The organism is Gordonia heveisoli, from assembly GCF_030315745.1.
Taxonomy (GTDB): domain Bacteria; phylum Actinomycetota; class Actinomycetes; order Mycobacteriales; family Mycobacteriaceae; genus Gordonia.
This window is the reverse complement of sequence record NZ_JASXSH010000011.1, coordinates 1-57,671: the sequence shown is the minus strand read 5'-3', so window position 1 is coordinate 57,671 and position 57,671 is coordinate 1. Positions and strand designations below refer to the sequence as shown.

Here is a 57,671-nt window from a genome sequence, read left to right as displayed (position 1 = left end):
CGTGGGCACCATCGTGTGGCTGTCGAGTGAGCTCATGTTCTTTGCCGGCCTGTTCGCCATGTACTTCGTGGCGCGCGCCAACGCGACGGAGGGCTGGCCCCAAGAGCCCACCGAACTCAACCTCACCCTGGCGATCCCCGTCACGACAGTTCTGATCCTGTCGTCGGTGACCTGCCAGATGGGCGTCTTCGCCGCCGAGCGTGGAGACGTGTTCGGTCTGCGTCGCTGGTACGTGCTGACCTTCCTGATGGGCGCGTTCTTCGTCGCCGGTCAGGCCTACGAGTACTACCACCTGGTGCACGAGGGCACGACCCTCGCGTCCAGTGCGTACGGCTCGGTCTTCTACATGGCCACCGGCTTCCACGGACTGCACGTGATCGGAGGCCTCATCGCCTTCATCTACTTGCTGATCCGGACCAAACTCTCCAAATTCACGCCGGCACAGGCGACCGCGGCCATCGTCGTCTCCTATTACTGGCACTTCGTCGACATCGTGTGGATCGGTCTGTTCGTGACGATCTACTTCGTCCGATAGCGACGGCCCCGCCGCGCCACCAGCCCTGCCGGTGACCACCACGGACACCGCAGACAACATCAAGAAGTCCGTCCGCTTAGTAGAGAGTCACAGATGAGTTCATCTCCACCGCGACCGTCGGATAGCGACACCGACGCCGGAGCAGAAACCTGCACCCCGGCGGAGCAGACCTCGGCCCGCACCGCCGCCCGCAAGGCGAAGGCTCGCCGTAAGCTGCGTCGCCGTGCCGGCGGTGCCCTGCTGCTGCTCGCCGGCCTGATGACCGCAGGCATCCTCGCTTCGGCGCTGTCACCCAGCCCGCAGGTCGCGGTCGCCGACGAAAACAACGCCGCCATGATCCAGGACGGTCGCAAGCTCTACGAGACCTCGTGCATCACCTGTCACGGCGCGAACCTGCAGGGTGTCCCCGACCGTGGACCGGCGCTTCTCGGCGTCGGCGACGCGGCGGTCTACTTCCAGGTCTCCACCGGCCGTATGCCCGCAGCCCGCGGCGAGGCCCAGGCTCTGCGTAAGCCGCCGAAGTTCACCACCGAGCAGATCGACCAGCTCGGCGCCTTCGTCCAGTCCCAGGGTGGTGGCCCGCAGGTCATCCGCCGTGCCGACGGATCGGTCGCCCAGCACGAGCTGCGTGGTGAGCGTCTCGGCCGCGGTAGCGAGCTGTTCCGCCTGAACTGCGCGTCGTGCCACAACTTCACCGGCCGGGGCGGCGCCCTGTCCGGCGGTAAGTTCGCACCGAACCTCGACGGTGTCGATGAGCAGCAGATCTACGCAGCCATGCTCACCGGCCCGCAGAACATGCCGAAGTTCTCCAATCGTCAGCTGAACCAGGACGAGAAGAAGGACATCATCGGCTTCATCAAGTACGCCACCGAAACCAAGCCGCAGGGCGGCCTCGGCCTCGGCGGCTTCGGCCCCGTCAGTGAGGGCATGGTCATGTGGTTTGTCGGAGTCGTCGCCATCGTCGCCTCCGCCATGTGGATGGGATCTCGGTCATGAGCGCCGGCAACAATGATGTTCCCTCGCAGGACGAGCTGGAACAGATGAGTCAGGACGAGCTGGTCAAGCTCGGTACCAATCTCGACGGGGTGGAGATCATCCACCGCTCCGAGCGTTACCCCGAGCCCGGCACCAAGGTCGAGAAGCGCGCCGAGCGTCAGGTGGCCCTGTGGTTCACCATCGCCGGCATCGCCGCGATCGCCTGCTTCATCGTCTTCATCTGGAACCACTGGGAGTTCGTCAAGTCCCCGGACGACGACAGCTACTGGGCATACACCCTCAACACTCCCCTCCTCGGCATCACCTTCGGCCTGTCCGTGCTGTCCATCGGTATCGCCCTGGTGCTGATCACCAAGAAGTTCCTGCCCAGCGAGATCGCCGTGCAGGATCGTCATGACGGCGGCTCGACCGAGGTCGACAAGAAGACGATCGTCGCCGAGCTCAAGGACACGGGCGCCACCTCGACCCTGGGTCGTCGCAAGATGATCATCGGTTCGGCGGGCTTCGGCCTTGGGGCACTGGCCTTCACCGGCCTGATCGCCTTCGTCGGCGGCCTCATCAAGAATCCGTGGGCCAAGGGCGACGATTCCCCGCTGTGGCACTCCGGCTGGTCGACCCTCTCGGGACAGCCCAAGGAGACCGTCTACCTGCGTCGTGACGTCGGCGACCCGTTCCGCGTGGCACTCGTGCGTCCCGAGGACCTCGATGCCGGTGGTATGGAGACCGTCTTCCCGTGGCGCGCCTCGGACGGCTACGGCGAGACCGAACATTCCCGCCACCTGCTGATCCAGGGCCTGCGTGAGGTGCGCAATCCGGTCATGCTGATCCGCTTGCGTCCCGAGGACGCCGCCAACGCGATCAAGCGCAAGGGCCAGGAGAGCTTCAACTACGGCGACTACTTCGCCTACACCAAGGTCTGCAGCCACCTCGGTTGCCCGACCTCGCTCTACGAGCAGCGGACCAACCGCATCCTCTGCCCGTGCCATCAGTCGCAGTTCAACGCGCTCGAATACGCCAAGCCGGTCTTCGGTCCGGCCGCACGTGCGCTGGCACAGCTGCCGATCACCGTGGACAGCCAGGGGTACATGGTCGCCGCAGGCGATTTCATCGAGCCCGTCGGACCCGCATTCTGGGAGCGTAAGTCATGACCATCGCCGATCGTCTGGGCGCGCAAGCCGAAGAAGTGGACTCCCGGTACCACCTCGCGGCCGGCGTACGCCGACAGATCAACAAGGTTTTCCCGACACACTGGTCATTCCTGCTGGGTGAGGTTGCGCTCTACAGCTTCATCATCCTGCTGATCTCCGGTGTCTACCTGACCCTGTTCTTCGATCCGTCGATGAGCGAGGTCTTCTACGACGGCGCCTACGAGCCGCTCAACGGCGTGATGATGACGCGCGCCTACGAGACCACCCTGAACATCTCCTTCGAGGTTCGCGGTGGCCTGTTCGTGCGTCAGATCCACCACTGGGCAGCGCTGCTGTTCGCCGCGTCGATCATCATCCACATGCTCCGCATCTTCTTCACCGGCGCTTTCCGCCGTCCGCGTGAGGCGAACTGGATCATCGGCTGCCTGCTGCTGATCCTGGCGATGTTCGAGGGCTTCTTCGGATACTCGCTCCCCGACGACCTGCTGTCGGGTACCGGCGTCCGCGCCGCGATGAGCGGCATCGTGTTGGGTATCCCGCTGGTCGGCACCTGGATCCACTGGGCACTCTTCGGCGGTGACTTCCCCGGCGAAATCATCATCCCGCGCATGTATGTCCTGCACATCCTGCTGTTCCCGGGCATCATCCTCGCGCTGATCGGTGCCCACCTGGCGCTGGTCTGGTACCAGAAGCACACCCAGTTCCCCGGCCCCGGCCGCACCGAGAAGAACGTCGTCGGCGTGCGCATCATGCCGGTCTTCGCGGCCAAGGGCGGCGCGATGTTCGCGATGGTCACCGGCATCCTCGCGATCATGGCGGGTGTCTTCCAGATCAACCCGGTGTGGGTGCTCGGTCCGTACAACCCGGCGCATGTGTCCGCAGGTTCGCAGCCCGACATCTACATGCAATGGACAGACGGTCTGGCGCGATTGATGCCTGCCTGGGAGATCTACCTCGGCTCGTACACCATCCCGGCCATCTTCTGGGTCGTCGTGGTGATCACCGTGATGTTCGCGGGTATGTTCGCCTACCCCTGGATCGAGAAGCGCCTCACCGGCGACGATGCACACCACAACCTGCTGCAGCGTCCCCGCGACGTTCCGGTTCGGACCGGCATCGGTGCCATGGCGCTGTCGTTCTACATCATCCTGACGCTGTCATGTATGAACGACATCATCGCGCTGAAGTTCCACGTCTCGCTGAACGCGACCACCTGGGTCGGCCGTATCGGCCTGGTGATCATCCCGCCGATCGCATACTTCGTCGCCTACCGCTGGGCCCTGGCCCTGCAGCGCAGCGACCGCGCGGTCCTGGCACACGGCATCGAGACCGGCCTCATCAAGCGCCTGCCGCAGGGTGAGTACATCGAGGTGCATCAGCCGCTCGGCCCGGTCGACGACCACGGTCACCCGATCCCGCTCCCCTACCAGGGTGCGGCGCTGCCGAAGCGGATGAACAAACTCGGTTCGGCCGGCGCCCCAGGCACCGGATCGATCCTCCTGGCGGACCCTGCCGACGAGCAGGCCCACCACGTGGACTACGAACACGAGCAGCACAAGGCAGAACAGAAGGCCCTGCGCGAGCTGCAGGCCAAGGGCGGCAATCCGCTCGACTGAGCATCATCGGTCAAAACACCGCGGCCGCTGTCACTTTCGAAGTGACAGCGGCCGCGGTGTTTTCGTATCTCCGGTGTTTTCGTATCTCCGGTGTTCTCGTGTATGCGGTGTTTTGGTATGTGCGCCTGAGTTTCCACTCCCCTACCCCGCCGACCGCTTCGGTCGTGTCACGCTGGTCGGGTGCGCCGCAACCGGGACAGATGGAATCACAACATCCACTATTACGACCTGGTGGCCGACGCGGTGCCGTCCTCCGCACGGACCGCTCTCGACGTCGGGACCGGTGACGGCCTGCTCGCTACTCGCCTGGCCCGGACAGTTCCGGAGGTCACCGGGATCGACTCGGACGCCGCCGTCATCGAACGTGCCCGGCGGTCCGCCGCAGACGCCCTCACCACCACTGGCGCGTCTGCGGTCTCCTCTGGGGCCGTCAGCTGGATCGTCGGCGATATCCTGACCCACGATCTGCCCGAGGCGCATTACGACGCCGTCGTCGCGGTGGCGACCGTCCATCATTTTCCCGACCTCGCCGTCGGCCTTCGACGCCTGGCAGCGCTCACCGCTCCCGGCGGCACCCTGGTCCTGATCGGCTTGGCTCGCAGTTCAACACTGCACGACCGGGTACTCGATGCGGCCGGCGTTGTCGAACACCAGGTCTACTCCCGCACCCGCGGCTTCTGGCAGCACAGCGCGCCGGTGCAGATGTCCCTCCCGCACACGTACACCGAGGTTCGCGAGATCGCCGCTGCGGAGCTGCCGGGCGCACAGTGGCGCCGCCTTCCGCTGTGGCGCTACGCGCTCATCTGGAAGCGCAGTCGTCGCTGAACTCGCTTCCGGTCGACTTGGACCCGGCATCCCGGAGAGGGCCCACCCGGATCGGCCACCGCTGCGCCTCTCCGGCCGTCACAGCGCACAAAAACGCCTTCGGGCCACACCGACATTGGTGTGGCCCGAAGGCGTTGAGAGCTGACCGGCTAGTGCTTCTCCGGGCCCACGTGGTACTCGAAGACGAGTCCAGCGGCGGTACCGGCGATCACCACCGCCGAGAAGATCGCGAACCAGAGGTTACCGGTGGCGAAGGCCACAGCGAACATCGCAGCGCCTCCGGCGATCAGGATCGGCCACCAGGAGTGCGGGCTGAAGAAGCCCAGTTCGCCTGCACCGTCCTCGATCTCGGCATCCTCGTAGTCCTCGGGACGAATCTCGACGCGACGGGCGACGAAGCGGAAGTAGGTTCCCGCGATGAGGGTCAGTCCGGCGGCGAAGAACATGCCGACGACACCGACCCATTCGATGCCCTTGCTGGTGAAGGTGGTGAACAGCGTGTACGCGACACCGCAGAGGAAGAAGAAAACCGTCAAGAGCTCGAAGAGCCGCGCTTCAACCTTCACTGGGGAGCCTCCTGAGGAGTCACGGCCTTGGCGAGGACCGGGTTATTCGGCACGACGCAACCGGCGATGGCGGTGTTGTTCGGGTCGCCGGTGGCACCGACGGAACCATTGGTCTTACGACGGGTGTCGAACGGAACGGTCGTCACCGACTGCGGGGTCTCACAGATGTCGGCGAGCGCCTGCGCATTGGTCCACTCCGGATGCAGCGCACGCTGGGTGATGTACCGGTTGAACTTCAGCGGCGACACCGCGCGAACCTCGAAGTTCATCATCGAGTGGTAGGTGCCGCACATCTCGGCGCAACGTCCGACGAATGCGCCTTCACGGTCGATCGACGGGATCTGGAAGACGTTGTCGGTGTGGTTCTGCTTCGGGAACGGCATGACGTCGCGCTTGAACAGGAACTGCGGCACCCAGAACGAGTGGATGACGTCGGCTGCGGCGAGGTGGAACTCGATGCGCTGCTGCGTCGGCAGAACCAGGATCGGGATCTCGGACGAGCTGCCGACCGTCTCGATCTTGTCGAACTTCAGGTAGTCGCGGACGTCATTGGAACGACCGCCGTCGGGACCGATCTCGACCTCGCCATGCTCACCGCGGTTGGCGGCCTCGGCCTGCGCCTCGACACGGAAGGGGTTCCCGTCGGGGAGCGCTCCGCTGTAGGTCTGGCCGTTGATGACGACGTCCTTGGCCTCGCGGTAACCGAACTTCCAGTTCCACTGGAAGGCGGTCACGTCGACGACGACCTTGGAGTCGTCGGTCTTCTTCTCGACGTCGTTCTGCACGATGACGGTGAAGTAGAACAGGACGGCGATGATCACGAACGGGATCGCCGTGTAGGTGAGTTCCAGCGGGACGTTGTAGGCCGTCTGCCGCGGGAACACGCCCTTCTTCTCGTCGTTGGCGCGGTGGAAGGTGATGGTCCAGAAGATCAGCGCCCACACCAGGATGCCCATGAGCAGGGCGGCGATGACCGACCAGGTCCAGAGGCTCTCCATCTGCTTGGCCGGCGGGGTGACACCCTCTGGCCAGCCGAAACGCATTGCTTCAGAAGCACTGCAACCCGACATCAGCAACGCGCCGAGCCCCAACCCGACCACGATCCCGATGCGCTTGCACGCTCGCGCCGAGGATGAGACATGCCGTGTTAGGGGCCGTCCACCGTGTGCCAATTTCACGCCTTCCTGCTCGCTCACCGCAGCGTTGCGCCGCGACAAGTGCACGCCACATGACCTGCACAGCGCAAGATATCGCCGTATGGGCCACGGCAATTCTCGCACCTAGTACTACGCAGCGTAGACCAACCGGGCGAAGCTTTCGTGATTGGGGCACGTGTTGCCCGCGCCGCCAATCTCAGCAAATGCTTATCCGCTGTTCACGGCTTTGTCAGTGGTGCCGAATCGAGGTTGCCGCGGCCGGGTCGGATCGGAGTTCGGGGCTGTTCTGAGGCATACTCGTCACCGATCCCGGAGGCCCGCGCAGGGTTTCCGGTACCTTCGCCCGATCCCTGCGACGAAATGAGGCGCTCACCGTGTGTGGACTGCTCGGCCTGCTGACTTCCGATCATTCGGCGGCCGACGTCGTCGACGCGGTGGCCGCGGCGTCACATTGCATGCGTCATCGCGGCCCCGACGAACCCGGCACCTGGCATGACGACGATCTGGTCCTCGGGTTCAACCGCCTGTCGATCATCGACATCGAGCATTCCCACCAGCCGCTGCGCTGGGGCCCGGCGGAGAGTCCCGACCGCTACGCGATGGTCTTCAACGGCGAGATCTACAACTACCTGGAGATCCGCGCCGAACTGGCCGCCGACGAACAGGCGATCTTCGCGACCGAAGGGGACGGCGAGGCAATCGTCGCAGCCTTCCACTACTGGGGCCCGGACTCGGTACGCCGACTGCGCGGCATGTTCGCCTTCGCCATCTGGGACACCGTGGAGCGGTCGCTGTTCATCGCCCGCGACCCGTTCGGCATCAAGCCGCTGTTCATCGCGACCGGACCGGGCGGCACCGCCTTCGGCAGTGAGAAGAAGAGCCTCCTGGAACTTCTCGACCGTCTCGGGCTCGGCGACGAACTCGATCCGCGCGCCACCGAGCACTACACCGTTCTCCAGTACGTCCCGGAACCCGAGACGCTGCACGCCTCGATCCGACGGCTGGAGTCCGGTTCCTATGCGACGCTGCGGCCGGGCCAGGCACCCTCGGTGCGGCGCTACTTCACCCCGCAGTTCGGGGTGCGGCCGTTCACCGACGCGACTCGACAGGCCCGCTACGACGAGATCGCCGACGTCCTGTCCGATTCGGTCGCCAAACATATGCGCGCCGATGTGACGGTCGGCTCGTTCCTGTCCGGCGGTATCGATTCGACGGCGATCGCGGCCCTCGCCATCCGCCACAATCCGGATCTGATCACCATCACCACCGGCTTCGAACGCGAGGGCTACTCGGAGATCGACGTCGCCGCCGAGTCGGCCGAGGCCATCGGCGCCCGGCACGAGATCAAGGTGGTCAGCCCGTCGGAGTTCATCGAGGCGATCCCCGAGATCGTCTGGTACCTCGATGATCCGGTCGCCGATCCGGCTCTGGTGCCGCTGTACTTCCTGGCCAAGGAGGCCCGTAAACACGTCAAGGTCGTCCTCTCCGGTGAGGGCGCCGACGAACTGTTCGGCGGGTACACGATCTACAAGGAACCGCTGTCGTTGCAGTCCTTCGACCGGCTGCCCGGATTCCTGCGCCGCGCGGCGGGCCGCATCTCCGACCGAATTCCAGAGGGCACCCGCGGTAAGAGCCTGCTTCACCGCGGGTCGCTGACCCTGGAGGAGCGCTATTACGGCAACGCCCGCAGTTTCGACGATGCGCGGCTGCGCGCGATCCTGCGCGACTACCGCCCCGAGTGGACGCACACCGACGTGACCGCGCCGATCTATGCGATGAGCGACGGCTGGGATCCGGTGGCCCGAATGCAGCATGTCGATCTGTTCACATGGTTGCGCGGCGACATCCTGGTGAAGGCGGACAAGATCACCATGGCCAACTCGCTGGAGCTGCGGGTGCCGTTCCTCGACCCAGAGGTGTTCGCGGTCGCCGAACGACTCCCCTTCGACGAGAAGATCGCCCACGGCACCACCAAGTACGCGCTGCGCAAGGCACTCGAGCAGATCATCCCGCCACATGTGCTGCACCGGCGCAAGCTCGGTTTCCCGGTACCGATCCGGCATTGGCTGGCCGGTACCGAGATGTACGACTGGGCGCGTCAGACGATCGTCGACTCGCCCACCGACCACATCTTCGTCAAGGATGCGGTCCTCGCCATGCTGGACGAGCATCGTGACGGCGTCGTCGACAACAGCCGTCGCCTGTGGACGGTCCTGATGTTCATGGTGTGGCACGGCATCTTCGTCGAGAAGCGCATCGTGCCCGCGATCACCGATCACGACTATCCGGTGCGCCTCTAACCACCGGGCGCCGAGGCTCATCGCGAACGGTCCTCGCACCCCAGCCAGGAGCGGACACGCGGAACGAATAAGGGCGGCCGCAGACGAATTCGTCTGCGGCCGCCCTTCTTTCGGTATCGAGAACCGCTAGATGGCGGCGGCGATCTCGGCGGCGGCGCCGGCTCCGTAGGCTCCGGTCAGCCGCGACAGCGCGACGTCGCGGTCCCAGGACCAATCCTGGGTGGACACCGTCTCCAGGACCAGGACGGCGACCATCGACCCGACCTGGGCGGCACGCTCGAAGCTCAGCCCCTTGCCGACCGCGGTGAGGAAGCCTGCGCGGAAGGCGTCGCCGACACCGGTCGGGTCGACCTTGTCGGTCTCCGGCACGACGTCGACCTGCAGGCGGGTGCCGTCGCGGTCGACGATCTCGACGCCGTCCTTGCCGAGTGTGGTGACCCGCACGCCGACCAGCTCGGCGACCTGAGCCTCCGACAACCCGGTCTTCTGCCGCAACAGCCCCCACTCGTATTCGTTGGTGAACAGGTAGGCCGCACCCTCGATCAGTTCGCGGGCCTGCTCACCATCGAGGCGGGCGAGCTGCTGGGAGGGATCGGCGGCGAACGGGATCCCGGCGGCCCGACACTCGCGGGTGTGGCGCAGCATCGCCTCCGGGTCGTCGGCGCCGATCAGCACCAGTTCCGGGGTGCCGGTCTCGGCGATGACCTGCGTCAGCGAGATCTCGCGTGCCTCGCTCATCGCGCCCGCGTAGAAGGTGGCCAGCTGGGCCATCGTCTCGTCGGTGGTGCACATGAAGCGGGCGGTGTGATGGCGCTGCGACACACGCACACCGCCGCAGTCCACGCCATGGGCTTCCAGCCACTGCTGATACTCGTGGAAGTCGGAGCCGACCGCGCCGACGAGCACCGGCGCGCCACCGAGCTGCCCCATCGCGTAGCAGATGTTGCCCGCAACGCCACCACGCCGGACGACCAGGTCTTCGACGAGGAAACTCAGCGAGATGTGTTCGAGCTGGTCACCGAGCAACTGCTCGGAGAATTTGCCCGGGAACTTCATCAGATGATCGGTCGCGATCGACCCGCACACAACGATAGCCACTTGCCCCTGGTGCCCTTCAGACGACGATTGGTTGTCATCGTCACGCTACCGACCGTTGTACGGACACGGCGACCGCACCCCATGGTCGGGGTGCGGTCGCCGTGTCGAGGTGTGGTGAGGACTCAGTTGAAGGAGTCGCCGCAGGCGCAGCTGCCGGTCGCATTCGGGTTGTCGATAGTGAAACCCTGCTTCTCGATGGTGTCGACGAAGTCGATGGTGGCGCCCTGCACATACGGTGCGCTCATCCGGTCGACGGCCAGCTTGACGCCACCGAAGTCGGCGGTCACGTCGCCGTCGAGCGAGCGATCGTCGAAGAACAGCTGGTAGCGGAGGCCGGCGCAACCGCCCGGCTGCACAGCGATGCGCAGGGCCAGGTCGTCGCGACCCTCTTGGTCGAGCAGCGCCTTGGCCTTCGACGCGGCGGCGTCGGTCAGGAGGACACCGGTGTCGGTGGCGGTGCCGGATTCGTTCTGCACGGTCATGGATGCTCCTCGGTGAAGTCCCGGGTGTGGTACGTGTGCCTCAACGGTACTCGCACCGCGACTATTCCCTCCCATCACGTCCAAGATCGGGCGACCGATTCGGCGAGGCGGGCCAGCTGGTTGCCCGCGTCGTCCATGGCCAGGCGCACCGATCCGGCGATGTCGACGATCGCATAGGCGCCCGCGATGCCCGCGTCGGCGATCTCGGCCTCGGACAGACTCACCTGTCCGGCCAGCACCAGGGTGCGGGCACCCGCTGCCGATGCTGCGCCGTGCAGCGCCGACACCACCTTGCCGCGCAAGGTCTGCGTGTCGAAGCGCCCCTCACCGGTGATCACCAGATCCGCGCCGGCCACGGCCTCGGCCAGCCCGGTCGCCTCGGCGACCACCGTGGCCCCCGACACCCGGCGGCCGCCCAGCCCGAGCAGAGCCGCGCCCAGTCCCCCCGCGGCGCCGGCACCGGCTTCGTCACCGACGTCACGACCGGCGATCGACTCCAGCACCGGCGCCCACCGGCGCAGCCGCTCTTCCAACAGTTCCACCGTCGGCGCGTCGGCCCCCTTCTGCGGGCCGAAGACGTGTGCCGCACCCAGCTCACCGAGCAGCGGATTCTCGACATCGGAAGCCACGACGAGTTCGACGCCGGACAACCGATCCGCGGCCCGCGCCGGTCCACCGAGTTCGGCGATCAGGCCGCTGCCACCGTCGGTGGTCGCGCTGCCGCCCAGTCCGACGACGATCCGTCCGACCCCTCGCTCCAGGGCCGCGGCCAGCAACCGGCCGACCCCTCGGGTGTCGGCGGCGAGTGCGGTGCGCGGTGTCGGGCCGCCGCCGAGCTGATGCAGACCGCAGGCCTGCGCGCATTCGAGGTAGGCGGTCGGAACCGGCGCCTGCTCGTCCAGCAGCCAGCTTGCCGTCACCGACGCGCCCAGCGGACCCGCCACCGTCTCGGTCTGTACGACGCCGAGCCGCGAGGCCAGCACGTCGACGAATCCCGGCCCGCCGTCGGACTGGGGTGCGCTGATCAGCTCGTCACCGCCGCGCGCCCCTGACCAGCCGGCGGCGATCGCGGCCGCCGCCTCGACTGCGGAGAGAGTGTCCCCGAAGGAATCCGGCGCGATCAGCACCCGCAGGGTCGTCGCGGAGGATTCGGCTGCCGTCATGGGCGGAAGTATAGGGAGGTCAGCGAAAGTCGGCAGCGCTCATCGCCTACCCTCGAGGGTGTGAAGCTGCCATGGAACAAGGAGTCCGACGCGACGGCCGACAGCGCCGACCCGGACACCACGGAGACCGCCGAGACCAGCGTCGACACCGACGACGACACTGATTCGACGCCCGTACGAGGCAGTTCGACCACCCCCGGCAAGGGCCGGCCCACCCCGAAGCGCCGGGAAGCGGAGAACCGTCGTCGGGGCCCGGTCGCGCCGCCGCCGACCAACCGCACCGAGGCCCGCGCGCGGAAGAAGGAAATCAAGAAGGCGACGCCGAAGGCGGACCGCAAGGCCCGCTCGGCTGAACTCAAGGCGCAGCGCCTGGAGCAGCGCGAACGGATGATGGCAGGCGAAGAGCGCTATCTGATGCCGCGCGACAAGGGTGAGGTACGCCGCTACGCCCGCGACATCGTCGACTCCCGACGCAACTTCGTCGGTCTGTTCATGCCCTTCGCCATCGTGCTGATCGTGGTCATGTTCCTGCCCAATCTGGCCTACTTCTCCACCCCGCTGCTCCTGGTCTTCGTGATCTTCGCGGCGATCGACGGCTACATCCTGGGACGGATCGTGAACCGTCGGGTGCGGGAACGATTCCCCGACACCACCGACGGTGGTTTCCGGCTCGGCTGGTACGCCTTCACCCGGGCCATGCAGGTCCGTAAGATGCGTGCCCCCGCGCCGCAGGTGTCCGCGGGCGACGAAGTCTGACGATGGCGACAGCTACCACGCGCACCCTCCTCCTCGGTGGTGTGCGTTCGGGGAAGTCGGCCCTCGGCGAGGAACTCCTGTCCGCGTATCCACGGGTGCGCTATCTGGCGACCGGGCCGACGATCAGCACCGACGCGGAGTGGGTCGCGCGGGTGGCCGCGCACCGAGCCCGCCGCGATGCGCGCTACGAGACGGTCGAGACGACCGATCTGGCCGCGGCACTGCGCGCAGCACCCGGCGTACCCGCCCTCGTCGACGACCTCGGCAACTGGCTGGCCGCGCGGATCGACGCGGCAGGGGGCTGGGATCGCCCCGTCGACCTGACCGCCGACGTCGACGACCTGTGTGCCGCGCTGGCCTCCGCCACCGCCGATGTCGTCCTGATCAGCCCCGAGGTCGGACTCTCGCTGGTCCCCGACACCCGGTCCGGCCGGCTCTTCCAGGATCAGCTGGGCGCACTCAACTCCGCCGTCGCCCGGGTGTGTGAGCGGGTCCGCCTGGTGGTCGCGGGTCGTGTACTCGACCTGCCCGCCTCCCCCGGCCAGCCTGCGCAGCCCGCCGAAAGCGGTGCTGCCGCAGCCGGACCCGCCATCCCGCTCATCGCGGCCGCACCTGCGATCGATACCCCGGCACCGACGGTAGCCGTACCAGCGACCACCTCTGCGGTCCCGACGATCGACCCGACCGACGCCGAGGTCTTCGGGGTGGTCGAGCTACCCGACGAGACGACCGCCCGCGCGGCCCGAGCCCGACACCTGACCCTGACCAAGCCCCCGGGTTCACTCGGCAGGCTCGAGGACATCGGCGTGTGGATCGCATCCTGCCAGCGGCAATGTCCACCCGCACCGATCCGACAACCCGCGGTGGTGGTCTTCGCCGGCGACCATGGCGTCGCCCACGCCGGGGTTTCGGCATTCCCCCCCGAGGTGACCGCCCAGATGGTCGCCAACATCGCCGGGGGCGGTGCCGCGGTCAACGTCATGGCCCGCGAGTACGGGGCGTCGGTGCGGGTCGTCGACATCTCGGTGGACGCCGACACCGCGCCGGAGGTATCGGCCTACAAGGTGCGTCGCGGCAGCAACGACCTGCGGGTCACCGATTCGATCTCGCTGGCCGAGGCCCGGCAGGCACTGGCCGCCGGCCGCGCGATCGCCGACGACCTCGTCGACTCCGGCACCGACCTGCTGATCGCCGGCGAAATGGGTATCGGCAACACCACCCCGGCAACAGTGCTGGTCGGTGCGATCACCCGACGCGAGCCGGTCGAGATCGTCGGCCGCGGCACCGGCATCGACGACGCCGGCTGGATGCGCAAAACCGCCGCCATCCGCGACGGGATGCGGCGCGCACGTTCGGTCGCCCACGACCCGCTGGCCCTGCTGGCCGCGGTCGGCGGTGCCGATCTGACTGCGGTCGCCGGCTTTCTGGCCCAGGCCGCGATCCGTCGGACCCCGGTCATCCTCGACGGTGTGGTGATCACCGCCGCCGCCCTGGTCGCCAACGAGCTGGCGCCCGGCGCCTCGCGCTGGTGGCTGGCCGGACACCGGTCGGTGGAACCCGCGCACCGGCTGTCGCTGGAGCATCTCGATCTCGACCCGGTACTCGACCTGTCCATGCGGCTCGGCGAGGGCAGCGGCGCACTGATGGCGGTGCCGGTGGTGCGGGCCGCCGTCGACATACTCAACGACATGGCCACCTTCGGCGAAGCGGGTGTGTCCGATTCCGCAGGTCCCGACGGCGACTCCGAAACACCCTGAGCCGGCGATGGTGTCGCCGATCGTCGCGATCCGCACAGCCTTCGCCTGGCTGACCGTCGCCCCGGTCGGCGACACCGGTTCCGCCCCGGACCGGCAGATCGGCGGCGCGGTCATCGCGGCCACCCCGATCGTGGGTGCCGCACTCGGAGCACTGGTGGCCGCCGTCGGGCTGGGCTTGTCGCGCACCGACCTTCCCTCGCTCGAGATCGGGCTGCTGCTGGTCGCGCTGCTGGCCCTGGCCACGCGCGGTATGCATCTGGACGGGCTGGCCGACACCGCCGACGGACTCGGCTGTTACGGTCCGCCCGCGCGGGTCGCCGAGGTGATGCGCAGCGGTCCGGTCGGACCGTTCGGTGTCGTCACCCTCATCCTCATCCTCGGCCTGCAGGGTGTCGGTTTCGCCACGCTGGCCGCCGAATCACGATGGGGCGAACTGGCTTTCGCAGTCGGGCTGGCACGTGTCGGTGCAGTGATCGCCTGCCGCAGCGCAGTGCCCCCGGCCCACCCCGACGGTTTCGGTGCCCTCGTCGCCGGCACCCAGCGCGCGGCGATCGCAGTGTGGCTGAGCGTCGCCGTCGCGGTAGCACTCGGCGTCGGCTACACCGGCGCCGCAACAGGTTTCGATACGCGAACCGCCACCGCGGCGGTGCTCGCGGTGGCGGTGGTCGGTGGTGTCGCGTGGCTGTTCACCCGCCACTGTGCGCGCCGGATGGGCGGCATCAACGGAGATGTGCTGGGCGCCACCATCGAGATCGGTGTCGCCGTCGCGGTGGTCGTCCTCCTGCTCCGGTGACCGCGCCGGCCGCCGCGGTCAGGGCCGGTAGAGCTCGGTCATCCAGCCGTGGGTGTCGGCGAAGGTGCCGCGCTGGATACCGGTCAGGGTGTCGCGCAGCGCCTGGGTGACCTCACCGGTGGTGCCGTTGCCGATGGTGTAGTCCTCGTTCTCGCCACGGACCCGGCCCACCGGGGTGATGACGGCCGCGGTGCCGCACGCGAACACTTCGGTGATGTCGCCCGATGCCACACCCTTGCGCAGTTCCTCGGTCGTGATGCGACGTTCCTCGACCGCGAAGCCTGCGTCGGTGGCCAGTGTCAGCAGCGAGTCGCGGGTGACACCCGGCAGCAGCGAGCCGGTCAGTTCCGGCGTCACCAGCCGGGCGTCGGCGCCGGAGCCGAACACGAAGAACAGATTCATGCCGCCCATCTCCTCGATGTAGCGACGCTCCAGCGCATCGAGCCAGATGACCTGGTCGCAGCCCTGTTCGGTGGCCTGCCGCTGCGCCAGGAAGGCCGCCGCATAGTTGCCGCCGCACTTGGCGAAGCCGGTGCCACCGGGAGCCGCACGCACATATTCGGTGCTCAGCCACACGCTGACGGGCTTGATGCCACCGGAGAAGTAGGCACCGGCCGGTGAGGCGATCACCGAGTAGATGTACTCCTTCGACGGGGCGTTGACACCGAGCCCGGCCTGCGAGGCGAACATGAACGGACGCAGGTAGAGCGACTCCTCACCGCCGGCCGGCGGCACCCAGGCGTTGTCGGCGGCCAACAGTGCGCGCAGCGACTCGATGAACTCGTCGACCGGCAGCGGTGGCATGGCCAGCCGCTCGGCGCTGCGCTGCATCCGCTCGCCGTTGGCCTCCGGGCGGAACGCCGCAATCGAACCGTCGGGCTGACGGTAGGCCTTGAGTCCCTCGAAGATCTCCTGGCCGTAATGCAGGACCATCGCCGACGGATCGAGGGCGATCGGACCGTACGGGGTCACCTTGGCGTTGTGCCATCCGCGTTCTACGTCGTAGTCGACCATCACCATGTTGTCGGTGAAGTAGTTACCGAAACCGGGTGCGGACAGAATCTCCGCACGTCGCGACTCGGACACCGGGTGGGGATGCTCGTTACGGGTGAACTCCAAGGTCATTGGCACATGGTACCGCCGAGGATCAACCGGATATCGCGCGCCTCAGACGTGGGATTCGACGAAGGGCGGCAGCACGACCTCACACGGCAGCTCCCGACCACGCACGTCGATGACGACCTCGTCGCCCTTCTTCACACCCGACGCGGTGTCGATCAGCGCCAGCGCGATGCCCTGTTTGAGGGTCGGCGAGAACGTTCCCGACGTACACACCCCGATCTGGCACGCGCCGTCGGCCGACCGCACCGCGCAATCCGCGCGTGGCACACCACGTCCGGTGGCTCGCAACCCGTACAGGCGACGTACCGGACCGGCCGCCTTCTCCGCGAGCAAAGCGTCGCGGCCGAAGAAGGCCGGCTTGTCCCAGCCCACCGCCCAGCTCGACCGGGCCTGCACCGGCGAGATCTCCGGGCTCAGCTCGTGACCGTGCAACGCGTAACCCATCTCGGTGCGCAGCGTGTCGCGCGCGCCGAGGCCGGCCGGTGCGCCGCCGAGTGCCTGCACCCGCTCGAGCAGAACGTCGAAGACCGGGCCAGCATCGTCCCAGCGCGGGATGATCTCGTAGCCCCGTTCGCCGGTGTATCCGGTGCGGCACACCCGAACCGGCGCGTCGCCCGCGGCGGTGGCGAGCGTCGCGTCGGCGAAGGCCATGTACTCCATGTCGGCAGGCAGCCCGAGGCCGGCGAGCACTTCCGGCGCCTTGGGTCCCTGCACCGCGAAGACGGCATGGTCTCGGTGCCGGTCGGTGACCTCGATCCCCGCGGGCGCGGCCGCGGCCAGCGCGGCGACGACGGTTGCGGTGTTGGCCGCGTTGGGCACCAGAAAAACCTCGTCCTCGGAGACCAGATAGGCGATCAGGTCGTCGACGACGCCGCCGGTCTCGTTGCAGCACAACGTGTACTGCGCCTTACCCGGCACGATCTTGGCCAGGTCGTTGGTCAGCGTCGCATTGACGAAGGCCGCCGCCCCGGGACCGGCGACCAGCGCCTTACCGAGGTGGCTGACGTCGAAGATGCCGACGTTCTCGCGCACCGCGGTGTGTTCGGCGACGGTTCCGGCGTAGGACACCGGCATATCCCACCCACCGAATTCGGCGAACGAGGCCCCGAGGGCGAGATGACGGTCGGCGATGGGTCCGGCGAGCAGTTCAGACATGCCGCCCAGGCTAGTCGGTGTACCCGACCAGATCGGAACGACCGGCGACAACGGCCCCGGTCGGCATCGCTGTGGCAGAGTTGGCGAAATGAGCAAGAACGACAACGCCGATCGCACGCGCGGCCCCGAACTGGTCCTGTCCACCGCTCTCGACAAGGGCGACGCCGCCCTGGTCATCGGCCTGATCAGCGCTTCCTCCGAGGACGCCGACACCTCTGAACCGACCCTCGTCGTCGGCGACGGAGTGCTCGACGACGCGCAGGCGAGCGAGATCACCGCCGCGCTCACCGCACTCGGGGCAACCGGATCGCACGGCGAGGTCACCCGGCTGGCCGCACCCGCGACGCTGGGCGTCGACGTCGTCCTCGCGGTCGGCCTCGGATCAGCTGACGAGGTCGACGACGCCGACCTGTTGCGTCAGGCCGCCGGCGTCGCCGCCCGTGCCCTCGACGGGTTCGACGCGGTCGCCACCACGTTGTCGACAGTGAATCTGGCCGCGGCCGCCGAGGGATTCTTCCTGGGCGCCTACCGTTTCGACGAGTTCCGCACGGACAAGACCAAGCCGAAGAAGAACCCGCCGGCGCGGATCACCCTCCTCGCCGAATCCAAGTCGAAGGAGGCCAAGGCCGAAGTCGATCACGCCGCGGCCGTCGCCGACTGTGTCGCGATCGCCCGCGACTTCGTCAACACTCCCCCGAGTCACCTCTACCCGGAGGAGTTCGCCGCGCGCGCCCGCAGTCTGGGTACCAAGGCCGGGCTGAACGTCGAGATCTTGGACGACAAGGAACTTCTCGCCCAGGGATACGGCGGGATCATCGGCGTCGGCAAGGGGTCGTCACGGTTGCCGCGCCTGGTCCGGCTGACCCACGCCGGCCGCAAGGGTGCCAAGAAGGTTGCGCTGGTCGGCAAGGGCATCACCTTCGACACCGGCGGCATCTCCATCAAACCCGCCGCCAATATGGACCACATGACCTCGGATATGGGTGGGGCGGCCGCGGTCATCGCCGCGACCATCCTGGCGGCCCGCCTCGATCTCGAGGTGTCGGTCACCGCCACCGTCCCGATGGCCGAGAACATGCCGTCCTCGACCGCGCAGCGGCCCGGCGACGTGCTGACCCAGTACGGAGGACGCACCGTCGAGGTGCTCAACACCGACGCGGAGGGACGGCTGATCCTGGCCGACGCCATCGTCCGTGCCTGCGAGGACGAGCCCGACTACCTCATCGACACCGCGACGCTGACCGGCGCGCAGATGGTCGCACTCGGCGCGCGCACCCCCGGCGTCATGGGTACCCCCGAGTTCCGCGACCGGGTCGCCGCGATCTCCGCCGAGGTCGGCGAGAACGCTTGGGCGATGCCGCTGCCCAAGGAACTGCGCGGCGACCTCAAGTCGCGGGTCGCCGACCTGGCCAACGTCACCAACCACCGCAACGGCGGCATGCTGTCGGCCGGACTGTTCCTGCAGGAGTTCGTGGCCGACGGCGTCGCCTGGGCGCATATCGACATCGCCGGTCCGGCATTCAATTCGGGCGCGCCGTGGGGCTACACACCCAAGGGCGGTACGGGTGTACCCGTGCGTACGATCGCGGCGCTCCTCGCCGACATCCAGACCAACGGATGAGCGGCTCGCGACACACCCTGACCGGATGAATGTCCCGGGTGTGTCGCGACGGCTCGGCTTTACCCGGTGTGCCGAGTCAGACCGTTGCGCGACGGGTAGGGTTACCCGAGGGTGGGCGGCTGACCGGCCACCAGCCCTGTACCCGGGTGGCGCACACACCGCCCGGTAGCGACCACAGACCACCACGTCGAGTTCAGGAGTCAACAACGATGGCCTTCTCCGTCCAGATGCCCGCCCTTGGTGAAAGTGTCACCGAGGGGACAGTCACCCGGTGGCTGAAGGAGGAGGGCGACACCGTCGAGGTCGACGAGCCGTTGCTGGAGGTGTCCACCGACAAGGTCGACACCGAGATCCCCGCACCCGCCGCGGGTGTGCTCACCAAGATCCTCGCCCAGGAAGACGACGTCGTCGAGGTCGGCGGCGAGCTGGCGATCATCGGCGAAGCAGGCGAAGCCGCCTCCGCCGCACCGGAGTCGGCACCGGAACCGGAAGCCGCGCCCGAACCCGAACCCGCAGCCGTCGCTGAGCCCGAACCGGCCGCCCCCGTCGCTGCCGCGGCTCCGGCCGGTGGCGCCTCCGGCACCGACGTGCTGATGCCCGAACTCGGTGAATCGGTCACCGAGGGCACCGTCACCAATTGGCTCAAGAAGGTCGGTGACACCGTCGCCGTCGACGATCCGCTCGTCGAGGTGTCCACCGACAAGGTCGACACCGAGATCCCGTCCCCCGCCGCGGGCACGCTGCTGGAGATCCTGGCCGTCGAAGACGACGTCATCGAGGTCGGCGGCAAGCTCGCCGTGATCGGTGATGCTTCGGCCGCGCCGAGTGCCGCTCCCGCCCCGGCCGCCCCCACCCCGGAGCCGACCCCCGAGCCGGAGCCGGAGCCCGAACCCGTCGCCTCCGCCCCGACCCCGGCTCCCGCCCCGGCGGCACCTGCCGCACCGGCAGCTGAGAAGGCCACCGCCGCAGCAGCTTCGGACAATCCGCCCACCATCGAGTCGACGCCGTACGTCACCCCGCTGGTGCGCAAGCTGGCCGCCGAGAACGACATCGATCTGAACTCCATCAAGGGCACCGGCGTCGGCGGCCGTATCCGTAAGCAGGATGTGCTGGCCGCCGCCGAGGCGAAGAAGGCGCCCGCCGCAGCTCCGACTGCCCCGGCCGCCACCAGCAGTGCCCCGGCCGCCGCGGCCCCGGAGGTCAAGCCGGAACTCGCCGCGCTGCGCGGAACCACGCAGAAGGCCAGCCGGATTCGCCTCATCACCGCCAAGAAGACCCGTGAGTCGCTACTCAGCAGCGCCCAGCTCACCCAGGTCTTTGAGGTCGACATGACCAAGATCGTCGCGCTACGCAAGGCCGCCAAGGAGTCCTTCAAGGCGGCCGAGGGGGTCAACCTGACCTTCCTGCCGTTCATCGCCAAGGCCGTCGTCGAGGCGCTGAAGGTGCACCCGAACGTGAACGCCTCGATCGACGAGGACGCGAAGGAGATCACCTACTACGACAAGGTGCATCTGGGTATCGCGGTCGACACCGAACACGGGCTGCTCTCGCCGGTGATCCACAACGCCGACGATCTGTCGGTGGCCGGGCTCGCCCGCGCGATCACCGACATCGCGGCGCGTGCGCGTTCGGGCGGACTCAAGCCCGACGAACTCGTCGGCGGCACCTTCACCATCACCAACATCGGTAGCCAGGGCGCCCTGTTCGACACCCCGATCCTGGTGCCGCCGCAGGCCGCCGAGCTGGGCACCGGCGCGATCGTCAAGCGCCCGGTCGTCATCACCGGCGACGACGGTGCCGACTCGATCGCGGTGCGGTCGATGTCCTACCTGCCACTCACCTACGATCACCGGCTCATCGACGGTGCCGACGCCGGCCGTTTCCTCACCACGGTGAAGAAGCGTCTGGAGGATGCCGCCTTCGCCGCCGACCTCGGCCTGTAGGGGCACCTGTTGCATGTAGCCGTCGCGGGCTCGCAGGGACTGATCGGGTCAGCCCTGGTCACCTCCCTGCGCTCGGCGGGCCACACGGTTAGCCGTCTGGTCCGCCGAGAGGCACTCGATGACGACGAGTTCAGTTGGGATCCGGAGACTTTCGGCGTCCCGCCGGAAAGCCTGTCGGGCGTCGATGCCGTGATCGGTCTGGGTGGTGTCGGCGTCGGCGACCGTCGCTGGAGCGGACGTTTCAAACAGGAACTGCGCGACTCGCGGATCACCCCAACCGAGGTGCTCGCCGAGGCCGTGCGTGCGGCCGGTGTGGCCACCTTCATCAGCGCCAGTGCGACCGGGTTCTACGGCGACACCGGGGATCACGCTGCGACCGAACAGGATCCGGCGGGTGACGGGTTCCTCCCGGACCTGGTCACCGACTGGGAGGCGGCCGCCACCGCCAACACCGGCCCGAAGACCCGGGTCGTGTTACTGCGCACCGCGCCGGTGCTCTCCCCGACCGGTGGCTTGCTCGCGAAGTTACGTCCGATCTTCCGGCTGGGCCTGGGTGGCGCGATCGGCGACGGCCGACAGTTCTTCTCCTGGATCACCCTGGTCGACGAGGTGCGTGCCATCACCTTTCTGCTCGAGTCCGACATCGCCGGTCCGGTCAATCTGTCCGCACCCGAACCTGTGCGGTTCGGCGAGTTCGCCACTGCACTCGGACATGCCGTGCACCGGCCGACTGTGCTGTCGGTGCCGGGGTTTGTGGCCCGCACCGCCGGCGGTGAGATGGCCGAGGAAATGATTCTGGCCAGTCAGCGCGTTATGCCGGAGGTGCTGACCCAACACGGCTTCCATTTCACCCATCCCGACCTCGAAGCGGCTTTGGAGTACTCCTGTGCCTGAGCGTTCGGTACGTGCGGCGCAGTCACCGATCGAAGTCCGCCTCCTCGGCACCGTCGACTATCGCGACACCTATGCGTTGCAGCATCGGCTCGCCGACGAGCGGGCCGCGGGCACCCTCGACCACGACGTCCTGTTGCTGCTCGAACATCCCTCGACCTACACCGCGGGCAAACGCACCGAAGAATCCGACCGGCCGGACAACGGCGCACCTGTGATCGACGTCGACCGCGGCGGCCGCATCACCTGGCATGGCCCCGGTCAGCTCGTCGGTTACCCGATCGTCCGGCTCGCCGAGCCGCTCGATGTCGTCGAATACGTGCGCAGGCTCGAAACCGCGCTCATCGCGGTGTGCGCCGGGGTGGGCGTCCACACCGGCCGGGTCGAGGGTCGCTCCGGTGTCTGGGTCTCCGACGACGCAGGCGAACGCAAGCTCGGCCAGATCGGAATCCGCGTCGCGCGAGGCGTCGCGCTGCACGGTTTCGCCCTCAACATCGACCCCGACATGTCGGCCTTCCAGGCCATCGTGCCGTGCGGTATCGCCGACGCCGGGGTCACCTCGCTGCACGCCGAGACGGGCGTCGAATTACCTGTCGCGGAGTTCCTCGACCCGGTGGCCGCGGCGGTGTCGGCCGCCCTCGCCGGTGTCGAACCCCCCACTGCCCAGCCCGGGGGCACCGTCACCGCGGGCGTAGGATCGGAGCGATGACCGTGACCCAGCCAGCAGAGAACGGGGGTCGCAAGTTGCTGCGCCTGGAGGTGCGCAACGCGCAGACCCCGATCGAGCGCAAACCGGAGTGGATTCGTACCCGCGCGACGATGGGACCGGAGTTCACCGAGCTCAAGGGTCTGGTCAAGCGCGAGGGACTGCACACCGTCTGCGAAGAGGCCGGCTGTCCCAACATCTACGAATGCTGGGAAGACCGCGAGGCCACCTTCCTGATCGGCGGCGAACAGTGCACCCGGCGTTGCGATTTCTGCCAGATCGACACCGGCCGGCCTGCTGAACTCGATCGCGACGAACCGCGGCGCGTCGCCGAGAGCGTGCAGGCCATGGGGCTGCGCTACTCGACGATCACCGGCGTCGCCCGCGACGATCTGCCCGACGAGGGTGCCTGGCTGTACGCGGAGACCGTGCGGGCCATCCATCAGCTCAATCCGGGCACCGGCGTGGAGAACCTGATCCCCGACTTCCATGCCAAACCCGACCTGCTGGCCGAGGTCTTCGACGCCCGGCCGGAGGTGTTGGCACACAACCTCGAGACGGTGCCGCGCATCTTCAAACGCATCCGCCCCGCATTCCGCTACGAGCGGTCACTCGAGGTACTCACCGCCGCCCGCGACTTCGGACTGGTCACCAAATCGAATCTGATCCTCGGCATGGGTGAGACACCGCGCGAGGTCCAGGACGCCATTGTCGATCTCCATGAGGCCGGCTGCGACATCCTGACCATCACGCAGTATCTGCGTCCCTCGCCGCGCCACCATCCGGTGGAACGCTGGGTCAAGCCCGAGGAGTTCGTCGACCATTCCGAATTCGCCCAGGAGGTCGGATTCGCGGGTGTGATGGCCGGGCCGCTGGTCCGTTCGTCCTACCGGGCCGGTCGCCTGTACGCGCAGGCGATGGCCCATCACGGCCGTGAACTGCCCGCCGCGATGGCGCATCTGGCCGACGGCGGTTCGGCCAGCCAGGAGGCTTCGTCATTGTTGGACCGTCTCGGTCGCTGACCGCGTTCGGCCACCCCCATCCCTGCCGGTCGAGCTGGACTCGGCCGGACGTAAACTGGGCACCATGGCAAAGGCGAAGTCCGTAAGCAAGGAAGACAAGGCGGCCGCCAAACAGGCCCGCAAGAAGGCATCGAAGGAACGCAGGCAACAGTTCTGGCAGGCCTTCCAGATGCAGCGCAAGGAAGACAAGCGCCTCATCCCCTACCTGGTGGGCACCTTCGTGCTCGTCGTCGCGGTCTTCGTCGGGCTCGGCGCGGTGTTCGGTTCCTACTGGTTGTTCGTTCCGCTGGGAATCGTGCTGGGTCTGCTGGCCGCGTTCATCCTGTTCGGACGTCGGGTTCAGCGCACCGTGTACACCAAGGCCGAGGGCCAGCCCGGTGCCGCAGGCTGGGCGCTGTCCAACATGCGTGGCCAGTGGCGAGTCGCCCAGGCCGTCTCCGGCACCTCCCACCTCGACGCGATCCACCGCGTGATCGGCCGTCCCGGCGTCATCCTGGTCGCCGAGGGTTCGCCGAGCCGGGTGAAGTCCCTGCTGGCACAGGAGAAGAAGAAGGCTGCCCGCGTCGTCGGCGACACCCCGATCTACGAGATCATCGTCGGCAACGACGCCGACCAGGTGCCGCTGTCGAAGCTCGAACGGCATATCAACAAGCTGCCCAAGAACATCAACGCCAAGCGGATGGACACCCTGGAGGGCCGGCTGTCCGCACTCGGCGGCAAATCCTCCGGCGTGGGTATGCCGAAGGGGCCCATCCCCGGCAATGCGAAGATGCGCAGCATGCAGCGCACCGCGCGCCGCCGCGGCTGACCACCGTTTCCGACTCACACGCGAGCGGACGTTCCTCCGGGGCCGTCCGCTCGCGTCGTCTTCAGCCCGCCATCCGGCTGACTGCGGCGGGTTGATCGGCACGCACGGCGGTCGTGCGGAACAGGTATGGACCGACCAGATCGAAACTGAAGCGGTCGGCGTCGTCACCGACGGTGCGCACTTCCCAGGCCAACACTCCGTCGACGACACGGTAGGCGGCGACCGCTGGCGGATCCGTCCGCAATCTGCTGAACACCGACGTCATGATCAACCGGACATCGTCGGAGGCGACGAGCTCCTGGTCGTAGTGGCTGACGACGATCCCGCGCTGGACACCGGTATGCAGGTCGAGTATCCGCCGGTATCTGGGGAACGACTGGATCGTCACGTCGTCGGTGACGACGAACCGGCCACCGATCAGCGCCAGGTCGAATGTCGCGACCGAAAGCCTGCGTTGCCAGACCAGTCGCGCATCGCGGGTGGACAGGACCCCGGCCACCTCCCCTCGGCCATCGTGGACCGGTAGCAGGGTGCCCTCGGCCCCGGCAGGCTGCGGCGACGGCGCGAAGCCGTCGAACACGGCTCGACGCCGACCGTCGGAGTCGTACAACTCGGTCCGGGTCGCCCTGCCTACGTCGGTACCGAGGTAACCGACCGCGAAACCGGTCGCACACAGGACCACGGCGTCGAAGGCGAGGTTCGCCTGTCCCGCCGCACGCAGTCGGGCGGTCGCGGTCACGTCATCGAAGAGCGGCCGTCCGGAGTCGAGGGCGTAGACGATCGCCCCTCCATGGCCGTAGTGGGCGAGCACCACCCGGCCCGCCGACGACACCTGCGCATACTGCAGGCCCGGCCGGGGCACTTGCACCCACGATCTGCGGGCGTCGGGACCGAACCGCATCAGTTCGACGGCGCTCTTGCGCGTCTGGTTGTCCCGGTAGTCGCTGACCACCAGGAAGCCGTCGCCGGCTACCTCGACGCGGGAGGTGAAACCCCTCGTCGGCGCGGTGGTGACGTCGATGATCGCGCCGGTGCGGGCATCGAGGATACCGATGGTCAGCATCGTCTCGTGGTCGTTGCGCACGCAGGCCAGCAGGTCCGGGTCGGCACCGAGGACGCAGTCATCCGCCTCGAATCGGCTCGGGGCGTCCCACCGCGGCTTTCCGTCGGCCGAGTCGACGAGCAGCGGCACCCCGTCGTGGTCGTGGTACTGCGGAAACGCGAGGACGACGACGCGGTGGGCGTCGGCGTCCGCCGCGACGACGTATGACGCATCTGCCTGCGCGCCGAAGGCGGTGGCAGGCAAGGTCCACATCGGCTGCGGTTTGCCCGCGAGCGGATAGATCCGCCCGTCGTCAGCGACGTAGGGTTCGGGGCCGGCCGATCCATCGACGTCGTGCCCGAACCCGCTGATACCCGCCATGACCGCGACGGGCAGGACTATCGCCGCGAGTATGAGCGACATCATCGGCCGCTGCCGGACCGCGAGCATCGCGGAACTCAGCTGATCCGGGCCACCGTCGCGGGCTTGCCGCTCGGATTCTCGGCCCGGAAGAGGTAGGGGCCGACCACCGTCGCATCGACCTCATATCCCGGCACCGGCAGCCACCAGGCCTCACGGCCGGTGCGGACGTCGTAGGCAGCCAGTCCGCCCGGGTAGGGATCTGCCTCGGTTCGGCGACCCTCGTAGATCAGTCGTCCGCCGTCGGTGCCGACCGGCTCCTGATACGTGCCTGCGCCGATGACCCCGGTCCGCGTACCGCTCTCCAGATCGAAGACAGTCCAGGTGTAGCGACCGTTGTCATAGTCTTTGGAGACCAGATACTGCGACCCGAAAATCTCCAGATCGCCGTAGGAACTGCCGTCGCTAGCCTGTTCCCACTTGATCTTTCCGGTACTGCCCAGCACGACCCCGACACCCCGGTTGGAGTAGGAGACGCTGCGGGCCACCGGAATCCGATCGCCTTCGGTCTCGACCGAAGGCATGGAGTAGTCCTTGAGCTCGCCCACGCGATGCCCGGTCGAATTGAAGAAGAGGATCCGTTCCGACGAGTTGGTACTGAATCCGATCGCGAAACCCGCCCCGTGGGCGACGGCGCTGATCCGGATCGCGGCCGCCTCACCGACCGTCGTGTCACGCATCCGCCGCAACTCGGGAGCAGCGTCGTAGAGCAGCATCCCGTGATCGAGCGAGTATGCCGACACCCCGTGGTCGCCGACGACGAGCACGATGTTGCCCGACTGGGAGATGAGCGGTTCCGAAACCGTGCCCTTCCCCGCTGTCGGCACCGACCACGTCCGCGCACCGTCCGAGGCGAACCAGTTCAGCGTGACCGGACCACCGCGGCCGGAACCCGATGCCGTGGTCACCAGGAATCCGTCACCACCGGCGTGGAGCTTTCCCGACCCTTCCGACTTCGGAAGAGCTTTGGCGGTGACCACCCGACCGGCGTCGTCGATGATGGTGAGCTGCGGCGATGCGCCGTATGCCGACGTCAGACAACCGAGCCGGCCGTCACGACTGAAGACACAGTCTTCGACGGATTTCACCGGCGCCGGGGCCGTCCACAGGTTGGCGCCGGTGTCGGGGTTGACCGCCGCCACCGACTCCGTCGAACCCGTCAGCGCGACTGCGACCATGCCTGGTTTCGCTGCCAGCACCTTGATCCGTGCATAGGAGATGTCGGTGCCGGTTCCGAACAGGCCGACCGCATCGACCTTCCACTTGTCGCGGATCGGGCCGGCGATCGGGTCCATCGCCACGTCCTTGGTCGGCGTGCCGACGCGCGGCGGCGGACCCTCGACCGCGCCCGCCGAACCGTCGACGACGACGGTCGTCGTGGTGGCGACCACGACGGCGACCGCCAACACCACCATCGCGACGACCACACCCGTGACCTTTGCCCAGATCCCCCTCATGGCATTCATGCAACCACACCACGCCGCCGACCTACGACGGCGCTCCACCGAGCCGGAGTTCGCCTACACCAGGATTCAGCGGGTCCGCACCAGCGCGGTGCCGGTTGCGCGATCGTGCAAGGCGCGACCGTTGTAGTCGTTGATCAGGGCCGGAACCAGGAAGACGATCAGCACCTGCCGGGCCAGCGCCCGGACGAAACCGACGGCCGCCGGTGGCTGTTCACCCGCCGCCTCCTGCGCCGCCCGTGCCGGTCCGTAATCCATTCGAGCGACCCGCAGTCCGAGTGCGAACTGGCCGGGGGTGAAGCCGAAGAGGCTGATGGCGACGACGCCGATGACGAACCAGACGCCGAGTACCGCGGTGCCCATCATCGACGACCCGAAGTCGACGAACAGCAGCGACAGTCCACCGGCGAGCACCCAGTCGACGAGCAGTGCGAGCACCCGGTGCCATCCGGTGGCCAGCGAGCCCGGTCCGTCCGCGGGCAGACCGAGATCCTCGCCCCGGTATGCGTTGTCCACGCCGGGTGCCGGTCCGATCTGCGGCCCCGACAACCACGATCCGGTGGTCCGTCCCACTGTTTTCTCCCTTCGGCGGCTGGTCACCATGGTATTCCCCCGCCGATGGTCGGGGTTTCGGGTGTCCGCCGCCCCGCAGGGCATAGGCTTAGCGAGTCCGATATCAGCCGTGTAACACGGGGGAAACATGTCCTTAGTGCCTGGGCAACCTCTCCTCCTTACGGTTCAGGCTGAGGTCCGCTACTGCCGCGCGGTGGCGGATGAGGCGTGTCAGTACAACTGACCACCCGATCACGAAGGAGTCACCGAACGGTGTACAGCAGTAAAGAAGAACTACTCGAGGGCATCAAGAAGGAAGGTGTCGAGTACGTCGACATCCGCTTCTGCGACCTGCCTGGCGTGATGCAGCACTTCTCGATCCCGGCCTCTGCTTTCACCGAGGACGTCTTCGAAGAGGGCCTGGCGTTCGACGGTTCGTCGGTTCGCGGCTTCCAGTCGATCGACGAGTCCGACATGATGCTGCTGCCCGACCCGGCCACGGCCCGGATCGATCCGTTCCGCAAAGCCAAGACGATGAACGTCAGCTTCTTCGTGCACGACCCCTTCACCCGCGAGGCGTACAGCCGCGACCCGCGTAACGTCGCCCGCAAGGCCGAGGACTACCTCGCCTCCACCGGCATCGCCGACACCTGCTTCTTCGGTGCCGAAGCCGAGTTCTACATCTTCGACTCGGTCTCCTTCAGCTCCGAGATGAACGGCACCCATTACGAGGTCGAGTCGGAATCGGGTTGGTGGAACGCCGGCGCGCCGACCGATCCGGACGGCACCCCGAACAAGGGTTACAAGGTCCGCCCGAAGGGTGGCTACTTCCCGGTGGCCCCCTACGACCACTACGTCGACCTGCGCGACGAGATGTCGACCAACCTCACCTCGGCCGGTTTCACCCTGGAGCGCGGCCACCACGAGGTCGGCACCGCCGGACAGGCCGAGATCAACTACAAGTTCAACACGCTGCTGCACGCGGCCGACGATGTTCAGCTGTTCAAGTACATCATCAAGAACACCGCGTGGCAGAACAACAAGTCGGTCACCTTCATGCCGAAGCCGCTGTTCGGCGACAACGGTTCGGGCATGCACGCCCACCAGTCGCTGTGGAAGGACGGCAAGCCGCTGTTCCACGACGAGGCCGGCTACGCGGGCCTGTCGGATCTGGCGCGCTACTACATCGGCGGCATCCTGCACCACGCACCGTCGCTGCTGGCGTTCACCAACCCGACGGTGAACTCCTACAAGCGTCTTGTGCCGGGCTACGAGGCCCCGATCAACCTGGTGTACAGCCAGCGCAACCGCAGCGCCTGCGTGCGTATCCCGATCACCGGCAACAACCCGAAGGCCAAGCGCCTGGAGTTCCGTTGCCCGGACAGCTCGGGCAACCCGTACCTGGCCTTCGCCGCCATGATGATGGCCGGCCTCGACGGCATCAAGAACAAGATCGAGCCGCACGAGCCCGTCGACAAGGACCTCTACGAGCTCCCGCCGGAGGAGGCCAAGAACATCCCGCAGGCCCCCACCTCGCTGGCCGCGGTCATCGACAAGCTCGAAGAGGATCACGACTACCTGACCGCGGGTGGCGTGTTCACCGAGGACCTGATCGAGACCTGGATCGCGCTCAAGCGTGAGAACGAGATCGAGCCGGTGCAGATCCGTCCGCACCCGTACGAGTTCTCCCTCTACTACGACTGCTGAGTCCTCCGACCGTAACGGTCGGTGACCCTGCGTCGCAGGAACGACGACACAACCCGCCACACACCGTGGCGGGTTGTGTCGTATCTACCCGGAGGCCGGCCGGTCCGGGTACTGAACGGGCCGGCCTGTCCCGCACATCCGCAGCGTCGTCACGGTGAGAATCCCGGGCCGTATCGCCATGGCGTTTCCGCAGTTGGCACCTGGTGTGATCCATCCCACCAATAGGCCCTATTGCTCTGCCGACTCACATGGTTGCCGCTTATTTTGGTTGCTATGACGCGAACGATGTATGTCGAGGACCTTGCCCCCGGAGACCGGATCACCATCGACGGTGTGTCCCGGGTCGTCCGCACCGCCGGTATCCGCCAGGACGACGACACCATGCTGATCGAGATCGTCAAGGGACCCGACCAGATCACCGAACTGGTGCTGAGCGTCGGCTCCAAGGTCGACGTCCTCTGAGATGGCCGCGGCCACTGCCATCCCAGATCGGGTCGACCCGGACGGGATGCGCGGCGACCGGCGGGATCCACCGCGACCGGTCAAGGCGTAGGCGACGACGATTGCGGTGAGCGTCAGGGTGGCGGCGCCCACCCACGCAGCGCCGATGAGTCCGTCGACGAAAGCGGCACAGGCCGCATCCAGTAGCCGTTGTGCCGGCTCCGCGGGCAGCCGTCCGGCGACCGCAACCGCCTCGGGAAGGCTGCCGACCTCGGCGCCCGGCACCACCCCGGACGCAAAGCTCGCCCGGAAGACAGCGTTGAGCACGCTGCCGAGTATCGCGATCCCCAGTGCCCCACCGAGTTCGCTGCTGGTCTCCAGCAGACCCGATGTCGCCCCCACCCGATCCGCCGGTGCCACTCCGACGACGTAGTCGGCGATCATCGAGGTCGCCGCGATGATGCCGGATGCCAGTAGCCCGGCACCGACCAGCACGGTCGCGAGCGTGTCCACGCCGGTCGTGGTGGCCAGCACGACGAAGCCGCCCGCCGCCACCAGCAGTCCGCCCACGATCAGCGGGGGACGTCCGACCCGCCCCGCGAGCACCGCCGCGACGGGCGCCACCGCCCCGACGACCACCGTGGGCGCCAGGCTCCACAGCGCGGCGCGCAACGGCGAGTAGTCGAGTACCGACTGCAGATACTGCGTCATGATGATCGAGTTGCCGAGCATGCCGAACATACACACCAGGTTGGCCGCGATGGAGGTCCCGAACCGGCGCTCGCGCAACAGATCCAGATCGACGAGCGGGTCGTCGAGACGATGCTGCCGCCAGATGAATGCCGTCCCGACAATGAGTCCGACGACCACCGCGACGACCGGCCAGGCAGCGAGATCATCAGTGTCGAAGGTGAACCCGCGGATGGCGAGTTCCTTGATTCCGCCGATGATCGGGAGCAGCGCGCCGAGCGCCAGCAGCGCACTGACACCGTCCACCCGCCGCCCGGGCACCGCGGTGTCACCGGGCAGCACCAGCGGCGCCAGACACAGCAGCGCGACCATCACCGGCACGTTGATGAGGAACACCGACCCCCACCAGAAGTGTTCGAGCAGCAGGCCACTCACGATCGGACCCACCGCCACCCCACCCGCCAGCACCGCATTCCAGGTCGCCACGGCCTTTGCCCGGGCCGCATCATCGACGAAGAGATGCCGGATCAGGGCCAGTGTCGAGGGCATCAGCGTCGCCCCCGCCACGCCGAGTAGGGCGCGTGCGCCGATCAGCATCGGCGCCGACACCGCGAAGGCGGCCGCCACCGAAGCCGCGCTGAAGGCGATGGCACCCCACAGCAGCAGTCGACGGTGACCGATCCGGTCGGCCGCCGACCCCATCGTCAGCAGCAGGCCGGCCAGGACGAAACCGTAGATGTCGAAGATCCACAGTTCCTGTGTCGGCGACGGCGTGAGATCTGCCGCGAGGTAGGGCACGGCGAAGAACAGCACCGAGACGTCCATCGACACGATCAGCATCGGCAGACACAACACGACGAGTCCGAATGCGGGTGATCTGCTCATCGGAACAACCTCCGGTCACTCAATACGGCGACTAATTGATTACGCCATAGACTGTTTATTACGTAAGCAGATACTACGCTTTTCTGTCTACGACGCAAGCAATAAGTAGGATGCGTGGCATGACATCGGCCGAGCGACCCGAACTTCCCCGCTACCTCGCGCTGTTGTGGAACCGCGAGCCCGCCACCCCGCGGCGCGGCCCGAAGCCGACGCTGGCGATCTCCGACATCGCCCGAGCCGCGGTGGCCATCGCGGATGAGTCCGGTTGGGATGCCGTGTCGATGAAGGGCATCGCCGATGCGCTCGGCGTGACGACGATGTCGTTGTACCGATACGTCGACGCCAAGGACGACATCCACACGATCATGATCGACGAGGCTTTCGGCCGCGCCGACCCGGCGACGACGGCGACCGGCGACTGGCGCACCCGGGTGGGCAACTGGGTACGGGCGGCCGCGGAACTGATGCGCCGACGACCCTGGATCGCCGAGATCCCGTTGTCCAGTCCCCCGCTGGGTCCGAACACGTTGTCCTGGACCAACTCCGGGGTGCACGCCTTCGCCGACACCGGCCTGTCGGGACAGCAGAAGCTCAGTGCCCTGCTACTCGTCGACGGTTTCGTGCGCCATCACGTGCGCCAGGCACACCAGATGGGTCTACTCACCGCGGGTGCGGTGGCCGGGCGTCCCGGCTACCCCGAACTGCTCGCCGAACTCGCCGACCCCGGTGACTATCCCGATCTGGCCGCGGCCGGCGCGGGGATGGAACCCGACGACGACTTCTTCACCGACCAGCTCGAATTCGGCCTGGGCATACTGCTCGACGGGATCGCCGGACTCATCCAGGCCGAAAAGCGCCGGTAGCAGACGCAAAGCCCTACGATGACACCATGATCCGTCTCATCATCCGTGCCGTGATCTACCTCATCTCGGCCGCGATCGGCGTCATCGTCGCCGACGCCGTCCTCGACGACATGCAGTTGCACGCCGGCGGTTTCCTCGTCGCCATCGTGGTGTTCTCACTGGCCCAGCTCATCCTGGGCCCCTTCCTCTTCCGCCTGATCCGCAACAACGCCGAGGCCTTTCTCGGCGGCGTCGGCCTCGTGTCGACCTTCGTCGCACTGGTCATCGCCAGCCTGCTGGGACCCGACGGCATCGAGATCAGTGGCGTCAGCACCTGGATCGCCGCCACCGTCATCGTCTGGCTGGTCACCGCGATCGCGTCCTTCGTGGTGCCGTTCCTACTCGTGAAGGCAGGGGTGGAGGCCGCCCGCGATCCGGAGTCGGGCAACACCAAGAAGTAGGGCACCAAGAAATAGGGGCGGGGTAGGCGGCCGCGTCAGACGCCGAACATCACGCCGCGGCGCCGGCGAGGTCGTCGAAGAGTTCTTGATTGTGTTCGAAGGCCGCCACCGCCTCGGCCAGCAGCCGTCCGGTCGCCTCCTCATCGAGCGGCAAGGCGTCCAACCGCTCCCGATAGGCGTCCTTGTACCGCTTGAGCTTGTCGATGTCGAAGGCGTAGAAGGTCAATGCCTCCTCGTCGACCCCATAGTGCTGGCGCAGCCGATGAGCGACGACCTGCCCGCCGGACAGATCGCCGAGGTAGCGGGTGTAGTGATGGGCGACATAGCGCGCCGGATCGTTGCGTGTCGACTCGATGGCCGCCACATAGCGTCGAACGGCCGGCAGCGGTTCGACGGCCGACGGATCCACGCCGTAGGCCGCCAGGTCGGCCCCTAGTCGCGGTAGCCGCCGGAGCTTCTCGTCGAGGACGGCGTCGGCGATCGGATCGCCGGCCAGGTCATCACCCACCGACTCCAAGGCCCGATAGATGAAGTAGAGCTGTGCGGCCAGGCGGTGGTACTGCGACGCATCCAACGCGCCGCCCAGCAGTTCCTCGACGAAACCGGAGCTCTCGGCGCGTTGATGAGCGACGGCGGTCGCGGCGCGCAGCCGATCGGAGATGCGTTGCGTCGCGGCGTCCGCCGCGTCGGCGGTCGGCTCGGTATCCGGTGTCGTCGTCATGATGCAACCAGTGATACCACCACGGCCCGATGATCGGAACTCGGGAGATGAAATGTGCGGACCGACGTGGCCACGAAACCTCGGACGATCACGTGATCGATGGCGACCAGCGGCCGATTTCCGCTGCGATCGGTGGGATAGGTTGGCAGGAATCCGGCCCCGGCCTGATCCGTGGTGTCGGCGAAACCGAGATCCAGGAGATCGCGGAACCGCGCATGGTCGCGGGTCGAGTTGAAATCCCCCGCCGCGATCGCCCGGCCCGGCGGCAACGAGCGCAGATGATCGGCGATGCGGTCCATATCGGCCATCCACGTGCGGGTGGCCCCGTTGAGCGGGGCGGCCGGATGGATGGCGAGCACCCGCGTCCCCGGCGCACCCGGCAGATCGGTGCGGGCGGACAGATTGTGCAGCACCGTTCCCGGAATGTTGAACGTGTCCGTCAGCGGGCGTCTGCTCAGCAACGCGGTACCACCGGCCAGCGCGAACGGGATCGCGAAGATATGCGGCAGGGTGTGCCCGATCGGTGAGGCCCGGATCGCGGCCAGCGCCTCCGGGGTCACCTCCTGCAACGACACCAGATCGGCATCGGCGTCGGCGATCAGTGTCGACAACGCAGTCAGGTCGGCGCGGCCGAACAGCAGATTGGCACTCACCACCGTGAACCTCGGTCCGGCAGGCGCGGTTTCGGCGATCCACAGCGGGGCTTGGGTCTGCCCGAGCACCACCGACGCCACCACCGCGACGGCCAGCAGGATCCAGCGTCGAAGTGCACCGAAGATCAGCACCGCCGCCAGCGCGACGACCAGTGCGAAGGGCACCGCGCTGGTCAGCATGACGGTCAGGTCACCGCGGGAGGGGTAATAGTGCAGGAACACCGCGACCCCGGTGGCGGCCAGCGCGATCCCACCGACGATCAGCAGGGCGAATTCGAGGTAGCGCCGGACCCGGGAACGGTCGTGCCCGGACCCCGACTCAGGGTCGGTCGACAAGGGATGACGCCCGGCTCACGCGCCGAAGACCTTGAGCACCACGGCTTTTGCCCGCCGGGTCACCCGCAGGTAGTGCTCCAGGAACTCCGACGCCTCATCCTCCGGCCAGCCTGCCGCGTAGGCGATCTGACGCAGCTGCGCACCCGGACCGGGAAGCTGATCGACCGGTTTGCCGCGCACCAGCACCAGCGCGTTGCGCGCCTTGGTCGCGGTGATCCAGGCGTCCTTGAGGAGCGCGACGTCGTTCTCGGCGAGCAACTCCGCCGCCCCGATCGCGTCCAGGGATTCCAGTGTCGAGGTGTTGTGCAGCGACGCGTACCGGTGCGCATAGCGCAGTTGCATCAGTTGCACCGTCCATTCGATGTCGGCGAGCCCGCCGCGACCGAGTTTGGTGTGCGTCGCCGGGTCCGCACCCCGCGGCAGACGTTCGGAATCGACGCGTGCCTTGATCCGCCGGATCTCCTTGACGGCCTCCCGGGAAACACCGCCGGCCGGATAGCGGATGCGATCGCACATGTGCAGGAAGTCGATACCGAGGTTGTCGTCGCCGGCCACCTGATGCGCCCGCAGCAACGCCTGAACCTCCCATGGTTGCGCCCACTGGTCGTAGTAGGCGGCGTAGGAGGCGAGGGTTCGCACGATCGGCCCGTTGCGTCCCTCCGGACGTAGTCCGGTGTCGACCTCCAGCGGCGGGTCGTCGCTGGGCGAGCCGAGCATGGAACGCACATTCTCGGCGACGGTCTGCGCCCACCGCAGGGCGACGTCCTCGGCGACGCCCGGGACCGGCTGACACACGAACAGCACGTCGGCGTCGGATCCGTAGCCCAGTTCCCCGCCGCCGAGCCTGCCCATGCCGATGACGGCGATCCGCGCGGGCGCCTTCTCCCCGCGTTCGGCCTCGGATGCGTTGATGACGACGGTGAGCGCGGCATTGAGCACCGCCGCCCACACACTCGACAGCGCCGCACAGACCGCGGGCACGTCCATGAGACCGAGGACATCGGCCGAGGCCACCCGCACCAGTTCCGCCCGCCGATGCGAACGAGCCGCCGCCACCGCGCGTTTGAGGTCCCGCTGACGCACCGTGGAGGCGATCAGCCCCTTGGCCACATCCTGCGGACGGATGTCACACAGTTTCGGTCCGTCGGGGCCGTCGGAGTACAGGTGGATGACTTCCGGGGCGCGCATCAGCAGATTGGCGATGTACTCGGAGGTGCCGAGCACCTTCATCAGCCGCTCGGCGACGACACCGTCGTCGCGCAGCAGCCGCAGGAACCAGTCGGCATCCTCCATGACATCGCACAGACGCCGGTAGTTGAGCAGACCCGCGTCGGGATCGGGTGTGCGGCTGATCGTCTCCAGCAGCTGCGGCAAGATCAGCAACTGGATCTGACCGCGTCGCAGCGGCGCCGACGCCAACGCGCGGATGTGCTTCATCGCGCGCTCGGGCTGGGCATAGCCGAGCGCGGCCAGGCGCCGTTCGGCCGACGAATCCGACAGCGTCAGCTCGGCGGTGTTGAAGCGGGTCGCGGCGTCCAGCAGCGGCCGGTAGAACAACTTCTCGTGCAGCCGTCGCACCCGCAGACTCTGCCGCTTGATCTGCTCCCGCAGCACACTGGTCGCGTCGAGTTCACCTTCGCGTCGGATGTGCGCGGCGCGGGCCAGCCAGCGCCACGCCTCGTCGTCGTCGAACGGTGGCAGCAGATGGGTCCGCGACATCCGCTGCAATTGCAGCCGGTGTTCGAGGAGACGCAGGAACTGGTAGGAGGCAATGAGATTCGCGCCGTCGTCACGGCCGACGTAACCACCCGCGGTCAGGGCACCCAGGGCGTCGACGGTCGCCTGCACGCGCAGACTCTCATCCACGCGCCCATGCACCATCTGCAGCAGCTGCACCGCGAACTCGACGTCCCGCAGACTGCCGCTACCCAGCTTCAGGTTTCGCTCGCGCAGATCTTCGGGCACCAGCGACTCCACCCGGCGGCGCATCGCCTGCACCTCCGGGACGAAGTCGTCGCGTTCGGCCGCCTGCCACACCATCGGGTTGACCGCGGCGATGTAGTCGGCACCGAGCTCCATGTCCCCGGTCATCGCCCGCGCCTTGAGCAGCGCCTGGAACTCCCAGGTCTTGGCCCACCGCTTGTAATACGCGACATGCGATTCCAGGGTGCGGGTGAGTGCCCCGGCCTTACCCTCCGGCCGCAGCGCGGCGTCGACTTCGAAGAAGGCCAGCGTACCGACACGCATCAGCTCACCCGCGATGCGCGCGGACACCCCATCGGCCGGTTCGGCGACGAAGATGACGTCGACGTCGCTGACGTAGTTCAGCTCGCGCGCACCACATTTACCCATGGCGATCACGGCGAGCCGCACGTTCAGCTCACCATCCCCGCACACCTCGCGGATCGCCACCGCGAGCGCAGCCGTCAGTGCCGCGTCGGCGAGATCGGCCAGCCGCGCGCCGACCTCCGGGAACCACATGACCGGCTCGTCTTCGACGGTCGGGGCCACGTCGTGGGCGGCCAGCTGCAGAACCAGATTGCGGTATGCCAGCCGCAGCGCGACCACCGCTTTCGGCCCGGACAGCGCCGCACGATAGACCGGATTACCGTTGGCGACCTCGTCGGCGACCGGCTCCGCGTCGACCGCCGCGAGCATCCGCCGCTCGATCTCGACACGGTCGGGCAGTTCGGCGGGAAGGAGCAGCCGCCAGGTGTCGGGGTGGCCGATGAGGTGATCGGCCAGCGCGTCCGACGCCCCGATCACCGCGAACAGTCGGCCACGGAAGCCGGTGTCGGTGGCGATCAGCCCATCGAGCTCGGCCCAGTCGTCGCCGGCCACATCTTTCAGCCGCACCAGCGTCCGCAGGGCGAGATCGGCGTCGGGCGACCGGGACAGCGCCCACAGCACACCGATGGATTCGTCGTTGTTCCAGCCGAGCGTCGCGAGGTCGCCCGCAGCCGTCTTCTCCAGTAGTCCGAGTCGCCCCGTACTGGGCACAGCGCTTCTCCCGGAAATCTTGGTCACCCCAAAACGGTAGCGAGTGACGACACCCCTGCGTAAGTGGGGTTGCGTTGGCCGGCGCCTACAGCGGTAGGTAGCTCTTCAGCTCGAACGGCGTGACCAGGCTGCGGTAGTTGTTCCACTCGGTCCACTTGTTGCGCAGGAAGTAGTCGAACACATGCTCACCGAGCGCCTCGGCGACGAGCTCGGAGCGCTCCATCTCGTTGAGCGCCTCGGCGAGGCTGCCCGGCAGCTCCTTGTAGCCCATCGCCCGACGCTCGGCCGGGGTAAGTGCCCACACGTCGTCCTCGGCCTCGTCGGGCAGCTCGTAGCCCTCTTTGATGCCCTTGAGCCCGGCGGCGAGCAGCACCGCGAAGGTCAGATACGGATTGCACGCCGAGTCGGGGCTGCGCACCTCGATACGCCGCGACGACGCCTTGTTCGGGGTGTATAGCGGCAACCGGACCAGTGCCGACCGGTTGGCGCCGCCCCAGGTGGCCGCGGTGGGCGCCTCGCCGCCGTGGATCAGTCGCTTGTAACTGTTGACCCACTGGTTGGTGACCGCGCTGATCTCGGCCGCGTGGTGCAGGATGCCCGCGATGAACTTCTTGCCGGTGTCCGACAGCTGCATCGGGTCGTCCGGGTTGTGGAAGGCGTTGATGTCCCCTTCGAACAAGCTCAGGTGGGTGTGCATCGCCGAGCCGGGGAAGTCGCTGAACGGCTTTGGCATGAAGGTCGCCCAGACGCCCTCGTTGATGGCGACTTCCTTGATGACGTAACGGAAGGTCATCACGTTGTCGGCCATCGACAGTGCGTCGGCGTACCGCAGATCGATCTCCTGCTGCCCCGGCGCACCTTCGTGGTGCGAGAACTCGACGGAGATACCCATCGACTCCAGCGCCTCGATGGCGTGGCGACGGAAGTTGGGTGCGGCGTCGTGTACCGCCTGGTCGAAGTAGCCACCCGAGTCGGCCGGGGTGGGCACGCTGCCGTCCAGCGGGGCGTCCTTGAGGAGGAAGAACTCGATCTCGGGGTGCACGTAGCAGCTGAAGCCCTGGTCGGCGGCCTTGTTCAGCTGGCGGCGCAGCACATGCCGGGAGTCGGCCCAGCTCGGTGTGCCGTCGGGCATCGCGATGTCGCAGAACATGCGGGCCGAGTGATGCCGGCCGGACGAGGTCGTCCACGGCAGGATCTGGAAGGTCGACGGGTCGGGTTTGGCGACCGTATCGGCCTCCGACACACGCGAGAAGCCTTCGATGGCAGACCCGTCGAATCCGATTCCTTCGCTGAAAGCACCTTCGAGCTCCGCGGGCGCGATCGCCACCGACTTCAAATAGCCGAGGACGTCGGTGAACCACAGCCGGACGAATCGGATGTCGCGCTCTTCGAGGGTCCGGAGCACGAATTCCTTTTGGCGATCCATGATCGCCGACATTAGAAGTAGCCTGTTAAATCCGTGTTACATGCACGATTCAAACTCTGCATCCTGCGGATTCCCGACGGTGATCCCAATATCTGGGATAGATTTACCCCTCTGCGGAATGACCCGATCAGTACATGAACGCTTGTGACCAATCCCATAAGGCCTCGGCGACCGTATCAGGCGCCGCGATGGAAGAATGAGGTCGTCCGTGATCAACCCGGGTACCTGCCACGCAGGACTCGAGGCAGAAAAGAGACAACGATGTCCGAAACCTCGGTCTACGGTGCGTCCACCTCCACCACCGAATCTTCCAGTTCCGACGCCATCTCACCGACTCCCCGTCGCCGGGCGACCCGCATCCAGCATCTCGGCCAGATGAAGGCCGACGGCGAGAAGTGGTCGATGCTCACCGCCTACGACTACTCCACCGCTCGCATCTTCGACGACGCCAACATCCCGGTGCTGCTCGTCGGTGATTCCGCCGCCAACGTCGTCCTCGGCTACGACACCACCATCCCGGTCTCTCTCGACGAGATGATCCCGCTGATCCGCGCAGTGGTCCGGGGCGCACCCCACGCACTGGTTGTCGCGGATATGACTTTCGGCAGTTACGAAGCCGGGCCGCAGCAGGCGTTGGAATCCGCGGTCCGCATCTTCAAGGAGACCGGTGCGCACGCCGTCAAACTCGAAGGCGGCGAACGTGTGGCACCGCAGATCGCGGCGTTGACCGCGGCCGGTATCCCGGTGATGGCCCACATCGGTTTCACCCCGCAGAGCGTCAACGGCCTCGGCGGCTTCCGCGTGCAGGGCCGTGGCGACGGTGCCGATCAGCTGATCGCCGACGCCATCGCGGTGCAGGAGGCCGGTGCGTTCGCGGTCGTCATGGAGATGGTGCCCGCCGATCTCGCCGGCCAGATCACCCGCAAACTGACCATTCCCACCGTCGGCATCGGCGCGGGTAACGAGACCGACGCCCAGGTGTTGGTCTGGCAGGACATGGCCGGACTGACGCACGGCAAGACCGCGCGGTTCGTCAAGCGGTTCGCCGACGTCGGGTCGCAATTGCGCGGCGCCGCAGAACAATACGCCGACGAGGTGCGCCGCGGGGTGTTCCCCGGTCCCGAGCACAGCTACTGACCGCGTCGTCATACCCGTTCTCGCGCATGGCCCCTTAGGGTGGGGCCATGCGCGATTTCTATCCCCCGATCGAGCCCTACGCATCCGGTCTGCTCGACGTCACCGACGACCAGCGGATCTACTGGGAGACGTCGGGCAACCCCGACGGCAAGCCGGTCATCTTCGTCCACGGCGGCCCCGGCGGCGGCACCGGCCCCGATCAGCGCCGCTTCTTCGATCCCACGCGCTACCGCATCGTGTTGTTCGACCAGCGCAACTGCGGGCGTTCACTCCCCCACGTCGCCGACGGCGCCGACCTGTCGACCAACACCACCGACCACCTGATCGCCGACATGGAGGCGCTGCGGACCCATCTCGGCGTCGACCGCTGGCAGGTCTTCGGCGGTTCGTGGGGTTCGACACTCGGCCTCGCCTACGCCCAGCGCCACCCCGGCCGGGTGACCGAACTGGTGTTGCGCGGCATCTTCCTGCTCCGGCGCAGCGAGATCGACTGGTACTACAACGGCGGGGCCGCGCACATCTTCCCCGACGAGTGGGAGTCCTATCTGGAGCCGATCCCGGCAGGCGAACGCGACGGCGACCTCGTCGCCGCCTACCATCGCCTCCTCACCGACCCGGACCCCGCGGTCGCCGCCCGCGCGGCGTCGGCGTGGACGGGCTGGGAGCAGCGCACCAGCCACCTGCTGCCCAAAACGCCCGCCGCGACCGAGGAGGGAACCCGATTCGACCTGGCCTTCGCGTCGATCGAGAACCACTACTTCGTCAACGGCGGTTTCCTCGATGACGGCCAGCTGCTGCGCGACATCGACGTCATCGCCGACATCCCGGCGGTAATCGTGCAGGGCCGCTACGACGTGGTGTGTCCCATGCGCAGCGCCTGGGATCTGCATCGGGCGTGGCCCGCGGCCCGCCTGCACATCGTCGACGACGCCGGGCACGCCTCATACGAACCGGGCATCCGCCATCACCTGATCGAGGCGACCGACCGGTTCGCCCGCTGATGCGGAGCGGTCACCGCTGATCGAGTCGGCGACTCGGAGCGGTCGCCGTAGACTCATTCTGCGACAGACGCATTGGCCAGGCCCGCGGCGATCCCTCGCCATGGGCACGAGCAACGGGAGTTCATGTGGGCGCATCCGAGCAGATCGAGATCGAATTGAAGTTCGATGTCGACGCGAGTCAACCCGCACCCGACCTGCGGGCCCTGCCGGGGGTCGTCTCGGCGACCGAGCCGCGCACCTTCGATCTCGACGCCACCTACTACGACACCGAGAATCTCGACCTCGCCGTCAACCGTATGACGCTGCGCCGCCGGACCGGCGGCACCGATGGCGGCTGGCATCTCAAGCGGCCGTCCGCGGTCGCCGGCGCCAGGCGGGAGACCCACGTGCCGTTCGCCGATGCCCCCGCCGACGCCGGGGTGCCCGACGACCTGCGCCGGCCGCTGCTCGCGCTCACCCGTACCCGCCCGCTCAACCCGGTCGCGGTGATCTCCACATCGCGCACCGTGACCTACCTGATCGGCGCCGATGGTGTGCGGCTCGCCGAATTCGCCGAGGATCTGGTGACCGCGCAGTCGCTGTTGCCGGGCGGCCACATCCAGCAGTGGGCCGAGTGGGAGTTCGAACTGATCGAGGGCGGACGCAAACTTCTCAAGGCCGCCGACAAGGCCCTGACCGCCGGCGGCGCGCGGCCCGCGTCGAGCGCCTCCAAACTGGCCCGGGCGATCGGCTCCACCCCGACCGCGCACAAGCCGCGGTTGTCCAAACGCCCGACGGCGCTGGAGCTGATCGTCACCGACCTTGCGCTGCATCGCGAGTCCCTGATCGCCCACGATCCCGGGGTTCGCGTCGACGCACCCGACGCCGTACATCAGATGCGGGTGGCCACGCGCAGGCTGCGCAGCGTGCTGTCGGGTTTCCCGACCGTCATCGACGCCGAACGGACCGCCCATCTGAGCCGCGAACTCGAACTGCTGGCCGGGATCCTCGGTCATGCACGCGATTCCGAGGTGCAACTCGACCTCGACCAGCGTCTCCTGCGCGGCGAACCCGCCTCCGACGAATTGATCGCCGCGCTGTCGGGCACCGAGGAGAGCGCGCACACCCGTGCGCTCCGCAACGCGCACGCGGCGATGTCCTCGGACCGCTACTTCGCGCTGCTCGACGCCGTCGACGAACTCATCGCCGACCCGCCGGCCGGGCCGGACGCCGAGTCGTCGGCGACCGCCGCGGTCGACAAGGCGATCCGCCGCAGCCGCAAACACATTCGGCAGGCCACCGACCATCTCGCAACCCTCACCGAGGGCTCCCCGGAATGGGCGGCCCAGCTGCACACGATCCGCAAACGCGCCAAGCGTCTGCGCTACAGCACCGACGCGGCCGAGCCGCTGAAGATCAAGCGCTACCGCGCGACCGGCGCGGTGGCCAAACAGCTGCAGTCGGTCCTGGGGGATTTCAACGACACCGGGATCAGCCGGGCCAGGCTGGCCGAGTTGGTCGACTCCGGCCGGTTCGGCAGCCGGGACATGTTCGTCCTCGGCCGGATCGACGCCCGGCTGGAGGCCGACGCCGAGCGCACGTTGGCCGCCTATCGATCGGTCATCGGCAAGCTCTGAGCGTCACACCGGCGCGAAGGTGACCAGTCGCTTGACGGGGTCAGCTGCCGTGAGTACCACCGGCAGCCGACGGCCCTGCGGTGGCTGACCGTCGCAGGTAGCGATGACGGCCGGGTCGGCGATGAAGATGCGGGCCGCCCGTTTGCCCTCTGCCTCGGCCATCACCACCGCGTCGAATTTCTGCCCGACCCGGTCTCCGAGTACCACCGCCTCGGCGAGGTCGATGCTCGCACGGTCGGCCGACGAACCCAGCGAATCGGCCGACCGCAGGATCTTCGGGAGTGTCGGCAGTGCGCGAAGAGTCCAGTCCGGCACCGGCTTTCCGGCCTGTACCGCGAGACATACCTCGGTGGCGAAACGGTCGCCGAGTCGGCGCAGCGGGGCGGTCACGTGGGCGTAGAGCCCACCGACCGCGGTATGCACCATCGCCTCCGGGCCGGGAGCCGCGGGCGCCTCCCCGACGCCGAGCGCCAGGTATCCCGACCCCCGCATCAGGCCGCCGGCCCGCGACATCAGGGCCAATGTGGATGGTGCGTCGACCGGCAATGTGGCCAGGAACTGTCCCGGGGTCGTCCCCTGCGGCCAGTCCACGCCGAGTGCCGTCGCGGTGGCGCGCAGGGCATCGATCGCCGACGCCTCGGCAGGCGGCAGGGTACGCAACAGCCCGACACCGGCCGCCGCCATGATCTCGCCGGCACACCGACCGGCCAACAGCGACAGCTGCGAGTTCCACCGGTCGGCCGGGGTGCGGGGCGCGATGCGCAACGCCCACCCGCCGGACTCGCCGACGACCTCCTGGTCGGGCAGGTCCAGTTCAACGGCCCCGGCCGCCAGCGCGACCCGTGCGCGCAGTTCGCCGAAGTCGGGCAGCGCCGCGATGGACGGGTGCAGCCGACCGGCGGCCGCATCCGCGGACACCCCGGCGTAGTCGAGCCGGGCCACCGACCGTACCCGGGCGCGTCGTACCGCCACGTCGCCGATGGCGCCATCGGGGTCGACGTGGATCGTCCAGAGCACACAGGGCCGGATCTGGTCGGGCAGCAGCGACCCCGATCCTTCCGACAGCGCTCGCGGGTGCAGTGGCACCGAGCCGTCCGGGAAGTAGATGGTGGTACCTCGGCGACGACTCTCCTGGTCGAGGGCACCTTCCGGTTCGACCAGCGCGCCGACGTCGGCGATGGCGTAGTTCACCACGAAACCGTCGGCGTCGGCGCTCAGATGGACTGCCTGATCCAGATCCATCGACCCGGGCGGATCGATGGTGACGAAGGGCAGGTCGGTGTAGTTTTCGCGCTCGTCGGCATATCGGTCGACGGCGCGTTCGGCTTCGGCGAGCGCCGCGTCACCGTAATTCTCGTCGACGCCGAGTTCGCCTCGGATCGCGTCGAAGTCGATGTCGGGAGCCGAAAGTCTGCGTTGCACGACCCCGACCCTATCGAGTGCGCCCCGATCCGGCGGGGACCCGACGAGGCGGGGGGCGAACGAGTCGGCGTGTAAGCCGGATCCTGTACCGACAACAGTCGGTGGCGACCATCCATCTGGGTGCACCGTCACCGGGCACCTCGAGCGGCCCACCCGCGGGCTGGGGCGAGCCGCCCTCATAACACCCGCGCACGCGCACCTCGCGGTCCGCGCTTCGGCCTTGCTCCGGGTGGGGTTTACCTAGCCGGCACGGTCACCCGCGCCGCTGGTGCGCTCTTACCGCACCGTTTCACCCTTACCGGCCTGACGACCGGCGGTCTGTTCTCTGTGGCACTGTCCCGCGGGTCACCCCGGGTTGCCGTTAACAACCACCCTGCTCTGTGGAGTCCGGACTTTCCTCGGTGTACGGCGTGCCGGTGAACCGGTCGTTCCGCGCACCGCGGCCGCCCGGCCGACTCGTTCGCCCGGACAGCATACGTCAGCCGCCCGCCCGGTCGAGCCGGGCGTACCCGCGCCGGGTGCGGGTCAGCGCAGATGTGCGGTGTCGTTGACGAGACGGACCACCGACCCGCCGTCGCCGAAGAACTCCGCGATGGAGACTGAGGCCAGGTCCAGATGCAGCCGGAACAGCAGTTCGGACCCCACGCCCAACGCGTCGCGCAGAAACAGCTTGATCGGGGTGACATGGGAGACGAGCACCACCGTCTGGCCTGGATACTGCGCCAGCAGGTGATCGCGGACCGCGGCCACCCGTTCGCCGACCGCGGCGAAACTCTCCCCGCCGGGTGCAGGCACCGTGACGTCACCGAGCCAGCGCGGATGCAGCTGCGGATCGCGTTGGGCCGCTTCGGCGAAGGTCAACCCCTCCCAGTCGCCGAAGTCGGTCTCGATCAGGCCGGGATGTTCGGTGACGGCGAGGCCGGCATGGTCGGCGACCTGCTGTGCGGTGGTGCGCGCCCTGGCCAGCGGCGACGACACGACGGCCGCGATATCCGGCTCGGCGGCCACGCGGGCTCCGGCGGCACGCGCCTGTCGCAGCCCCTCGTCGGTGAGGGGCGGGTTGCCGCGGCCGGAGTAGCGGCGCTGCACCGACAGCTCGGTCTGTCCGTGCCGGAGCAGGATCAGCCGCGTCGGCGCCCCGAGTTGTCCCTGCCAGGACGGTGCCCGCCCGGTGGAGGTGCTCACCGCGACTACAGGCCCGACTCGTGGGTGCGGATGAGGATCGCGCCGCATTCCTCGCAGCGGATGACCTCGTCCGAGGTTGCCGCCGCGATACCGGAGAGGGTGCCGCGGTCGAGTTCCATCCGGCACGCACCGCAGCGCCGGGCGCGCAACAGACCCGCACCGATACGCCCCTGGGCACGCTGTTTGTCGTAGATCGGCAGCAGCGTCGGGTCGACCTCCGCGGCGATCGTCTCCCGACGAGTGGTCGCGGCGGCGAGTTCGGCGTCGACCTCGGCGGCCTCGGTGTCGCGCGCGGTCTCCAGCTCGGTCAGTTGGGTCCGCAGATGGTCGATGGTCGCGGCCGCCCGGTCACGTTCGCCGTCGACGGCCTCCTGCTGTTCGAGCAGCGACAGCATCTCGTCTTCGAGGACCCCGCGGCGACGGCCCAGGCCGGCCAGCTCATGCTGCAGTTCCGACAGCGCCTTCGGGGCCAGTCCGCCTGCCGTCAGCGCCGCGCTGTCCTTGGCTTCGCGGGCGACCATCCCGGTGACCTCGGATTCGATGCGACGGTACTCGCGGGTGACGTCCTCGGCAGCGATCTCCGAACGCACCAGATCGTCCCGGGCGCTGTCGACAGCCTTCTCCGCCTCGGCGATCGGCGCCTCCTGTGGGAGGTTCTTACGCCGGTGGGTCAGGCGCGCGACGACGGCGTCGGCGTCGGCGAGCTCCAGCAGCACACGCTGTGCGCCGGCATCGACCTTCATATGGAGCCTCCTGGGTTTTCGAGTCCCCCCACCGTACGCGGCGACCACCTCGTGACCGGGCGCAGGTGCGTCGTGATCGGCGACGACCCCGACGCCTCACCCGGTGCTGTGGATCCGGAACGGATCGGTCGGCTGATCGTGGACCGTCGCGACCACTCCGAGCTGGTCCGCCAGTAGCGCGGCGGCGTGTGCACACCACGGGAATTCGGTGGCCCAGTGCCCGGCGTCGATCAGCGCGGGTCCGCCGATCCGCAGCGCCTCGTCGGCCGGATGATGACGCAGGTCGGCGGTCAGGTAGGCGTCGACGCCCAGCCGCCCGACCGTGTCCAGATAGGAGTCGCCGGAGCCGCCGCACACCGCGACGGTGCGCAGCAGGCGGTCCGGGTCACCCGCGGCGCGTACCCCGGCCGGGGTGCCGAGCAGACTCGCGGCCCGACGGGTGAACTCGGCAAGCGTCACCGGTTCGGCGAGGGTGCCGGCCCGGCCGATCCCGACCACGCTGTCGAGGTCGGCAAGTTCGAGCACGTCGAATGCGGGTTCCTCGTACGGATGGGCCGCGCGCAGTGCTGCCAGTACCCGGCGTCGGATGCCACGGGAGGCGACCATCTCGACCCGCGCCTCGTCGACGTGTGTTCGCATACCGATCTCACCGATGGTCGGGGCGGCGTTCTCCAGCGGCTCGAACTGTCCGGTGCCCACCACCGACCAGGAACAGTCGCGGTACTCCCCGATCGTCCCGGCGCCGGCGGCGAACATCGCCTCGCTGACCTGTTCGACGTTGCCCTCGGGCACCATCACGACCCATTTGTCCATCGGCGTGACCGGAACGGGATCGATCGGCACGGTATCGACGAGGCCGAGCAGATCGGCGAGCGCATCCGACACCCCCGGACGTGCACTGTCGGCGTTGGTGTGCGCGGTCAGCAGTGCGATCCCGTTGCGGATGAGCCGGTGGATGATCCGCCCCTTGCCGGTGTCCGCGGCGACGGTCGTCACCCCACGTAGCAGCAGCGGGTGGTGGGCCAGGATGAGGTCGATCCCGTCGGCCACCGCCGCGTCGACGACCTCGTCGGTCACGTCGACGCAGACGCGCACCGTCCGCACCTGTTCGGCACGGTCACCGCAGACCAGGCCGACCTCGTCCCAGGATGCGGCGAGGGCAGGCGGATAGGCGGCCTCGACCACCCCGACCACGTCACCGACCGTCACCGATCCGACTGCCGACTGCCCCGCCGATTCACCCATGGCCCAGTTCCTTTCGCACTTCGTCGATCGCGGATACCAACGCGTCCACCTGCGCCGTCGGACGGACCGCGAGCCGGAGGTGGTCATCGCCGAGTCCGATGAAATTCGCGCAGCTGCGCACGGCGAAACCACGCCCCGCCAGGCCCGCCTTGACCGCCAGGCCGTCGGCGACCTCGATCAGCACGAACGGCGCCGCGGGTGCGACCGCGACCGGCACCCCGATCTCGGTCAGTCGTGCGCACAGATGATCGCGCTCGGCGGCGACCGCCGACGACTGTTCGATGCCGTACCGACGCCCGGCGGGTCCCACGCATTCGGTCAGAGCTGCCAGCGCCAACGTCGACAACGGCCACGGTCGACGCCCCGCCCGTAGCCGGTCGAGCACCTGCGGCGCGGCCAGCAGGTAGCCCGCCCGCAGCCCGGCCAGCCCAAACGTCTTGGTGACACTGCGGATGACGATGACGTCGGGCAGTCGTTCGGCGGCCATTGATTCCGGTTCGGGCATCCCACCGGCGCCGACGGTCAGGTCGGCGAAGGCCTCGTCCACGACGATGAGCCGGCCCGGACGGCGCAGCGCCTCGATCGTCGCCCGCGGGTGCAGCACCGATGTCGGGTTGGTCGGGTTGCCCAGGACGACGAGGTCGGCGTCGTCGGGGACGGCGGCGTCGGCGAGTCGCCAGGGTGGGGCCAGTTCCACCTGCGTCAGCCGAATCCCGGCGGCCCGCAGCGCCAGTTCGGGTTCAGTGAACGAGGGTTGGATCAGGGCGGCGTGTTTCGGCCGCAGGCGGGGAAGCATCTCGAATCCGTCGGCCGCACCGGAGAGCAGCATGATCTCGTCACGATCGCGGCCGTGCGCACGGCCGACGGCGTCGATCGCGGCGAGTTCGTCGGTGCGTGCCGGATAGTGCGCCAGGTCGTCGAGCCGTGCGCGCACCGCATCGATGACGAAGGCCGGTGGCGCACCGCGGACGTTCACCGCGAAGTCGACCATGCCCGGGGCCGCATCCTGATCGCCGTGGCGATCGGGGTCGTGTAAGTCGGCCGCCGCGCCCACCGCACGCGCCGACCCGACGATGTGATCCAACCCGGATGTCATGACATACGACATTACGGGCACCATGGTGGTGTGACGTCGCTCCCGGATCCTCGCCACCCGTCGACCACCCTGCTCGTCGATCTCGACGGCACCATCACCGACAGCTTCGCGGGAATCGCGAACAGCTTCCGCCACGCCCTCGCGCATGTGGGTGCCCCCGACCCAGACCCGCACATCGTCGCGGGTATCGCCGGTCCCCCGATGATCGACACCCTCAACTCGCTCCAGCTGGCTCCGGATGTGACCGACGAGGCCATGCGCGCCTACCGCACCCGGTACACCGAAATCGGCTGGCGCGAGAACGCCGTCTTCGCCGGGATGGACTCGTTACTCGCCGATCTCTCCGCTTCCGGCCGCACACTCGCGATCGCTACCTCCAAGAACGAGACGACGGCGCGCACGATCCTCGATCATTTCGGCCTGACCCATCATTTCAGCGTCATCGCCGGCGCCAGCGACGACGGCACCCGCCGTTTCAAACATGACGTCATCGCGCACGCACTCACCCAGCTCGACATCGCCGTCGACCCCGAAACCGGATCCCCCGACACCCCATTGGTGATGATCGGCGACCGCCACCACGACGTCGAAGGTGCTGCACGGTTCGGCATTCCAGCGATTTTGGTCGGTTGGGGCTACGCTCTGGCAGGGGAGGAAGACGACGCGGCCTGGTCGGTCTCGTCAATCGCAGATCTGCGCGAGGTACTTGGTGTCTGAGCAACTACATGTCTGTTTCGTGTGCACCGGCAACATCTGCCGATCGCCGATGGCACAGAACATCTTCCGGGAGGCCGTCGAACGGGCCGGCTTGGCGCCCCGGGTACGGGTGACCAGCTGCGGGACCAGCGGCTGGCACGTCGGCGAGCCCGCCGACAACCGCGCCCGTGCCGAACTGGTGACATACGGGTACTCCGATGTCCACACGGCCACCCAGATCGGCCCCGATCACCTGGACGCCGACCTGCTGGTCGCCATGGATTCCGGCCATGTCCGTGAACTCGAACGCAAGCGGCTCGGCGACCGTATCCGACTGTTGCGCTCCTTCGATCCCGCGGCCAACCCCGACGATCAGGACGTCGCCGACCCGTACTACGGCGGCAATGCCGACTTCACCGCCACCCGCGAACAGATCGAGGCCGCGATGGACGGCCTGATCGCCTGGACCCGCGACGCCCTCGGCTGACGCCCGGGCACCCAGACCGCAGGTCACTCGGCGGGTGCCACCAGGTTGTGTACGAACCGGATCTTCGCCAGCACCGGCTTCGGCAGCACGAACGGGTAGAGGTCAGGGTGGCCCATCGACCGGTTGATCTGGTTGAGGGACCAGGTCAGCGGCAGCCACCATTCGATGAGCCGGTCGAACCCGACGTCGCCGGGCAGCACACTGTCCAGCGTCGAACCCGACGGCGCCATCGCAAAGGCCGCGGCGGTATCCAGGGTGTCGCGGATGTGCAGATAGTGCGCGAAGGTCTCGGCGAAGTCCTCGGCCGGATGCATCGTCGCGTACGACGACACATATGTCTGCTCCCAGCCGCGCGGAGCCCCCTCGGAGTAGTGCCGATCCAGCGCGGCCTGATAGTCGAGGTCGGGGTTGCCGAAGTGCTCCTCGAAACCCGGCCTGCGGGCGTCGTCGATGAGCACGAGCTGGTAGTAGTGGCCGATCTCATGCCGGAAATGGCCCAACACCGTTCGGTAGGGTTCGGCGAGTTCGACGCGCATCGCCTCCCGGTGCACGTCGTCGTCCTCGGCCAGGTCCAGGGTGATGACCCCGTTGGCGTGCCCGGTCACGACCGGCTCGTGGGCGCTCGACAGCAGGTCGAAGGCGAGCCCATTGACGGGATCTTCGTCACGTCCGCGGATCGGCAACCCGAGCTCGGCGAGTTCGAGGATGACGCGCCGTTTGGCCGCCTCGGCCTGACCGTAGGCGGGCAGGGCGACCTGATCCCAGTCCCCCGGCCGGGTGCGGGTCAGGCGGCACGACGCGCACAGCGTCGGGATCCCGGTCCACGGAACCAGCCAATTGCACTGTGCGACCTGGGTGTTCATACAACGTTCAAGTAGCTGACCGTCGACCTCGACCCGGCCGGCCTCGTCGAGGACGTGGATCGACCGGGTGTCGAGCCAGAAGCCCAGGGCGCTCGTGCAATGCAGACACAAACTGTTCTCGAAGGACAGGCGCTGGCCGCAGCGACGGCAGAGGAAGTCTCGCATTCCGATCACGGTACCCACGCTGGGTAACGTGGAGGCTGTGCACGTGCTGCGAGTCATACTTCGTCCCGGGTGGATCGCCCTCGGGGTCGTCGTCATCGCCTTCGCGGTCGCCTGCTTCACCCTGTTGGCACCGTGGCAGCTGGGCAAGAACTCGTCCACCAACGAGCGCAACGACCTGATCCGCGCAGCCGTCGACACCGATCCCGTGCCGCTGGCCGAGCTGGCACCCGACGGCCGTTTCGTCCCGTCGCACGAATGGCATGAAGTCCTCGTCAGCGGCCACTTCCTGCCGCAGGACCAGGTACTCGTGCGGTTGCGCAACGTCGAGGAACGCCCCGCGACCGAAGTCGTCGTGCCCTTCGCGGTCGCAGGCGGCAACCGGGTGATCGCCGTCAACCGCGGATACGTCCGACCCGAGAACGGCGCGACCCCGGCAGTGCCTGCCACCCCCGACGGCCAGGTCACCATCACCGCGCGCATCCGGGCCGCCGAAGGGACCACCGCGGGCCGCGGCGCCCATCGCGAAGGCGACCGGACCGCGGTCTATTCCATCGATCCCGCCGAGATCTCCCGGGCGACCGGCGTGGCACTCGACCAGTTCTACCTGCAGCTATCTCCGAATCAGCCCGGATCGCTCGGCGAGATCCCGCTTCCCCAGCTCGACTCGGGACCGTATCTGTCCTATGGGCTGCAGTGGCTGGCCTTCGGGATCATGGCACCCCTGGGTGCCGGCTACTTCCTGTTCTCCGAGATCCGGCATCGGCGCCGCAAGGCGGCCGCCGCAACCAAGGCCGCGACGTCCGGGGCCGACCCCGGTCGGGGCGACGAAGCCGTCCAGGTGCCTGCCCGATCCGACCGCAGGCGGCAGGCGAAACACGACCTACGTGAGGCGGGTATGACGTCGGGCAGTCGGCAGGTCGGTCAGATCGGCAGCGGTCCCGCCGCGGCCGAACCCGCCGTCGGGGTCCGCGACAAGCTCAGCGAGCGCTACGGCGGCTGAGCCACCACGTCCGCGCGGCGAGCACCCCGGTCGCGGTGACCAGCGATGCGGTCTGCACCCGCCGCGACAGGTCGACGGCAGCGCGCAGGTCCGCGGTACTCGGCGGCAGGCCGTCACCCAGCGTCGGACGCTCCTCGACCGCATACCGGTAGACGGTGCGTCCGCCGAGCCGGACACCGAGAGCACCGGCGAAGCTCGACTCCACGACGCCGGCGTTGGGGCTCGGATGTGCGGCCGCGTCGCGTCGCCAGATCGCGATGGTTTCTCGGGGTGCTCCGCCGACGGCGACGGTAGCCAGTCCGGCCACCCGCGCGGGCAGCAGATTCACCGCATCGTCGGCGCGCGCGGCCGCCCATCCGAATCGCAGATGGCGTGGACTGCGATACCCGACCATCGCGTCGAGGGTGTTGAGCGCGCGATAGCCGACCAGCCCGCCCAACCCGGCCAGGCCACCCCAGATCAGCGGGCCGACCGTCGCATCGGAGGTGTTCTCGGCGATCGATTCGACTGCGGCACGGCAGATCCCGTCCGCATCGAGGGAGTTTGGGTCGCGGGCGCACAGGCTGGGCACCAGTGCGCGGGCGGCCGCGATGTCGTCGGAGTCCAGCGCATCGGCCATCTGCTCGCCGACCCGGCACAACGACGTACCGCCGAGGACCGCCCAGGTGGTCACCGCGGTCGTCGCCACGCGCAACATCCAGCCCATACGCAGCCGGTCGACCCCGACCGCCAGCATCGTTGCGGTACCGGCCGTCACCGCGACGTATCCGGCTCCCGCCCACCGCGAATCGCGGTGGTAGCGACTTTCGAGCGCACCGGCTGCGCGCCCGAATCCGGCGACCGGATGCCACCGGCGCGGATCGGCGAACCCGCGATCGGCCAGATAGCCCACCACCAGCCCGACCGCGGTCGCACCGGCGCGGGAGTAGCGGCGCTCGGGGCGCGGGAGGGCAGGCACGCCGCCGATCGTAGCGACCGCACGCCGCGGCGCCCTCGCGCGCATGCCAGACTTGACCAACGATGTCCCGCAAGAAGCCGCCCGCGCCCCGATCCGCTCCGAAGAAGCCGTCGCGAACGAAGTCCTCGGCGGCCTCGGTCGGCGGTCCGGTTGCCGGACGCCACCCGATCGACAGCGGCATCGCCGAGCTGACCCCCGACCCGATCGCCGGTGGCTGGCTGCTGACGATCAACGGCGCGCACAGTTCGCATATCGATCCCGACGATCCGGGGCTCCTCGACTTCGAGTATCTGCGTCAGATGGCCGCGGTCATCGATGAGCGCCATGCCCCCGACGACCACCTGCGGGTGCTGCATCTGGGTGGTGCGGCCTGTGCGCTGGCCCGCTACCTCGCCGACCGCTATGCACAGGCCCGCCAGGTGGCGGTGGAGATCGACGCCGAACTCGCCCGGCTGGTCCGCGAGTGGTTCGATCTGCCCCGGGCCCCGCTGCTGCGCATCCGGGTCGGCGACGCCCGCGCCGTGACCGCCGGACTCTCCCCCGCCAGCCGCGATGTGGTGGTGCGCGACGCTTTCGTCGGCGACCGAGCGCCGGTTCATCTGACCACCGTCGAGTTCACCCGCAGCGTGCACGACGTCCTGGCGCCGGGCGGGCTGTACCTGGCCAACTGCGGCGACGGCCGGAACTTGGCACTGGCGCGGGCCGAGGCGGCGACCATCGCATCGGTCTTCGACAACGTCATGCTGATCGCCGATCCGGCGATGCTCAAGGGCCGCCGCGTCGGAAATGTGGTGCTGGTGGGCAGCGACGGCCCGCTGGAGGCATCCCCGGCACTGGTCCGCCGCCTCCTCAGCGACCCACTACCCGCACACGTCGTCGCCGGCCGGGCTGCCCGGGACTTCGGTACCGTCGCGTTGCTCGATCACGACCTCGGTGTCGTCCGCCCAGACGACACCTGATTCTCGCCAGTGAATCACTCCGTCGCACAGGTGAACTCGGCTCGCACATGCGTTCGCACCGCGGTCGACGGCCCCAGCTCACACAGCCGCCAGATCACCTAGCCGCCAGATCAGATAACCGTCAGATCACATAGTCGAGGACGCCGACGATCCGTTCGCCCCGCGCCCGATCTCCGGCGATGTCGACGGTCCCCGGGTCGGCGCCACGGCGTCCGCCGACCAGCCGGGCGAAGTCGACGGTGTCCACGGTCAGCGTGACATCTGCTCGGTCCCCGTCGCCGAACGCGTCGACGATGGCAGCGCGGTCACCGACCTCGACTCGGACTGTGCGGGCGGCCAGACCGGTGATCTCGAACAGCACCCGTGTTCCGCTCGGCATCCCGGCCCGCTTACCGACGACGAAGGGCAGCGAGGTGGCGATCTCATCGACGGCCCACCGCGCCGGGTTCGGATCGGCAGGCACCGAACCGTCGAGGACGTCACGGAGGTCGATCTCGTGCATCCAGCAGTCGAAGATCCTGATCCGCATGAACCGGCCGTAGGTGTCCGGGCCCGCCGGGGTGACGGTCGGTTCGTCGAATTGCTGCTGACTCATGGCCGTCAACGCGGCGGTCCGCACCTGGAGGATCTCGTCCAGCGCCGCCAGTACCTGGGCGCGTGACTGGTCACGGAAGTGCTGCACCCAGTTCTCGTTGAGTTCGCCGATCGGGTTGCGGACGTGGTCGGCGGCGGGTGCGTCGGGAACGGGGTCGACCGATCGGCCGGCGAGCAGGCTCTCGGTGCCGATGATGTGGGCGACGATGTCGGCCTGCGACCATCCGGGCAGCACCGACGGGGTGTGCCACTGCCGTTCGTCGAGCGCCTCGGCCAGCGTCTGGATCGTTCGCCACTGCGCGGTCAGCGCCTCGGTGATCGGGGCGGCGGGCAGCGTGATCGGCATCGGAGATCTCCTCGCGGGACGCGCGGGCGGTGGTCATCCCCACCGTAGCGCCGGGGCTGCGGCGTTCGGCGGGCATCGACGGTTTCCCGACCGCCCGGGCGGCGGCCGCGATCAGGACTTACGCTATTGCGCGTGCAGAAGACTGGTGCGGCGCTGTGGTGCGCTGTGATCGCGGTGGCCTCGATCCTCGTCGGCTCGGCGTCGTGGGCGGCGTCCGCGCCCGCCCGCGCGACGACGAACTCACCGATCTACCAGGCGGGCAACTGCACTCGGCTCGACGGACTGCATCCCGGGTCGGCCGTGCGCACTCTTCGGGTGGCCGGAGTGGAACGTTCGTATCGGATTCATGTGCCGGTCGGGATCGGTCCGCGACCGCTGGTCCTCGCCTTTCACGGCCACGGCGAACGCAACGTCAGCTTCGAGCGCTATACCGGATTGTCGAAACTACCCGCGATCGTCGTCTACCCCGAAGCATTGCGTGGCGTGGGCGGCACACCGGCCTGGCAGGGCGCGCCGTATTCGTCCCCTCGGTCGGACGACATCGGCTTCACCCGAGCGATCCTCACCGATGTCCGGGCCCGGCTGTGTGTCGATCCCGGCCGCACCTTCGTCCTCGGCCGATCCAACGGCGGTGGTCTGACGATGCTGCTCGCCTGCCGGATGCCCGGACAGTTCGCCGCCTTCGCGGTCGTCAACGGAGCGGTCTACACGCGCACCATCGCCGGCTGCCGTCCGCGACCCGCGTCGGTCATCGACTTTCACGGCACCGCCGACGGCACGATCCACTACAACGGCGGACGCCGCTTCGGCGAGCGCTATCTGGCGGTCTCACAATGGCTGGGTATGTGGACTCGTGCCGCCGGATGTGTCTCGACGCCTCTCACGGTCGCGACCGGACCTTCGGTTGATCGGATGTCGTGGCCATTGTGCTCGGCACTCGGACACGAGGTGGTGCACTACCGGATCAACGGTGGCACCCACCGCTGGCCCGCACTGATCGACACCTCCCCGTTCGGTTCGGTCAGCACCGGCAGCAGCGAACTGACGTCGAGTACCGCGGTCATCTGGCGGTTCTTCTCCGCGCACGCACAGTGGGGCGGGTCGGGTAGCTGATCCCGGACCCCACAATGCGGACCGAAACTGTCCGCGGGGTGGGGCACCATGGACGCATGCTCGAAACCTCGGCCCGGCTCCTGTCGTTGTTGTCGCTATTGCAGACGCGACGCGACTGGTCGGGTAACGAGCTGGCCCAACGCCTGCACATCACCACCCGCACCGTCCGGCGCGACGTCGACAAGCTGCGTGAACTCGGCTATCCGGTGGAGGCGACCGTCGGGGTCGGCGGCGGCTACCGTCTGGGCGCGGGCGCCGAGATGCCTCCGCTGCTGCTCGACGATCAGGAGGTTCTCGCGGTGGCCCTCGGACTCGACGCCGTCACCACCGGATCGGTCACCGACATGGCCGAGGCGTCCGCGGGTGCGCTGACCAAGCTGCGCCAGGTCATGCCGTCGCGGCTGCGTCACCGGCTCGACACGCTGCGGGTGGAGGCCGTCCCCCGCCAGTACGACCAGTCGTCGGTGTCGTCGTCGACGCTGACCGACATCGCCACCGCATGCCACCGCGGCGAACGCCTCCGCTTCGACTACGTCACCCGCGAGGGTGTCGAGAGCCGGCGCGAGGTGGAGCCATATCGGCTGGTGCGCAACGGCTACCGCTGGTACCTGCTGTGTTGGGATATCCATCGCGAAGACTGGCGATCCTTCCGGGTGGACCGGATGACACCGAAGATCCCCACCGGCCCCCGGTTCAGTCCGCGCGAGCTCCCCGAGGGTGGTGCCGCCGCCTATCTGGCACGCACCCTCGGCGAGGTGTCCCGCCAGGCAGCGGCACACGTCCGGGTCCATGCGCCGCTCGGTGCCGTGGCCTCGATGGTCCATGCCAGTTGGGGCAGCGTCGAGGCCGGCGACGACACCTCCTGCGAGCTGACCCTGTACGGCAAGTCGCTCACCTCGATCGCCCGCTGGCTGTACGCCTTCGACGCCGACTTCGACGTCCTGTCCCCCGTCGAATTGCGCGCCGAATGCGCCGAGGTCGCCGCATTTCACGAACGGGCCGCCGCCCGCTACCGACGGGCCGGGCAGACGGGCTGACCACCTGGGGGAATCACTGCCCACCCGGTTCGAGGAGCGACGCGCCCCGATCGGTGAGCCGAAAACGCAACGGCCGCTTGGTAATCGTCTCGATGATCCCGGTGTCGTCGAGGCGCTGGAGGCGCCGACGGACGAACCACGGCCCGCCGTCGATTGCGACGACACGATCGGCAGGGGCGGCGCCTCACCGCTATACGGCGGTCACCTATGTGCGGAAGCGGGACGCTTTGCATCGGTTGTGAGTCGGATCGTTGTCGACGCCGGGAGTACCCTAGACTGCGGGACGCCTTGGGCGCATCCTGGCCAAGCCTTGAAATAACAGGACCATTGAACGGCCGGGGTAGCGACGTCTGGGGCGTCCCGACTTTTTCGCCGTCCTGGCGGATCTCGTAGAGCACCCCCCGGGCGCCCGCCGGTCATCCCGTCTCGGTCAGACTGTCGAGGAACGGCGTCGGTGGTTCCGATATGGCCGCGGTCGAGGAAACTGGCTCCTACCTGCACCGCTATGTGGTGCGCGCAAAGGGATTCGAACCCCTGACCGCTGGTGTGTAAGACCAGAGCTCTACCGCTGAGCTATACGCGCGTGCCGGCCGGTGAACTGGACGGACCAAGTCACGAATCTAGTCCTTCCCCCTACCGATCGGCAAAAGCACGCTCGTACCCTGGCGGCACCCGCGTGAACCCCGCGCTCCACCCCTGGCCCGAGGATCTCCGCGGGCGCTCCTCACACGGCCGAGTCGAGGCCGGCGGCGACCTCCCACAACGCCTCGAGATCTCCCGGCTCGCTCCGAAGTGGGCTGAGCCCCACCGCGGTGGCCCCGGCGTCGAGATAGCGCCGCAACTGCCTGGTCACCGATGCCGCCGACCCGATGGCGGCGAGGTCGACGACCGACGGCTCCCCCTCGCGGG

The 57,671-nt window shown here is 68.0% G+C and carries 50 protein-coding genes, 1 tRNA gene, 1 other RNA gene and 1 pseudogene (1 of these 53 running past the window's edge); 27 read left to right on the top strand and 26 right to left on the bottom strand.

Going from position 1 to position 57,671, the window contains the following annotated elements; genetic code table 11:
• The 5 genes from ctaE to QSJ18_RS11460 form a co-directional block, all read left to right on the top strand.
• Nucleotides 1–535, top strand: the 3' portion of a protein-coding gene (ctaE, locus tag QSJ18_RS11480; protein WP_286326584.1) for an aa3-type cytochrome oxidase subunit III. 77 nt of this gene lie to the left of the window's left edge; the window shows 535 of its 612 coding nt (coding positions 78–612); the start codon falls outside the window, past its left edge; it ends in the stop codon at nt 533–535.
• Nucleotides 536–628: 93 nt separating this feature from the next.
• Nucleotides 629–1,531: a cytochrome bc1 complex diheme cytochrome c subunit gene (gene qcrC / locus QSJ18_RS11475; RefSeq protein WP_286326583.1), complete on the top strand. Its 903-nt coding sequence runs from the start codon at nt 629–631 to the stop codon at nt 1,529–1,531.
• The gene (gene qcrA / locus QSJ18_RS11470; RefSeq protein ID WP_286326582.1) at nt 1,528–2,679 is read left to right on the top strand and encodes a cytochrome bc1 complex Rieske iron-sulfur subunit; all 1,152 of its coding nucleotides are present in this window, start codon (nt 1,528–1,530) and stop codon (nt 2,677–2,679) included. Before qcrC ends, qcrA begins: the two co-directional genes overlap by 4 nt.
• Nucleotides 2,676–4,295 (top strand): cytochrome bc1 complex cytochrome b subunit, encoded by a 1,620-nt coding sequence (gene qcrB, locus QSJ18_RS11465; protein WP_286326581.1) that lies wholly within the window; start codon nt 2,676–2,678, stop codon nt 4,293–4,295. Before qcrA ends, qcrB begins: the two co-directional genes overlap by 4 nt.
• A gap of 180 nt (nt 4,296–4,475) precedes the next feature.
• A complete protein-coding gene (locus QSJ18_RS11460) occupies nt 4,476–5,120 on the top strand; it encodes a class I SAM-dependent methyltransferase (RefSeq protein WP_286326580.1) in 645 nt (214 codons plus the stop codon).
• Nucleotides 5,121–5,269: 149 nt separating this feature from the next.
• Here the strand turns inward: QSJ18_RS11460 and QSJ18_RS11455 are convergent, their stop codons facing one another.
• Together QSJ18_RS11455 and ctaC are read right to left on the bottom strand one after the other, a co-directional pair.
• Nucleotides 5,270–5,686 carry a cytochrome c oxidase subunit 4 gene (locus QSJ18_RS11455; RefSeq protein ID WP_286326579.1) on the bottom strand — a complete coding sequence of 139 codons (417 nt, stop codon included), beginning with the start codon at nt 5,684–5,686 and terminating at the stop codon, nt 5,270–5,272.
• Nucleotides 5,683–6,858: an aa3-type cytochrome oxidase subunit II gene (gene ctaC / locus QSJ18_RS11450; RefSeq protein WP_462476057.1), complete on the bottom strand. Its 1,176-nt coding sequence runs from the start codon at nt 6,856–6,858 to the stop codon at nt 5,683–5,685. Before ctaC ends, QSJ18_RS11455 begins: the two co-directional genes overlap by 4 nt.
• A 359-nt stretch (nt 6,859–7,217) precedes the next feature.
• Between ctaC and asnB the strand changes: the two genes are divergently transcribed.
• The gene (gene asnB, locus QSJ18_RS11445; protein WP_286326578.1) at nt 7,218–9,143 is read left to right on the top strand and encodes an asparagine synthase (glutamine-hydrolyzing); all 1,926 of its coding nucleotides are present in this window, start codon (nt 7,218–7,220) and stop codon (nt 9,141–9,143) included.
• 126 nt (nt 9,144–9,269) lie between these two features.
• Here the strand turns inward: asnB and QSJ18_RS11440 are convergent, their stop codons facing one another.
• From QSJ18_RS11440 to QSJ18_RS11430, 3 genes are all read right to left on the bottom strand, one after another.
• The gene (locus tag QSJ18_RS11440) at nt 9,270–10,241 is read right to left on the bottom strand and encodes a carbohydrate kinase family protein (protein WP_286326577.1); all 972 of its coding nucleotides are present in this window, start codon (nt 10,239–10,241) and stop codon (nt 9,270–9,272) included.
• A gap of 122 nt (nt 10,242–10,363) precedes the next feature.
• Complete coding sequence (locus tag QSJ18_RS11435; protein ID WP_286326576.1) at nt 10,364–10,723, bottom strand: HesB/IscA family protein; 360 nt, start codon at nt 10,721–10,723, stop codon at nt 10,364–10,366.
• Between the two features lie 74 nt (nt 10,724–10,797).
• Entirely contained in the window at nt 10,798–11,856 is a 1,059-nt protein-coding gene (locus QSJ18_RS11430) for a glycerate kinase family protein (protein ID WP_286326681.1), read from the bottom strand.
• Between the two features lie 90 nt (nt 11,857–11,946).
• Between QSJ18_RS11430 and QSJ18_RS11425 the strand changes: the two genes are divergently transcribed.
• Genes QSJ18_RS11425 through QSJ18_RS11415 form a run of 3 tightly spaced genes read left to right on the top strand, consistent with a single transcriptional unit; the run spans nt 11,947 to nt 15,192 of the window.
• Complete coding sequence (locus tag QSJ18_RS11425; RefSeq protein WP_286326575.1) at nt 11,947–12,642, top strand: DUF3043 domain-containing protein; 696 nt, start codon at nt 11,947–11,949, stop codon at nt 12,640–12,642.
• 2 nt (nt 12,643–12,644) lie between these two features.
• On the top strand, nt 12,645–14,399 hold the full coding sequence (gene cobT / locus QSJ18_RS11420) for a nicotinate-nucleotide--dimethylbenzimidazole phosphoribosyltransferase (RefSeq protein ID WP_286326574.1): 1,755 nt from the start codon (nt 12,645–12,647) through the stop codon (nt 14,397–14,399).
• 7 nt (nt 14,400–14,406) lie between these two features.
• Entirely contained in the window at nt 14,407–15,192 is a 786-nt protein-coding gene (locus QSJ18_RS11415; RefSeq protein WP_286326573.1) for an adenosylcobinamide-GDP ribazoletransferase, read from the top strand.
• Nucleotides 15,193–15,210: 18 nt separating this feature from the next.
• Here QSJ18_RS11415 and QSJ18_RS11410 read toward each other — a convergent pair whose 3' ends face one another.
• Nucleotides 15,211–16,317 carry a branched-chain amino acid aminotransferase gene (locus QSJ18_RS11410; RefSeq protein ID WP_286326571.1) on the bottom strand — a complete coding sequence of 369 codons (1,107 nt, stop codon included), beginning with the start codon at nt 16,315–16,317 and terminating at the stop codon, nt 15,211–15,213.
• Between the two features lie 42 nt (nt 16,318–16,359).
• The gene (gcvT, locus tag QSJ18_RS11405) at nt 16,360–17,469 is read right to left on the bottom strand and encodes a glycine cleavage system aminomethyltransferase GcvT (protein WP_286326570.1); all 1,110 of its coding nucleotides are present in this window, start codon (nt 17,467–17,469) and stop codon (nt 16,360–16,362) included.
• Nucleotides 17,470–17,557: 88 nt separating this feature from the next.
• On the opposite strand from gcvT, the gene QSJ18_RS11400 reads away from it, so the two are divergent.
• The 6 genes from QSJ18_RS11400 (at nt 17,558) to QSJ18_RS11375 (ending at nt 24,460) form a co-directional block, all read left to right on the top strand.
• Nucleotides 17,558–19,090, top strand: coding sequence for a leucyl aminopeptidase (locus QSJ18_RS11400; protein WP_286326569.1), 1,533 nt, complete (start codon nt 17,558–17,560; stop codon nt 19,088–19,090).
• Between the two features lie 209 nt (nt 19,091–19,299).
• Nucleotides 19,300–21,033 carry a 2-oxoglutarate dehydrogenase, E2 component, dihydrolipoamide succinyltransferase gene (gene sucB, locus QSJ18_RS11395; RefSeq protein WP_286326568.1) on the top strand — a complete coding sequence of 578 codons (1,734 nt, stop codon included), beginning with the start codon at nt 19,300–19,302 and terminating at the stop codon, nt 21,031–21,033.
• 9 nt (nt 21,034–21,042) lie between these two features.
• Nucleotides 21,043–21,927: a TIGR01777 family oxidoreductase gene (locus QSJ18_RS11390; RefSeq protein ID WP_286326567.1), complete on the top strand. Its 885-nt coding sequence runs from the start codon at nt 21,043–21,045 to the stop codon at nt 21,925–21,927.
• Nucleotides 21,920–22,633: a lipoyl(octanoyl) transferase LipB gene (lipB, locus tag QSJ18_RS11385; protein ID WP_286326566.1), complete on the top strand. Its 714-nt coding sequence runs from the start codon at nt 21,920–21,922 to the stop codon at nt 22,631–22,633. The genes QSJ18_RS11390 and lipB overlap by 8 nt, the downstream gene beginning before the upstream one ends.
• Nucleotides 22,630–23,652, top strand: a complete 1,023-nt coding sequence (gene lipA, locus QSJ18_RS11380; RefSeq protein ID WP_286326565.1) for a lipoyl synthase — start codon at nt 22,630–22,632, stop codon at nt 23,650–23,652. Before lipB ends, lipA begins: the two co-directional genes overlap by 4 nt.
• A 64-nt stretch (nt 23,653–23,716) precedes the next feature.
• A complete protein-coding gene (locus tag QSJ18_RS11375) occupies nt 23,717–24,460 on the top strand; it encodes a DUF4191 domain-containing protein (protein ID WP_286326564.1) in 744 nt (247 codons plus the stop codon).
• A gap of 61 nt (nt 24,461–24,521) precedes the next feature.
• Here the strand turns inward: QSJ18_RS11375 and QSJ18_RS11370 are convergent, their stop codons facing one another.
• From QSJ18_RS11370 to QSJ18_RS11360, 3 genes are all read right to left on the bottom strand, one after another.
• Nucleotides 24,522–25,928 carry a hypothetical protein gene (locus QSJ18_RS11370; RefSeq protein ID WP_286326563.1) on the bottom strand — a complete coding sequence of 469 codons (1,407 nt, stop codon included), beginning with the start codon at nt 25,926–25,928 and terminating at the stop codon, nt 24,522–24,524.
• 32 nt (nt 25,929–25,960) lie between these two features.
• A complete protein-coding gene (locus tag QSJ18_RS11365) occupies nt 25,961–27,388 on the bottom strand; it encodes an outer membrane protein assembly factor BamB family protein (RefSeq protein ID WP_286326562.1) in 1,428 nt (475 codons plus the stop codon).
• A gap of 66 nt (nt 27,389–27,454) precedes the next feature.
• A complete protein-coding gene (locus QSJ18_RS11360; protein WP_286326561.1) occupies nt 27,455–27,958 on the bottom strand; it encodes an RDD family protein in 504 nt (167 codons plus the stop codon).
• Nucleotides 27,959–28,210: 252 nt separating this feature from the next.
• Here QSJ18_RS11360 and glnA (QSJ18_RS11355) point away from each other — a divergent pair, with 252 nt between their 5' ends.
• Complete coding sequence (gene glnA, locus QSJ18_RS11355) at nt 28,211–29,644, top strand: type I glutamate--ammonia ligase (RefSeq protein WP_286326560.1); 1,434 nt, start codon at nt 28,211–28,213, stop codon at nt 29,642–29,644.
• A 228-nt stretch (nt 29,645–29,872) separates the two neighbouring features.
• On the opposite strand, the gene QSJ18_RS11350 is transcribed toward glnA (QSJ18_RS11355), so the two are convergent.
• Nucleotides 29,873–31,660, bottom strand: a complete 1,788-nt coding sequence (locus QSJ18_RS11350; RefSeq protein WP_286326559.1) for an MFS transporter — start codon at nt 31,658–31,660, stop codon at nt 29,873–29,875.
• A gap of 119 nt (nt 31,661–31,779) precedes the next feature.
• Between QSJ18_RS11350 and QSJ18_RS11345 the strand changes: the two genes are divergently transcribed.
• Together QSJ18_RS11345 and QSJ18_RS11340 are read left to right on the top strand one after the other, a co-directional pair.
• The gene (locus QSJ18_RS11345; protein ID WP_286326558.1) at nt 31,780–32,523 is read left to right on the top strand and encodes a TetR/AcrR family transcriptional regulator; all 744 of its coding nucleotides are present in this window, start codon (nt 31,780–31,782) and stop codon (nt 32,521–32,523) included.
• 26 nt (nt 32,524–32,549) lie between these two features.
• The gene (locus QSJ18_RS11340; protein ID WP_286326557.1) at nt 32,550–32,963 is read left to right on the top strand and encodes a phage holin family protein; all 414 of its coding nucleotides are present in this window, start codon (nt 32,550–32,552) and stop codon (nt 32,961–32,963) included.
• Nucleotides 32,964–33,012: 49 nt separating this feature from the next.
• Here the strand turns inward: QSJ18_RS11340 and QSJ18_RS11335 are convergent, their stop codons facing one another.
• From QSJ18_RS11335 to glnA (QSJ18_RS11320), 4 genes are read right to left on the bottom strand one after another with little or no spacing between them, the layout of a single operon-like run.
• Complete coding sequence (locus QSJ18_RS11335; RefSeq protein WP_286326556.1) at nt 33,013–33,684, bottom strand: biliverdin-producing heme oxygenase; 672 nt, start codon at nt 33,682–33,684, stop codon at nt 33,013–33,015.
• Nucleotides 33,681–34,673 (bottom strand): endonuclease/exonuclease/phosphatase family protein, encoded by a 993-nt coding sequence (locus QSJ18_RS11330; protein WP_462476052.1) that lies wholly within the window; start codon nt 34,671–34,673, stop codon nt 33,681–33,683. Before QSJ18_RS11330 ends, QSJ18_RS11335 begins: the two co-directional genes overlap by 4 nt.
• Before the next feature lie 15 nt (nt 34,674–34,688).
• A complete protein-coding gene (locus QSJ18_RS11325) occupies nt 34,689–37,700 on the bottom strand; it encodes a bifunctional [glutamine synthetase] adenylyltransferase/[glutamine synthetase]-adenylyl-L-tyrosine phosphorylase (protein WP_286326555.1) in 3,012 nt (1,003 codons plus the stop codon).
• 58 nt (nt 37,701–37,758) lie between these two features.
• Entirely contained in the window at nt 37,759–39,099 is a 1,341-nt protein-coding gene (glnA, locus tag QSJ18_RS11320) for a type I glutamate--ammonia ligase (protein ID WP_286326554.1), read from the bottom strand.
• Nucleotides 39,100–39,360: 261 nt separating this feature from the next.
• Here glnA (QSJ18_RS11320) and panB point away from each other — a divergent pair, with 261 nt between their 5' ends.
• From panB to QSJ18_RS11305, 3 genes are all read left to right on the top strand, one after another.
• Complete coding sequence (gene panB, locus QSJ18_RS11315) at nt 39,361–40,236, top strand: 3-methyl-2-oxobutanoate hydroxymethyltransferase (protein WP_286326552.1); 876 nt, start codon at nt 39,361–39,363, stop codon at nt 40,234–40,236.
• Between the two features lie 47 nt (nt 40,237–40,283).
• On the top strand, nt 40,284–41,237 hold the full coding sequence (gene pip, locus QSJ18_RS11310; RefSeq protein ID WP_286326551.1) for a prolyl aminopeptidase: 954 nt from the start codon (nt 40,284–40,286) through the stop codon (nt 41,235–41,237).
• A gap of 125 nt (nt 41,238–41,362) precedes the next feature.
• A complete protein-coding gene (locus QSJ18_RS11305; protein WP_286326549.1) occupies nt 41,363–42,853 on the top strand; it encodes a CYTH and CHAD domain-containing protein in 1,491 nt (496 codons plus the stop codon).
• Nucleotides 42,854–42,856: 3 nt separating this feature from the next.
• Here the strand turns inward: QSJ18_RS11305 and QSJ18_RS11300 are convergent, their stop codons facing one another.
• The 6 genes from QSJ18_RS11300 to cobC form a co-directional block, all read right to left on the bottom strand.
• Nucleotides 42,857–44,275 carry an RNB domain-containing ribonuclease gene (locus tag QSJ18_RS11300; protein ID WP_286326547.1) on the bottom strand — a complete coding sequence of 473 codons (1,419 nt, stop codon included), beginning with the start codon at nt 44,273–44,275 and terminating at the stop codon, nt 42,857–42,859.
• Between the two features lie 56 nt (nt 44,276–44,331).
• Nucleotides 44,332–44,734, bottom strand: an RNA gene (gene rnpB / locus QSJ18_RS11295) — RNase P RNA component class A.
• A 66-nt stretch (nt 44,735–44,800) separates the two neighbouring features.
• Nucleotides 44,801–45,460, bottom strand: a complete 660-nt coding sequence (locus tag QSJ18_RS11290) for a histidine phosphatase family protein (protein WP_286326546.1) — start codon at nt 45,458–45,460, stop codon at nt 44,801–44,803.
• Between the two features lie 5 nt (nt 45,461–45,465).
• On the bottom strand, nt 45,466–46,203 hold the full coding sequence (locus tag QSJ18_RS11285; protein WP_286326545.1) for a zinc ribbon domain-containing protein: 738 nt from the start codon (nt 46,201–46,203) through the stop codon (nt 45,466–45,468).
• 96 nt (nt 46,204–46,299) lie between these two features.
• Complete coding sequence (locus tag QSJ18_RS11280) at nt 46,300–47,448, bottom strand: Nif3-like dinuclear metal center hexameric protein (protein WP_286326543.1); 1,149 nt, start codon at nt 47,446–47,448, stop codon at nt 46,300–46,302.
• On the bottom strand, nt 47,441–48,544 hold the full coding sequence (gene cobC / locus QSJ18_RS11275; RefSeq protein ID WP_286326542.1) for an Rv2231c family pyridoxal phosphate-dependent protein CobC: 1,104 nt from the start codon (nt 48,542–48,544) through the stop codon (nt 47,441–47,443). The genes QSJ18_RS11280 and cobC overlap by 8 nt, the downstream gene beginning before the upstream one ends.
• Nucleotides 48,545–48,574: 30 nt before the next feature.
• Between cobC and QSJ18_RS11270 the strand changes: the two genes are divergently transcribed.
• Together QSJ18_RS11270 and QSJ18_RS11265 are read left to right on the top strand one after the other, a co-directional pair.
• Nucleotides 48,575–49,261: an HAD hydrolase-like protein gene (locus QSJ18_RS11270; RefSeq protein ID WP_286326541.1), complete on the top strand. Its 687-nt coding sequence runs from the start codon at nt 48,575–48,577 to the stop codon at nt 49,259–49,261.
• Nucleotides 49,254–49,727 carry a low molecular weight protein-tyrosine-phosphatase gene (locus tag QSJ18_RS11265; RefSeq protein ID WP_286326540.1) on the top strand — a complete coding sequence of 158 codons (474 nt, stop codon included), beginning with the start codon at nt 49,254–49,256 and terminating at the stop codon, nt 49,725–49,727. The genes QSJ18_RS11270 and QSJ18_RS11265 overlap by 8 nt, the downstream gene beginning before the upstream one ends.
• A gap of 23 nt (nt 49,728–49,750) precedes the next feature.
• On the opposite strand, the gene QSJ18_RS11260 is transcribed toward QSJ18_RS11265, so the two are convergent.
• The gene (locus tag QSJ18_RS11260) at nt 49,751–50,755 is read right to left on the bottom strand and encodes a zinc-binding metallopeptidase family protein (RefSeq protein ID WP_286326539.1); all 1,005 of its coding nucleotides are present in this window, start codon (nt 50,753–50,755) and stop codon (nt 49,751–49,753) included.
• 37 nt (nt 50,756–50,792) lie between these two features.
• On the opposite strand from QSJ18_RS11260, the gene QSJ18_RS11255 reads away from it, so the two are divergent.
• On the top strand, nt 50,793–51,755 hold the full coding sequence (locus tag QSJ18_RS11255; RefSeq protein ID WP_286326679.1) for an SURF1 family cytochrome oxidase biogenesis protein: 963 nt from the start codon (nt 50,793–50,795) through the stop codon (nt 51,753–51,755).
• Here QSJ18_RS11255 and QSJ18_RS11250 read toward each other — a convergent pair.
• Nucleotides 51,733–52,713 carry a cobalamin biosynthesis protein gene (locus tag QSJ18_RS11250; protein ID WP_286326538.1) on the bottom strand — a complete coding sequence of 327 codons (981 nt, stop codon included), beginning with the start codon at nt 52,711–52,713 and terminating at the stop codon, nt 51,733–51,735. The genes QSJ18_RS11255 and QSJ18_RS11250 overlap by 23 nt on opposite strands.
• Nucleotides 52,714–52,775: 62 nt before the next feature.
• Between QSJ18_RS11250 and QSJ18_RS11245 the strand changes: the two genes are divergently transcribed.
• On the top strand, nt 52,776–53,672 hold the full coding sequence (locus QSJ18_RS11245; protein ID WP_286326537.1) for a spermidine synthase: 897 nt from the start codon (nt 52,776–52,778) through the stop codon (nt 53,670–53,672).
• Nucleotides 53,673–53,793: 121 nt separating this feature from the next.
• On the opposite strand, the gene QSJ18_RS11240 is transcribed toward QSJ18_RS11245, so the two are convergent.
• Entirely contained in the window at nt 53,794–54,612 is an 819-nt protein-coding gene (locus tag QSJ18_RS11240) for a maleylpyruvate isomerase family mycothiol-dependent enzyme (protein ID WP_286326536.1), read from the bottom strand.
• A 132-nt stretch (nt 54,613–54,744) separates the two neighbouring features.
• Here QSJ18_RS11240 and QSJ18_RS11235 point away from each other — a divergent pair, with 132 nt between their 5' ends.
• Both QSJ18_RS11235 and QSJ18_RS11230 read left to right on the top strand, forming a co-directional pair.
• Nucleotides 54,745–55,725: a CE1 family esterase gene (locus QSJ18_RS11235; RefSeq protein WP_286326535.1), complete on the top strand. Its 981-nt coding sequence runs from the start codon at nt 54,745–54,747 to the stop codon at nt 55,723–55,725.
• A 56-nt stretch (nt 55,726–55,781) separates the two neighbouring features.
• The gene (locus QSJ18_RS11230) at nt 55,782–56,762 is read left to right on the top strand and encodes a helix-turn-helix transcriptional regulator (RefSeq protein WP_286326534.1); all 981 of its coding nucleotides are present in this window, start codon (nt 55,782–55,784) and stop codon (nt 56,760–56,762) included.
• Nucleotides 56,763–57,270: 508 nt separating this feature from the next.
• Here QSJ18_RS11230 and QSJ18_RS11225 read toward each other — a convergent pair.
• Nucleotides 57,271–57,345 (bottom strand) — tRNA-Val (locus tag QSJ18_RS11225).
• A gap of 141 nt (nt 57,346–57,486) precedes the next feature.
• A pseudogene (locus QSJ18_RS11220) lies at nt 57,487–57,671 on the bottom strand (LLM class F420-dependent oxidoreductase); the annotation flags it as partial.

Coding starts and splice junctions, on each gene's coding strand:
- pip (WP_286326551.1), top strand. CDS start 40,284: ATGCGCGATTTCTATCCCCCGATCGAGCCCTACGCATCCGGTCTGCTC.
- QSJ18_RS11240 (WP_286326536.1), bottom strand. CDS start 54,612: ATGCCGATCACGCTGCCCGCCGCCCCGATCACCGAGGCGCTGACCGCG.
- QSJ18_RS11350 (WP_286326559.1), bottom strand. CDS start 31,660: ATGAGCAGATCACCCGCATTCGGACTCGTCGTGTTGTGTCTGCCGATG.
- cobT (WP_286326574.1), top strand. CDS start 12,645: ATGGCGACAGCTACCACGCGCACCCTCCTCCTCGGTGGTGTGCGTTCG.
- cobC (WP_286326542.1), bottom strand. CDS start 48,544: ATGACATCCGGGTTGGATCACATCGTCGGGTCGGCGCGTGCGGTGGGC.
- qcrB (WP_286326581.1), top strand. CDS start 2,676: ATGACCATCGCCGATCGTCTGGGCGCGCAAGCCGAAGAAGTGGACTCC.
- glnA (WP_286326554.1), bottom strand. CDS start 39,099: ATGGATCGCCAAAAGGAATTCGTGCTCCGGACCCTCGAAGAGCGCGAC.
- QSJ18_RS11230 (WP_286326534.1), top strand. CDS start 55,782: ATGCTCGAAACCTCGGCCCGGCTCCTGTCGTTGTTGTCGCTATTGCAG.
- QSJ18_RS11245 (WP_286326537.1), top strand. CDS start 52,776: ATGTCCCGCAAGAAGCCGCCCGCGCCCCGATCCGCTCCGAAGAAGCCG.
- gcvT (WP_286326570.1), bottom strand. CDS start 17,469: ATGTCTGAACTGCTCGCCGGACCCATCGCCGACCGTCATCTCGCCCTC.
- QSJ18_RS11340 (WP_286326557.1), top strand. CDS start 32,550: ATGATCCGTCTCATCATCCGTGCCGTGATCTACCTCATCTCGGCCGCG.
- sucB (WP_286326568.1), top strand. CDS start 19,300: ATGGCCTTCTCCGTCCAGATGCCCGCCCTTGGTGAAAGTGTCACCGAG.
- QSJ18_RS11410 (WP_286326571.1), bottom strand. CDS start 16,317: ATGACCTTGGAGTTCACCCGTAACGAGCATCCCCACCCGGTGTCCGAG.
- QSJ18_RS11335 (WP_286326556.1), bottom strand. CDS start 33,684: ATGACGACGACACCGGATACCGAGCCGACCGCCGACGCGGCGGACGCC.
- QSJ18_RS11400 (WP_286326569.1), top strand. CDS start 17,558: ATGAGCAAGAACGACAACGCCGATCGCACGCGCGGCCCCGAACTGGTC.
- QSJ18_RS11365 (WP_286326562.1), bottom strand. CDS start 27,388: ATGAATGCCATGAGGGGGATCTGGGCAAAGGTCACGGGTGTGGTCGTC.
- QSJ18_RS11280 (WP_286326543.1), bottom strand. CDS start 47,448: ATGGGTGAATCGGCGGGGCAGTCGGCAGTCGGATCGGTGACGGTCGGT.
- qcrA (WP_286326582.1), top strand. CDS start 1,528: ATGAGCGCCGGCAACAATGATGTTCCCTCGCAGGACGAGCTGGAACAG.
- lipA (WP_286326565.1), top strand. CDS start 22,630: ATGACCGTGACCCAGCCAGCAGAGAACGGGGGTCGCAAGTTGCTGCGC.
- QSJ18_RS11415 (WP_286326573.1), top strand. CDS start 14,407: ATGGTGTCGCCGATCGTCGCGATCCGCACAGCCTTCGCCTGGCTGACC.
- QSJ18_RS11345 (WP_286326558.1), top strand. CDS start 31,780: ATGACATCGGCCGAGCGACCCGAACTTCCCCGCTACCTCGCGCTGTTG.
- QSJ18_RS11435 (WP_286326576.1), bottom strand. CDS start 10,723: ATGACCGTGCAGAACGAATCCGGCACCGCCACCGACACCGGTGTCCTC.
- panB (WP_286326552.1), top strand. CDS start 39,361: ATGTCCGAAACCTCGGTCTACGGTGCGTCCACCTCCACCACCGAATCT.
- qcrC (WP_286326583.1), top strand. CDS start 629: ATGAGTTCATCTCCACCGCGACCGTCGGATAGCGACACCGACGCCGGA.
- QSJ18_RS11285 (WP_286326545.1), bottom strand. CDS start 46,203: ATGAAGGTCGATGCCGGCGCACAGCGTGTGCTGCTGGAGCTCGCCGAC.
- QSJ18_RS11260 (WP_286326539.1), bottom strand. CDS start 50,755: ATGCGAGACTTCCTCTGCCGTCGCTGCGGCCAGCGCCTGTCCTTCGAG.
- QSJ18_RS11370 (WP_286326563.1), bottom strand. CDS start 25,928: ATGATGTCGCTCATACTCGCGGCGATAGTCCTGCCCGTCGCGGTCATG.
- QSJ18_RS11375 (WP_286326564.1), top strand. CDS start 23,717: ATGGCAAAGGCGAAGTCCGTAAGCAAGGAAGACAAGGCGGCCGCCAAA.